Source organism: Sphaerisporangium krabiense, assembly GCF_014200435.1.
Classification (GTDB): domain Bacteria; phylum Actinomycetota; class Actinomycetes; order Streptosporangiales; family Streptosporangiaceae; genus Sphaerisporangium; species Sphaerisporangium krabiense.
Map to the genome: position 1 here is coordinate 2,913,180 of NZ_JACHBR010000001.1, position 57,195 is coordinate 2,970,374.

The 57,195-nt window shown below is 71.2% G+C and carries 50 protein-coding genes and 1 pseudogene (1 of these 51 cut by a window edge); 25 read left to right on the top strand and 26 right to left on the bottom strand.

The window, feature by feature from the left end:
- The 3 genes in view from BJ981_RS13050 to BJ981_RS13060 are tightly spaced (at most 28 nt apart) and all read left to right on the top strand, a layout consistent with a single transcriptional unit that may run on beyond the window.
- Positions 1-119: the 3' end of a hypothetical protein gene (locus BJ981_RS13050; protein ID WP_239139731.1), read on the top strand. The gene continues 1,009 nt to the left of window position 1, outside the view; only the last 119 of its 1,128 coding nucleotides appear in the window; the start codon falls outside the window, past its left edge; its stop codon occupies positions 117-119.
- A 28-nt stretch (positions 120-147) separates the two neighbouring features.
- The gene (locus BJ981_RS13055) at positions 148-810 is read left to right on the top strand and encodes a hypothetical protein (RefSeq protein WP_184611189.1); all 663 of its coding nucleotides are present in this window, start codon (positions 148-150) and stop codon (positions 808-810) included.
- Positions 807-1,823, top strand: coding sequence for a carbohydrate kinase family protein (locus BJ981_RS13060; protein ID WP_184611191.1), 1,017 nt, complete (start codon positions 807-809; stop codon positions 1,821-1,823). Before BJ981_RS13055 ends, BJ981_RS13060 begins: the two co-directional genes overlap by 4 nt.
- Here the strand turns inward: BJ981_RS13060 and BJ981_RS13065 are convergent.
- From BJ981_RS13065 to BJ981_RS13095, 7 genes are all read right to left on the bottom strand, one after another.
- Entirely contained in the window at positions 1,736-3,868 is a 2,133-nt protein-coding gene (locus BJ981_RS13065; RefSeq protein WP_184611193.1) for an ATP-binding protein, read from the bottom strand. The genes BJ981_RS13060 and BJ981_RS13065 overlap by 88 nt on opposite strands.
- Positions 3,869-4,222: 354 nt before the next feature.
- Positions 4,223-4,660: a VOC family protein gene (locus tag BJ981_RS13070; RefSeq protein ID WP_184611195.1), complete on the bottom strand. Its 438-nt coding sequence runs from the start codon at positions 4,658-4,660 to the stop codon at positions 4,223-4,225.
- A 10-nt stretch (positions 4,661-4,670) separates the two neighbouring features.
- The gene (locus BJ981_RS13075; RefSeq protein WP_184611197.1) at positions 4,671-5,042 is read right to left on the bottom strand and encodes a nuclear transport factor 2 family protein; all 372 of its coding nucleotides are present in this window, start codon (positions 5,040-5,042) and stop codon (positions 4,671-4,673) included.
- A 14-nt stretch (positions 5,043-5,056) separates the two neighbouring features.
- The gene (locus BJ981_RS13080; RefSeq protein ID WP_184611199.1) at positions 5,057-5,485 is read right to left on the bottom strand and encodes an ester cyclase; all 429 of its coding nucleotides are present in this window, start codon (positions 5,483-5,485) and stop codon (positions 5,057-5,059) included.
- Positions 5,482-7,041 carry a GMC family oxidoreductase gene (locus tag BJ981_RS13085; protein ID WP_184611201.1) on the bottom strand — a complete coding sequence of 520 codons (1,560 nt, stop codon included), beginning with the start codon at positions 7,039-7,041 and terminating at the stop codon, positions 5,482-5,484. Before BJ981_RS13085 ends, BJ981_RS13080 begins: the two co-directional genes overlap by 4 nt.
- Positions 7,038-8,558 (bottom strand): GMC family oxidoreductase, encoded by a 1,521-nt coding sequence (locus BJ981_RS39145; protein WP_184611203.1) that lies wholly within the window; start codon positions 8,556-8,558, stop codon positions 7,038-7,040. The genes BJ981_RS13085 and BJ981_RS39145 overlap by 4 nt, the downstream gene beginning before the upstream one ends.
- Before the next feature lie 10 nt (positions 8,559-8,568).
- Complete coding sequence (locus BJ981_RS13095) at positions 8,569-8,991, bottom strand: nuclear transport factor 2 family protein (RefSeq protein WP_184611205.1); 423 nt, start codon at positions 8,989-8,991, stop codon at positions 8,569-8,571.
- Between the two features lie 225 nt (positions 8,992-9,216).
- On the opposite strand from BJ981_RS13095, the gene BJ981_RS13100 reads away from it, so the two are divergent.
- From BJ981_RS13100 to BJ981_RS13115, 4 genes are all read left to right on the top strand, one after another.
- A complete protein-coding gene (locus BJ981_RS13100; protein ID WP_184611207.1) occupies positions 9,217-10,476 on the top strand; it encodes an MFS transporter in 1,260 nt (419 codons plus the stop codon).
- 191 nt (positions 10,477-10,667) lie between these two features.
- Positions 10,668-11,846, top strand: a complete 1,179-nt coding sequence (locus BJ981_RS13105; RefSeq protein WP_184611209.1) for an IS701 family transposase — start codon at positions 10,668-10,670, stop codon at positions 11,844-11,846.
- Between the two features lie 205 nt (positions 11,847-12,051).
- A complete protein-coding gene (locus BJ981_RS13110) occupies positions 12,052-13,209 on the top strand; it encodes an IS701 family transposase (RefSeq protein ID WP_184611211.1) in 1,158 nt (385 codons plus the stop codon).
- The gene (locus BJ981_RS13115; RefSeq protein ID WP_184611213.1) at positions 13,202-14,668 is read left to right on the top strand and encodes an ATP-binding protein; all 1,467 of its coding nucleotides are present in this window, start codon (positions 13,202-13,204) and stop codon (positions 14,666-14,668) included. The genes BJ981_RS13110 and BJ981_RS13115 overlap by 8 nt, the downstream gene beginning before the upstream one ends.
- Here the strand turns inward: BJ981_RS13115 and BJ981_RS13120 are convergent.
- On the bottom strand, positions 14,650-16,293 hold the full coding sequence (locus tag BJ981_RS13120) for an NAD(P)/FAD-dependent oxidoreductase (RefSeq protein ID WP_184611215.1): 1,644 nt from the start codon (positions 16,291-16,293) through the stop codon (positions 14,650-14,652). The two genes, BJ981_RS13115 and BJ981_RS13120, sit on opposite strands and share 19 nt — an antisense overlap.
- Positions 16,294-16,573: 280 nt before the next feature.
- Between BJ981_RS13120 and BJ981_RS13125 the strand changes: the two genes are divergently transcribed.
- The 7 genes from BJ981_RS13125 to BJ981_RS13160 all read left to right on the top strand — a co-directional run bounded on the left by BJ981_RS13125 (position 16,574) and on the right by BJ981_RS13160 (position 24,535).
- On the top strand, positions 16,574-17,398 hold the full coding sequence (locus tag BJ981_RS13125; RefSeq protein WP_184611217.1) for a type 1 glutamine amidotransferase domain-containing protein: 825 nt from the start codon (positions 16,574-16,576) through the stop codon (positions 17,396-17,398).
- Positions 17,399-17,497: 99 nt separating this feature from the next.
- The gene (locus BJ981_RS13135) at positions 17,498-20,089 is read left to right on the top strand and encodes an AGE family epimerase/isomerase (RefSeq protein ID WP_204070707.1); all 2,592 of its coding nucleotides are present in this window, start codon (positions 17,498-17,500) and stop codon (positions 20,087-20,089) included.
- A gap of 8 nt (positions 20,090-20,097) precedes the next feature.
- On the top strand, positions 20,098-20,433 hold the full coding sequence (locus tag BJ981_RS13140) for an STAS domain-containing protein (RefSeq protein ID WP_184611219.1): 336 nt from the start codon (positions 20,098-20,100) through the stop codon (positions 20,431-20,433).
- Complete coding sequence (locus BJ981_RS13145) at positions 20,430-22,511, top strand: glycogen debranching protein (protein WP_204070708.1); 2,082 nt, start codon at positions 20,430-20,432, stop codon at positions 22,509-22,511. Before BJ981_RS13140 ends, BJ981_RS13145 begins: the two co-directional genes overlap by 4 nt.
- Positions 22,511-22,831 carry an anti-sigma factor antagonist gene (locus tag BJ981_RS13150; protein ID WP_184611221.1) on the top strand — a complete coding sequence of 107 codons (321 nt, stop codon included), beginning with the start codon at positions 22,511-22,513 and terminating at the stop codon, positions 22,829-22,831. Before BJ981_RS13145 ends, BJ981_RS13150 begins: the two co-directional genes overlap by 1 nt.
- On the top strand, positions 22,831-23,298 hold the full coding sequence (locus BJ981_RS13155; RefSeq protein ID WP_184611223.1) for an ATP-binding protein: 468 nt from the start codon (positions 22,831-22,833) through the stop codon (positions 23,296-23,298). Before BJ981_RS13150 ends, BJ981_RS13155 begins: the two co-directional genes overlap by 1 nt.
- The gene (locus BJ981_RS13160) at positions 23,273-24,535 is read left to right on the top strand and encodes a PP2C family protein-serine/threonine phosphatase (protein WP_184611225.1); all 1,263 of its coding nucleotides are present in this window, start codon (positions 23,273-23,275) and stop codon (positions 24,533-24,535) included. The genes BJ981_RS13155 and BJ981_RS13160 overlap by 26 nt, the downstream gene beginning before the upstream one ends.
- Positions 24,536-24,610: 75 nt before the next feature.
- On the opposite strand, the gene BJ981_RS13165 is transcribed toward BJ981_RS13160, so the two are convergent.
- From BJ981_RS13165 to BJ981_RS39150, 3 genes are all read right to left on the bottom strand, one after another.
- A complete protein-coding gene (locus BJ981_RS13165; RefSeq protein WP_184611227.1) occupies positions 24,611-27,619 on the bottom strand; it encodes a type I polyketide synthase in 3,009 nt (1,002 codons plus the stop codon).
- A complete protein-coding gene (locus tag BJ981_RS13170; protein WP_184611229.1) occupies positions 27,616-28,881 on the bottom strand; it encodes a hypothetical protein in 1,266 nt (421 codons plus the stop codon). Before BJ981_RS13170 ends, BJ981_RS13165 begins: the two co-directional genes overlap by 4 nt.
- Positions 28,882-29,205: 324 nt before the next feature.
- Positions 29,206-30,027: a helix-turn-helix transcriptional regulator gene (locus BJ981_RS39150; protein WP_204070709.1), complete on the bottom strand. Its 822-nt coding sequence runs from the start codon at positions 30,025-30,027 to the stop codon at positions 29,206-29,208.
- A gap of 138 nt (positions 30,028-30,165) precedes the next feature.
- On the opposite strand from BJ981_RS39150, the pseudogene BJ981_RS39635 reads away from it, so the two are divergent.
- From BJ981_RS39635 to BJ981_RS13185, 3 genes and pseudogenes are all read left to right on the top strand, one after another.
- Positions 30,166-30,234: pseudogene (locus tag BJ981_RS39635) on the top strand (hypothetical protein); the annotation flags it as partial.
- Between the two features lie 102 nt (positions 30,235-30,336).
- Positions 30,337-31,359 carry an FAD binding domain-containing protein gene (locus tag BJ981_RS13180; RefSeq protein WP_260324635.1) on the top strand — a complete coding sequence of 341 codons (1,023 nt, stop codon included), beginning with the start codon at positions 30,337-30,339 and terminating at the stop codon, positions 31,357-31,359.
- A gap of 162 nt (positions 31,360-31,521) precedes the next feature.
- Positions 31,522-32,625 (top strand): hypothetical protein, encoded by a 1,104-nt coding sequence (locus BJ981_RS13185; RefSeq protein ID WP_184611235.1) that lies wholly within the window; start codon positions 31,522-31,524, stop codon positions 32,623-32,625.
- A 38-nt stretch (positions 32,626-32,663) separates the two neighbouring features.
- Here BJ981_RS13185 and BJ981_RS13190 read toward each other — a convergent pair whose 3' ends face one another.
- The 4 genes from BJ981_RS13190 to BJ981_RS13205 form a co-directional block, all read right to left on the bottom strand.
- Complete coding sequence (locus BJ981_RS13190) at positions 32,664-33,950, bottom strand: nucleotidyltransferase family protein (RefSeq protein WP_184611237.1); 1,287 nt, start codon at positions 33,948-33,950, stop codon at positions 32,664-32,666.
- A 430-nt stretch (positions 33,951-34,380) separates the two neighbouring features.
- Positions 34,381-34,881, bottom strand: a complete 501-nt coding sequence (locus BJ981_RS13195; protein WP_184611239.1) for a hypothetical protein — start codon at positions 34,879-34,881, stop codon at positions 34,381-34,383.
- Between the two features lie 49 nt (positions 34,882-34,930).
- Positions 34,931-35,473, bottom strand: a complete 543-nt coding sequence (locus BJ981_RS13200; RefSeq protein WP_204070710.1) for a MarR family winged helix-turn-helix transcriptional regulator — start codon at positions 35,471-35,473, stop codon at positions 34,931-34,933.
- Positions 35,474-35,628: 155 nt separating this feature from the next.
- Positions 35,629-36,627, bottom strand: a complete 999-nt coding sequence (locus BJ981_RS13205; RefSeq protein ID WP_275422346.1) for a glutathione S-transferase family protein — start codon at positions 36,625-36,627, stop codon at positions 35,629-35,631.
- A 152-nt stretch (positions 36,628-36,779) separates the two neighbouring features.
- On the opposite strand from BJ981_RS13205, the gene BJ981_RS13210 reads away from it, so the two are divergent.
- The 3 genes from BJ981_RS13210 (at position 36,780) to BJ981_RS13220 (ending at position 39,713) form a co-directional block, all read left to right on the top strand.
- Positions 36,780-37,184, top strand: a complete 405-nt coding sequence (locus BJ981_RS13210; RefSeq protein ID WP_184611241.1) for a nuclear transport factor 2 family protein — start codon at positions 36,780-36,782, stop codon at positions 37,182-37,184.
- Positions 37,185-37,795: 611 nt separating this feature from the next.
- On the top strand, positions 37,796-38,500 hold the full coding sequence (locus tag BJ981_RS13215) for a GAF and ANTAR domain-containing protein (protein ID WP_260324636.1): 705 nt from the start codon (positions 37,796-37,798) through the stop codon (positions 38,498-38,500).
- Positions 38,501-38,639: 139 nt separating this feature from the next.
- Positions 38,640-39,713: a quinone-dependent dihydroorotate dehydrogenase gene (locus BJ981_RS13220; RefSeq protein ID WP_184611245.1), complete on the top strand. Its 1,074-nt coding sequence runs from the start codon at positions 38,640-38,642 to the stop codon at positions 39,711-39,713.
- Positions 39,714-39,986: 273 nt separating this feature from the next.
- On the opposite strand, the gene BJ981_RS13225 is transcribed toward BJ981_RS13220, so the two are convergent.
- The 5 genes from BJ981_RS13225 to BJ981_RS13245 all read right to left on the bottom strand — a co-directional run bounded on the left by BJ981_RS13225 (position 39,987) and on the right by BJ981_RS13245 (position 44,837).
- The gene (locus tag BJ981_RS13225) at positions 39,987-40,406 is read right to left on the bottom strand and encodes an ester cyclase (protein ID WP_184611247.1); all 420 of its coding nucleotides are present in this window, start codon (positions 40,404-40,406) and stop codon (positions 39,987-39,989) included.
- A 96-nt stretch (positions 40,407-40,502) separates the two neighbouring features.
- Positions 40,503-42,209, bottom strand: coding sequence for a beta-N-acetylhexosaminidase (locus BJ981_RS13230; RefSeq protein ID WP_184611249.1), 1,707 nt, complete (start codon positions 42,207-42,209; stop codon positions 40,503-40,505).
- Positions 42,210-42,317: 108 nt separating this feature from the next.
- Positions 42,318-43,169, bottom strand: a complete 852-nt coding sequence (locus BJ981_RS13235) for an N-acetylmuramoyl-L-alanine amidase (protein WP_184611251.1) — start codon at positions 43,167-43,169, stop codon at positions 42,318-42,320.
- A gap of 150 nt (positions 43,170-43,319) precedes the next feature.
- Positions 43,320-43,568: a hypothetical protein gene (locus BJ981_RS13240; protein ID WP_184611253.1), complete on the bottom strand. Its 249-nt coding sequence runs from the start codon at positions 43,566-43,568 to the stop codon at positions 43,320-43,322.
- A 165-nt stretch (positions 43,569-43,733) separates the two neighbouring features.
- Positions 43,734-44,837 (bottom strand): LacI family DNA-binding transcriptional regulator, encoded by a 1,104-nt coding sequence (locus tag BJ981_RS13245; RefSeq protein ID WP_184611255.1) that lies wholly within the window; start codon positions 44,835-44,837, stop codon positions 43,734-43,736.
- Between the two features lie 220 nt (positions 44,838-45,057).
- On the opposite strand from BJ981_RS13245, the gene BJ981_RS13250 reads away from it, so the two are divergent.
- Positions 45,058-45,657 (top strand): TetR/AcrR family transcriptional regulator, encoded by a 600-nt coding sequence (locus BJ981_RS13250; RefSeq protein WP_239139733.1) that lies wholly within the window; start codon positions 45,058-45,060, stop codon positions 45,655-45,657.
- Between the two features lie 435 nt (positions 45,658-46,092).
- Here BJ981_RS13250 and bldC read toward each other — a convergent pair whose 3' ends face one another.
- Both bldC and BJ981_RS13260 read right to left on the bottom strand, forming a co-directional pair.
- Positions 46,093-46,296, bottom strand: a complete 204-nt coding sequence (bldC, locus tag BJ981_RS13255) for a developmental transcriptional regulator BldC (RefSeq protein WP_013133571.1) — start codon at positions 46,294-46,296, stop codon at positions 46,093-46,095.
- Positions 46,297-46,617: 321 nt separating this feature from the next.
- Positions 46,618-47,496 (bottom strand): DUF8083 family protein, encoded by an 879-nt coding sequence (locus BJ981_RS13260; protein ID WP_184611259.1) that lies wholly within the window; start codon positions 47,494-47,496, stop codon positions 46,618-46,620.
- A gap of 246 nt (positions 47,497-47,742) precedes the next feature.
- On the opposite strand from BJ981_RS13260, the gene BJ981_RS13265 reads away from it, so the two are divergent.
- Together BJ981_RS13265 and BJ981_RS13270 are read left to right on the top strand one after the other, a co-directional pair.
- Entirely contained in the window at positions 47,743-48,846 is a 1,104-nt protein-coding gene (locus tag BJ981_RS13265; RefSeq protein WP_184611261.1) for a Leu/Phe/Val dehydrogenase, read from the top strand.
- 150 nt (positions 48,847-48,996) lie between these two features.
- Positions 48,997-49,218, top strand: coding sequence for a DUF3073 domain-containing protein (locus BJ981_RS13270; RefSeq protein WP_184611263.1), 222 nt, complete (start codon positions 48,997-48,999; stop codon positions 49,216-49,218).
- A 278-nt stretch (positions 49,219-49,496) separates the two neighbouring features.
- Here BJ981_RS13270 and purM read toward each other — a convergent pair whose 3' ends face one another.
- Together purM and purF are read right to left on the bottom strand one after the other, a co-directional pair.
- Positions 49,497-50,549, bottom strand: a complete 1,053-nt coding sequence (gene purM / locus BJ981_RS13275; protein WP_184611265.1) for a phosphoribosylformylglycinamidine cyclo-ligase — start codon at positions 50,547-50,549, stop codon at positions 49,497-49,499.
- Positions 50,546-51,982 (bottom strand): amidophosphoribosyltransferase, encoded by a 1,437-nt coding sequence (purF, locus tag BJ981_RS13280; RefSeq protein WP_184611267.1) that lies wholly within the window; start codon positions 51,980-51,982, stop codon positions 50,546-50,548. Before purF ends, purM begins: the two co-directional genes overlap by 4 nt.
- A 195-nt stretch (positions 51,983-52,177) precedes the next feature.
- On the opposite strand from purF, the gene BJ981_RS13285 reads away from it, so the two are divergent.
- Positions 52,178-52,825: a DUF4190 domain-containing protein gene (locus BJ981_RS13285; RefSeq protein WP_184611268.1), complete on the top strand. Its 648-nt coding sequence runs from the start codon at positions 52,178-52,180 to the stop codon at positions 52,823-52,825.
- 53 nt (positions 52,826-52,878) lie between these two features.
- Here BJ981_RS13285 and BJ981_RS38085 read toward each other — a convergent pair whose 3' ends face one another.
- Entirely contained in the window at positions 52,879-53,316 is a 438-nt protein-coding gene (locus BJ981_RS38085) for a sterol carrier family protein (RefSeq protein ID WP_239139734.1), read from the bottom strand.
- A gap of 128 nt (positions 53,317-53,444) precedes the next feature.
- Here BJ981_RS38085 and BJ981_RS13295 point away from each other — a divergent pair, with 128 nt between their 5' ends.
- Positions 53,445-55,535: a PhoX family protein gene (locus tag BJ981_RS13295; RefSeq protein ID WP_204070712.1), complete on the top strand. Its 2,091-nt coding sequence runs from the start codon at positions 53,445-53,447 to the stop codon at positions 55,533-55,535.
- A gap of 749 nt (positions 55,536-56,284) precedes the next feature.
- On the opposite strand, the gene BJ981_RS13300 is transcribed toward BJ981_RS13295, so the two are convergent.
- Positions 56,285-56,773, bottom strand: a complete 489-nt coding sequence (locus tag BJ981_RS13300) for a hypothetical protein (RefSeq protein WP_184611274.1) — start codon at positions 56,771-56,773, stop codon at positions 56,285-56,287.
- Between the last annotated feature and the right edge of the window lie 422 nt (positions 56,774-57,195).

Sequence of the window (57,195 nt, forward strand, 5' to 3'; positions counted from 1 at the left end):
CCTCGGCGCCGGGCCGGTTCGACGACAACATGCACCACCTCATCTACCGGCTGCTGAACCTGCGCCGGCCCGCCGTCCCGGCACGGCAGCCGGCCGCCGTCCCCTACCTGGCCAAATGAGCCCATCACGCGGAAACGGAGAACCGGCATGCGAGACGACATGGTCGCCGTCCGACTCTTCCGGGTCGAACCCATGCTGACGCTGACCAAAGCGCCGTGCGACAGCGCGGCCCCGGACGGGCATCCGGGCACGCCCGGCATTCTGATCATTCCTCGGCAGGGGCCGCTCCGCGCGCCCCACCTCATGCTCGTCGCCCGAGGGCCGCGCCGGTGCGAGCCCTCCCCGGGCGTGCGCGTCTTCGCCGACTCGCACGTCGTCGCCGGCCTGGGCGACGGTACGAACCAGGGCAGGCCCGCCCTCGCCGACGTGCTCACCGACGCGAGCGCGGCGCAGATCGTCGCCTCGCCGGAGGAGCCGGGGCTGCTCGACAGGTATCCCGGCTGCGGGGTCGCGGTCGCCGCGGGCCGCCACGGGTGTCTGGCGGGGCTGCGCGACGGCAGGCTCGCCGCGATCAGGGGCGCCGCGGGCTTCGCGGTCGGAGCGGACCCCTGGCCGGCCGTCTACGGCTCCTTCGTCCACGGCTGGTGGTCGGCACGGATGCCGCTGGAGGGCCTGGCCACCGCCTCGGTGATCGTGGGCCGGTACATCGGCAGGACGGAGAACGGGTTCGGGTGCTTCCACGTGGCCGGACGCGGGCGGATCCTGCTGGCGCGGCGCTCGCCGTGGAGCACCGGAGGGATGTCCGCATGACCGGCAGGATCGTCGTCGCCGGGGCCGTCAGCCTGTACATGTCGGCCGGCATCCGGGAGTTCCCCGTCCGGTACGCCCCCACCTGGTCGCCGCGCTGGCTCGTCACCGGCGTGTCGGGGGCGGCGGGCCACATCGCACGGGCCATGAAGACCCTCGGCGACGAAGTGCGCCTGTGCGGCGTGGTCGGCCGCGACCTGGCCGGCGGCGCGATAGCGGCGGAACTGGCCCGGGAGGGCCTGCTCGGGCCGGGCATCGTCCCCGGGCCGGAGTCGTCCACCGGCCTGGTGCTGGTCGCGCCGGACGGACGGCGCATGGGGTTCCCGCACCTGGCGCCGGTGAACCCGGTCGTCTACCCGTGGGACGTCCTCGCGTCCCAGGCGGAGGGGGCCGACCTGCTGGTCCTGACGAACGCCCGGTTCGTCCGCGAGCTGGTGCCTCGCGCCGGCCGGCTCGGCGTTCCCATCGCGGTGGACGTGCATCTGATCTCGGACGTCGCCGACGCCTACAACCGGCCGTGGTTGGAGAACGCCGACGTGGTCTTCTGCAGCCACGAGTGCCTTCCGGTGCCGCCCGCGCGCTGGGTGGCGGAGGTGTTCGCACGCTATCCGCGCTGCCGGATCGTCGGCGTGGGGCTCGGAGCCCGGGGAGCGCTCGCGGGCACCCGAGACGGCTCCCTGATCAGGGTCGAGGCCGTCGCCCCGCGCGGGGTCGTCAACACCTCGGGCGCGGGCGACGCGCTCTTCTCCGGCTTCCTGCACGTGTGGCGCGCCACGGGCGACCCCGTGCGCGCGCTGCGGGCGGCGGTCGTCCACGCGGGATGGAAGATCGGACACCAGGCGCCGGCGGCGGCGTCGTTGACCTGCGGGGAGCTGTCGCGACTCGGTGAGGCGCACGCGCCGCCGACGACCGTCGGCCGCTGGGACGGTCAGCTCTCGCCGAGCCGCACCAGCCGCTCCTTCACCGGCCCGACGTCCGCGCCGCGCGCGGAGAGCAGGCGCAATGCCTCCTCGTAGTGGGCCCGCGCGTCTTCGAGGCGCCGCTCACGGGCGGCCAGGTCTCCGAGCGCCTCCAGCGCCAGGGCCTCGCCCGCGTCCGAGCCGATGCGCCGCATCTCGCTCAGACCCTCCTCCAGCAGGCCGGCCGCCTCCGGCTCGCCCGCGCGGGCCCTGCCCAGCAGGATGAGCACCCTTGCCTGGTTGTAGGGGTCGGGTTCGGGCGCGAGGAGCCGCCGCGCCTCCGTCAGGCGCGCGACGGCCTCCCGCGTCCGGCCCTGGCGGGTCAGCGCGTCCCCGAGGTCTGCGAGGGTGCGCGCGGCCCGCCGCTGCTCACCCGTCCGGCGGTAGCCGTCGAGGGCCTCCTCGAAGAGGGCGACGGCCTCGGCGACCCGGCCACGGTCCAGTTCGACCAGGCCGAGCCTGCGGTGGCCGCCGGCGATCCGCTGGGCGTCCCCCTCACGGCGCCAGATGTCCACGGCACCGCGAAAGTGGACCGCCGCCTCGTCGAGCCGGCCCAGAGCCCGCAGGGCCAGGCCGGTCCGGTTCAGCATCTTCGCCTCCGCGCGAGGGTTCGCGCCGTCGCGGGCCGCGGCCAGCCCCATCTGGTCGATCTCCAGCCGTTCCGCGTGGAGGCCCCGGTAGAGGAACAGCGGCCACAGGGCCTCGACGAGCTGCCACGCGGTGGGGAACAGGCCCCTCTCGTTCGCGGTCCGCACGGCGGTCCTGAGGTTGGGGAGCTCCCGCTCCAGCCAGTCGAGCGCGGCCGCGGAGCCGTCGAACGCGACGGGCTCGGCGGGGACGTGGACGATCGCGTCGTAGGCGACGCGGCGGTAGGGCATCACCGTCCGGCTCGCCGCCGCCGCGGTGTCCAGGTACCAGTCCAGCACCCGTCGCACCGCCTCGGCGCGGTCGGCTTCCGTGTCGTGCTCCTCGGCCATCTCACGGGCGTGCAGCCGGGTCAGCTCGTGCAGGCGGACGGCGCCGCCCGGCGCGTCGTCGAGCAGGTTGGCGTCGAGCAGCACGTCGAGCAGTCGCCGGACCTCGGCCCTCGGCAGGTTCGCCATCGCCGCGGCGGCCCGCGCGTCGATGGGCGTGCCGGGGAAGAGCCCGAGCAGCCGGTAGACCCGGGCGGCCTCGGACGGGGCAAGCCCCTCGTACGACAGCATCAGGGCCGCGCGGATCGTCATGTCGTCCTCCACCGACAGCGCGCTGAGGCGCTGCCGCTCGTTGGTGAGAGCCTCCACCATGTCCGTCAGCGGCCGGTTCGGCCGGGTGGCCAGCCGGGCGGCGGCGACGCACAGGGCGAGCGGCAGCCCGGCGCACAGCTTCACGAGCTCGCGCGCGGCGCCCGGCTGGGCGCGCACGCGATCGTCGCCCACGGTCTTCTCCAGCAGTTCCAGCGCGGCGTCGGCGCCGAGCCGGTCGAGCCGCACGGCCTGGGCTCCGCGCGCGAGGAGGCCGCCGAGCCGTAACCGGCTCGTCACCACCGCGACGCTGCCGGCCGAGGCCGGGAGCAACGGGCTCACCTGCGCGGCGGAGACGGCGTCGTCCAGGACCACGAGCAGCCGGCGCTCGCTCACCAGGGACTGGTAGAGCGCGGAGCGTTCCGCGAGCCCGCCCGGGATCCGCTCCGGCGCGATCCCGAAGGCGCGGATGAAGCGGCCGAGGACCTCGGCCGGGTGTACGGGATCGTCGGCTGCGTGCCCTTGCAGGTCGGCGAAGAGCCGGCCGTCGGGGAACGCGGCCCGTTCGCGGTGCGCCCAGTGCAGGGCCACCGCGGACTTGCCGACTCCGGCGGGCCCGCTCACCACCGCCACGGCGGGGACGCCGTTCTCCTCCAGCCGGGTACGGATGGCGTCCAGCCGGGACAGCGCGGTGGTCCTGCCGACCAGGACGCCGGTGGCGGGGAGCTGGTTCGGCTTGGGCAGAGGGGTGGTGGCGTGGTGCAGGTGGATGTCGCCGTGGACGTCACGTGCCTGGACGGCCGGGCCGTGCACCGTGCCGCTCAGCTCGTTGACCTGTGCCGCGATCTTCCGGTCCTCCCCGCGGGACTCGGCGTTCATTCATGGCCCAGAATCACGTCGAGAACACCCTTAGCCACATTCGTTCGATCGTCGTCGATGGAATCGTGGATTCGCGCGTGAATGATCGTACATGTTTCCACCATGCTTGCCCGGAGCCGAACTCCCGTCAAGCGTGGAACCGATGCCGTTTCCGGCCATAATGCGAGGAGATAGGAATGCGTTGTGGTGGAAGACGCCGTATGAGGGACATCCGCATTGATGTCCGGAGGACGTGCCGGAAATAGCTGTGAACAGTGTTACATATGGTGTTCGGTGCTGTGGCGGGCGTCACTTTTCAGGGGGAAGGCGAACGCCAAGGGGCGCCCTCGGATGGTGAGGGCGCCCCGGGGTGGGTCAGGCGTAGTTGGCCAGTTCTTCGGGGGTTTGGTCGACGTAGCCCTGGCTGATCTCGATGATGACGCCGTCGGGGTCGCGGACCCATACGGTCTTCCAGCCGGGGATGTACTCGTCGAACCTCAGGGGGCCGAGGGTGATGTGGGCGTCGTCGCCGGCCTCGTTGAGGAAGGCGTCCACGTCGTCCACCTGGAAGGCGAGGTGGCGGGCGACGCCGGGGGCGGCGGGGCCGTCATCGGTGGGCTCGGGGGCGGGGGCGGCGGTGGTGGGGAACAGTTCGAGCAGGGCCTCGCCTCGCCGCAGGAAGATGACCCGCGTGCCGTCCGCCTCCGCGACCCTCGCTCTCCTGAAGCCGAAATAGCGGGTGTAGAACTCCTCGGTGGCCTTCTGGTCGCGGCAGTTCAGGCCGACGTGCGACCAGCGCGGGCTGTCGGGCATCCGTACCGCCTCACTTACCGAGGATGGGCGCGAACGGCACGCTGTCGTGGAAGTTGGACATGTACGAGATGAGCCCGTCGGTGACGACGAAGTAGTTGCACACTCCGGCCTCGATCGACTCGCCGCCGACCGTGACGGCGGAGATGCGCGAGACCACGGCCGCCTGCTCGCCCTCCACGACGACGTGGGCGGGGACGTTCGCGAACCGCGCGTAGGTCTCCGGGAATCCCTTCATCATGCCGCGCAGGGTCTCCCGGCCTTCGACGTGCCCGGAGAGCTGCTCGTCCATCACCTGGTTCTCGGCGAACAGGTCGCACCAGGCGTCCCACTCGCCGGCGTTGGCGAGCTCGTAGTAGCGCGTGATCACTTCTCTGGTGTCCACGTGTGGTTTCCCCTTCAGGAGACGGGGGCGCTGTCCTGCACCCAGGTGGGAAGCGGGACGTCGATCTGCCGGAACAGGGTGACGAGGTCGTCGACGGCCCAGCGCTCGGCGAAGCGGCCGTCCTCCACGCGCCAGAGCTCGTGGGTGTACCACTCCAGAGCGTTGCCGGTGGGGGCGACGCCGAGGAAGGGGCCGACGTGCCGGCCGGTGAGGCGGATCCGGGTGAAGACCCGGTCCCCGGCGCTCACGACCTCCTCCGGGTGGGCGACCATCTGCAGGGCCTCGATGACCGCGCCGAGGTTCCCCTGGTAGATCGACAGTCCCGCGACGTCGACGAGCCCGGGGTGGTGGTCGACGAAGTCCTCGGTCATCACCTCGCCGAGCCCGTCCAGCTCGCGTGCGTTGAAGAGCTGCGCGAAGCGCTGGTAGAGCTGCTCGCTCATGGTGACTCCGTCCTGCCGAGCAGCAGGTCGGCGGCCTTCTCGCCGATCATGATGCACGGCGCGTTGGTGTTGCCCGCCACGATCTGCGGCATGATCGAGGCGTCGGCGACCCGCAGCCCCTCCACGCCGTGGACGCGCAGGCGGTCGTCCACGACGGACTCCCCGTCCTCGCCCATGCGGCAGGTCCCGGTGGGGTGCCAGAGCGTTCCGGCGTTCTCCCGCACGTACTCGGTCAGCTCGGCGCGCCCGGTGACCGTGGGCCCCGGTGCGATCTCCTCCTTGACCAGGCCCGAGATCGCGCTGGTCGCGGCGAGCGCCCGGGACAGCTCGATGGCCTCGAGGAAGCACTCGACGTCGGCCGGGTCGCTGAGGTAGTTCGGCTGCACGATCGGCAGCTCGGACGGGTCCGCGGACCGCAGCGTCACCGACCCCGTGCTGCGCGGCTGGATGATGATCGGCGCGAACGTGAAGCCCGGCCCCTCGCGGTCGTAGGCGGGGGAGACGAACTTGATGCTGCCGAACGCCATCTGCAGGTCCGGCGGCCGGTCGGCCGGCGTCGCGCTGGTGCGGGTGAAGAACCCGGTCTCGGCGATCAGCGTCGGGACGAACGGGTGTTCTTCCCTGGCCAGGTAGCAGACCCCGACGACCATGTGGTCCTGGAGGTTCCGCCCGACCCCGGGCAGGTCGGCCACGACGTCGATCCCGTGCCCGCGCAGCTCGTCGGCCGGGCCGATGCCCGACAGCATCAGCAGGTGCGGGGAGTTGAACGCCCCGCCGCAGACGATCACCTCGGTGCTCGCGTACGCCTGGTGGGCGGCGCCGTCCGCCACGTACTCCACGCCGACGGCCCGCTCGTTCCTGATCAGGATCCGGCTCGCCAGCGCCTCGCTCGCGATGGTCAGCCCGGGGTTCTCCAGCAGGGGGTGCAGGTAGCCGGTGGCGGTGCTCGACCTGTGGTGGTCGCGGGTCTTGCTGGTCTGGTAGTAGAAGACCGTCTCTTCCTGCTCGCCCGCGTTGTAGTCGAACCTCGGCCCCTGGTCCTTGAGCCCGACCTCGCCGCCCGCGGCGAAGAGCCTGGTCGAGACGGGGCTCGGGTCGGCGTGGTAGAGGACGCCGATCGGCCCGCCCGTGCCCCGGTACTCCGACTCCCCGCCCTCGAAGTCCTCCAGCCTCTTGAAGTACGGGAGCACGTCGCGGTAGCCCCAGCCGTGGTTGCCCAGCGCGGCCCAGTTGTCGTAGTCCATGCGGTGGCCCCGCACGTACAGCATGGCGTTGACCGAGCTGGAGCCGCCCCACACCTTGCCGCGCGCGATGGGCACCGTGCGGCCGTGCAGCGCCGGCTGGGGAGCGGTGACGTACCCCCAGTCGATCTCGCTCGGGCTCCACAGGGAGACCGTGGAGGGCACCTTCTCGTCGTGGATCTCGCGCCGGCTGTCGCGAGGGCCCGCCTCGATCAGCAGGACCGTCGCGTCGCTTCCGGTGACCAGCCGGTTGGCGAGGGCGGCGCCCGCGGATCCGGCGCCCACGACGATGAAGTCGTAGGAACCGGCGCTCATGAGGCGGCGTCCTGCTTGATGAAGTCGGCGGCACGCTCGGCGACCATGACCACGGCGGTGTGGCAGTTGCCGGTGGTGACCTCGGGCATCACCGAGGCGTCGGCGATGCGGAGCCCCTCGACGCCGTGGACGCGCAGGCGCGGGTCCACCACGGCCAGCTCGTCGACGCCCATCTTGCACGCGCCGACGTAGTGGTAGTACGAGCCGAGGTTCTGCTTGACGAACTCGGTGACGTCCTCCCGGCTGGAGACGCCGTCGCCCGGGGTGACCTCCTTGACGCCCCAGTCGGCGAACGCGCGGGTGCGGAACAGGTCGCGGGCCATCTCGAACGCGTCGACCATGCGCTCGCGGTCGGAGGGGTGCGACAGGTAGCGGGGGTCGGCGAGTGGCGCCTCCAGCGGGTCGGCGCTGGCCAGGCGCAGCGTGCCGCGGGCCAGCGGGCGGACGAGGCCGGGCAGCATGGTGACGAGCTGGGGGTGCGGCTCGGGCTGGAACTGCGCCCTGTGGATGAAGCCGATCTGCACGTCGGGGACCGCCCAGCCGCCCGTGTTGGCGAACAGGCACACCTCGGACATGTTCATCGTGGGCTCGGGCGCCGCCCGGTCGGTCATGTTGACCGGCGCCACGATGAGGACGTGGTCGTGGTAGTTCTCGCCGACGCCGGGGAGGTTCAGGCGGACGTCGATGCCGAACCGCCTGAGGTGGCTCTCCTGCCCGATGCCGGAGAGCATCAGCAGCTTGGGCGTCTCCAGGCCGTTGGCGCAGAGGATGACCTCCGAGCCGGCGCGGGCCTGGCGGGTCTCGCCGGCGCGCACGTACTCGACGCCGGCGACCCGGTCGCCCTCGAAGATCAGCTTCGTGGCGCGGGAGTCGGCGCTGAGGGTCAGGTTGGGCCGTCCGAGCGCCGGCAGCAGGTACGCCTGCCGGACGCCGAACCGCTTGCCGTCCTTGATGTCCAGGTGGTGCCAGCCGGCGCCGGTGAGCTGGGCGTTGAAGTCGGGCGTGGAGGGGTGCCCGAGCTCGGCGCAGGCGTCCAGGAAGGTCTGCGACAGCGGGTTCGGCTGGTGCCTGCCGGCGTTGATGACGTTGACGGGCCCGCCGTGCCCGGCCGTCGGGTTGGTGTCGTCCTCCTGGGACTCCAGCTTCTGGAAGTACGGCAGCACGTCCTGCCAGGACCATCCGGTGGCCCCGTGGTACGCCCAGTTGTCGTAGTCCAGCGCCTGACCCCGCAGGTGGATCATGTGGTAGAGGTTGCCGGACCCGCCGATGCCCTTGCCGGCGGCGAGGTAGACCTTGCGCCCGCCGAGGGCGGCCTGCTCGGCCGTCCAGTACACCCAGTCGATCGGGGTGAAGTGGTGCTCGGCCCACCGGTATGGAATGTCGACGGTGTCGGGGATCGTGTCCGCGCCGGCCTCCAGCAGGAGCACCGTCGCGTTCTCCAGCTCGCTGAGCCTGTTGGCGATCACCGAGCCGGACGCGCCCGCGCCCACCACGATGTAGTCGTAGGTCTCGCTCACGTTCACTACCTCACTTCTCCGCCGGCGACAGCGGGTTGAGCGCGCCGACGTGGTACTTGACGATGGCCAGGCCGTCCGGCGTCTTCGCCAGCTCCCACTCCTGGGTGACACGGAAGCTGCTGCGGCTTCCGTCGGAGGTCTGGGTGGCCGTCCACACGACCTGGACGTCGACGTGGACGGTGTCCCCGTCGTCGCGGGCGGCGAGCCGCTCGACGACGTGGTCCTGATCGGTGAAGGACTCGCCGACGACGGCGTACCAGTCCCGGAAGTCTTCGTGGTCGCGCAGCGTGCGCTCCGGGAAGGCCATTTCGAGGTCCCGGTCGACGACGAGGGGAAGCAGCCTCTCGACCGGCTCGTGGGCGCTCAGCCGGTCGAACCACTGCCGCGCGAACTCCGCGGTCTCCGCGTCCAGCGCGGACTGATTGGCTGGCATTGTGCCACTCCCTTGAATAGTAACGGATTTTAATTATTAAGTCGGAATTGTGCGTTAGGGTCGATCGGCCGAAAACCAGAACCGCACTCGGATAAATGCACGTAGTGCCGTGTCGGGACTTGACACAGTGCCCTGTGTTTCCATGAATCCCGTTCTCCGCCGGATAGACGCCGCCATAGCCTCGCCTGGTAGGTGAATGCCCGTTAACGAGAGGGACCTCCGCCCATGCGAGCTCGATCGATCGCGACCGTGCTGCCGGGAGGCGCGGCACGTCATCCGGTCCTTCTGCTGTCCCTCGGCACCTTCGCCCTTGGCACCGACGCCTTCGTGATCAGCGGCGTGCTGAACGAGGTCGGACGCGAGCTCGGCGTTTCCCTGGGGACGGCGGGACTGCTCATCACCGTGTTCTCCGGCGTGTACGCGCTGTCGGCCCCCGTGCTGGCGGTGGTGACCGGGAATATGTGCCGCAGACAACTGCTCTTACTGAGCCTCGCCGTGTTCGTCGCCGCGAATGTGCTGGCCGCCGTGGCGCCCAACTTCACCGTGATGATCCTGGCCCGGGTGGCCGCGGCGATCGGCGGCGCCATGTACACGCCGGTCGCGGTGAGCGTCGCCGCCACGCTCGCCGCCCCCTCCGAGCGCGGGCGCGCCCTCGCCGCCGTCGCCGCGGGCCTCACCGTCGCCAACGCGCTCGGGGTGCCGCTCGGCACGCTGATCGGCCAGGCCTTCCAGTGGCGCGTGACCTTCGTGTTCGTGGCGGTCCTCGGCGTGGTGGCCTACGTCGGGCTGCACCGCGCGCTGGACCCGCTGCCGTCCCCCGGCGTCGCGTCGCTGCGCCAGCGGCTCGCCGTCGCGACGCTGCCCGGCGTCCCGGCCACGCTGCTCGGCACGTCCCTGGCCGTCTGCGGCATCTTCACGCTCTACGCCTACCTGGCGTGGTTCGCCGGCCAGAGCGCGGGCATCGCCGGGGGAGCGCTCACCGTGGTCTACCTGATCTTCGGCCTGGTGGCGGTGGTCTCCAACCTCACGGCGGGCGTGCTCATCGACCGCACCTCGCCCACGCGCGTCGCGCTGCTCTCCATCGTCGGGCTGGCCGTCGTCTACACCGGCCTGTCGGTGTTCGCCGGGCTCGGGCTCTCCGGCACGGGCGCGGTGGTGACGCTCGCCGTGCTCGTCGGCGTGTGGTCGATGATCGGATGGCTGTTCAACCCCTCCCAGCAGCAGCGTCTGCTCACCGCCGCCGGTCCGCAGGGCACGATCGCGCTGTCCCTGAACGCCTCCGCCCTCTACACCGGGCAGGCCGTGGCCGGGGTCATCGGCGGGCTCATGCTCGCCGCGGGCCCGGGCCGGCTCGCCCTCGCCGCCGCGGCCTGCGAGGTCCTCGCCGTGGCCGCGCTCGCCGTCTCGGCCCTCGCCGGCCGCCGCAGGACCCCGGCCGCCGGGCCCGTCGAAACAGGGGTTGCTTTCCGTCGCTCCCGGGCATAGGGGGATGACGCGAACGGTTCCCCCGCGCGGTCCAGCGTCATACCGGCCTGGTCATGGATGAGTCATGCCTCAAGTGGCATCGAGAGTGCCACCATTAACAGGCTCTGTCCCCCCCTGTCCCGCTGCAACAGGCTTGACACGAACGCGCTGCGAAGCGGATGGGGGTGTACGCAATGACCACAGCCACTGTCATGTCGAGTAGGGAGCCATCGCCGGCCCACACTGTGGAGCTGGCGTCTTTGTGCCGTGACCTCTTCGCGTCCTTCACCAGGTCGGACCAGCGTCGCTGGGGCGAGGTCTACGTCCGGGGGTTGCTGTCGGTGTCGGGGAGGAAGTCCATCCGGCGGATGGCGGAGCAGGTCGTCGGCTGGGAGGCCGAGCAGTGCCTGCAGCAGTTCGTCAACCAGAGCCCGTGGGACTGGGTGCCCGTACGGCGCCGTCTCGTCGAGCACGCGATGCCCGCCGTCCAGCCGAAGGCGTGGGTGGTCAGGGAAGTCGTGATGCCGAAGAACGGGTCCAGCTCGGTGGGTGTGGACAAACAGTACGCGCACTCCATCGGCCGGATGATCAACTGCCAGATGGGGCTGGCGGTGTTCCTCGCGGGCGACTCGGGGGCGTCCCCGGTCAACTGGCGGCTGCTGCTGCCGAGGAGCTGGGACGAGGACCCGGCCCGCCGCAACCGTGCCCACCTGCCCCCCGCCGAGCGGCACCGGTCGCGCTGGGACCTGCTGCTGGACGCCGTGGACGAGATGATCGGCTCCTGGGGGCTGAGCCCGGCGCCCATCCTGGTGGACGCCTGCCACACCGCCCAGGTCGAACCGCTGCTGAGCGGCCTGGAGGAGCGCGGCCTGCGTTACGTGGTCCAGGTCACCGAGGGCACCCGCGTCTCCGTCGGGCCGCGCGCCCGCTGGTCGGCCACCCTCGGCGAGCTGGTCGCGCAGCGGGCCAGGCACGACGCCGTCATGCTGAGCCGCAGGGACGACATGAACGCGACCACGTCGAGGTTCGTGGCGCTGCCCCTGACCGAGCTGGCGGGCCTGTACGACATGGGTCAGGGAGGGCCGTACCGGGGGGCACGGCGCGTGCTCGCGGAGTGGCCCGTCAGCCAGCCCGACCTGCGCGCGATCTGGCTCACCAACCTCAGCGGCTCTCGCCTGCTCGACCTGATCGGCCTGCTGAGGCTCGGTCACCGCGCCGACCAGGACCTGGCGACGCTGGCGGACGGCTTCGGCCTGCGGCACTTCGAGGGCCGCTCGTTCCGGGGCTGGCACCACCACGTCACGCTGGTCTCGGTCGCCTTCGCCTACCGCCTGCTGCGCCGCCTGGAGGAGCGGGACGAGGCTGATCTGCGCCTGTGGTCGCGCGTGTGAGGCGAGGCCACGGCGGCGGCCCGCGCGGCCGCACGCTCGAACGCCTCCGGCGCGCCTGACCTGGCCAAGGGCGCGACCGGTGGCGCCGGTTCCAACGCCGGCCTTCCCCGCGCGGGCGCGGAACCCGTCCACTTCGCCCGGCAGCCACCATCCGGGGGAAACCGGCGCGCAGGGGACGGCCGGCCATTTCCGTGGGGGTGCTCGGATGGTGGAGAAAACCGAATTCATGGTTCGCGACGCGTGGTGGTCTCCGTTCTGCGAAGACCTTTTCTCGTCATTCGCGCGGGCGGACCAGCGACGCTGGGGAGACGTTTATCTGCAAGGGCTGCTGACCGTTCCGGGCAGGAAATCCATACGCCGGATCTCCGATCAGGTGGTGGGCCGTCCGGTGGACCAGTGCCTGCAGCAGTTCGTCAATCAGAGTCCGTGGGACTGGCAGCCCGTGCGGAAAAGGCTCGCCGGCCATATGGCCGCGGCCTTCCGCGCGAAGGCGTGGGTCGTCGAGGAGGTCGCCTTCCCCAAGAACGGCGCCAACTCGGTGGGCGTGGCGCGGCAGTTCGCCCACTCCGCGGGCCGGCTGATCAACTGCCAGCTCGGGCTCGCGATCATGCTGGTCGGCGAGCACGGGGGATGCCCGGTGAACTGGCGGCTGCTGCTGCCGAGGAGCTGGGACGACGATCCGGCGCGGCGGGCGAGGACCCGGATACCCGCGCACGAGCGGTACCGGTCACGATGGGAACACCTTTTGGAGGCGATCGACGAGATGGTCCTCGACTGGGGCCTGCCTCCCGCGCCCGTCGTGGTGGACGCGCGGGCGACGCCGAGGGTGGAGCCGCTGCTGCGCGGGCTGGAGGACCGCGGGCTGAGCTACGTGGCCAGGGTCGGCGAGAGCGCGCTGCTGCGGGGCCGCATGGCGGGATGGGGGTTCGGCGAGGCCGCCGGCGGGACGCCCGCGAACGGCACGACGCTCAGCGGCCCGCGCCGTGACCGGGGCCTGCGGTCCCATCTCATGACCGTCCCGCTGGAGGTGCCGGGCACGCTGGCCGTCCCGCGGCCGAGGCACCCCGCCAAGCGGTCCATGACCGTCGAATGGGCGCAGGGCAGGAACGGCCCCAAGGCGATCTGGCTCACCGATTTCGGCGAGACGCGGCTGCCGGAGATCGCCGGCATGATCGAGCTGCGGCGGCGCGCGGCCGCCCAGCTCGCGCTGATGGACGCCGAGTCGGGACTGCGGCACTTCGAGGGCCGCTCCTTCCGCGGCTGGCACCACCACGTCACGCTGGTCTCCGCCGCGCACGGCTACCGGCTCCTGCGCGGCCTCGACGCCGAGCCCGCGCACGCCCGGGCGCGATCCCATGGCTGAGCGTCCGCCGGGCCTGGCCGCCCGGCTCAAGGAGATCGAGCTCTTCGCCGAGCTGTCCGACGACCAGCTCGGCTGGCTCGCCACGGTCGGCACGCACCAGGAGCTGGCAGACGGGGACGTGCTCTTCCACGAGAACGAACCGGCCGGCCACTTCTACGTCCTGCTCGGCGGCGAGCTGCTGTTCACCAAGGTGTTCGGCGGCCAAGAGCACGTGCTCACCAAGCACATCGCCGAGTCGACCCCCGAGCCGCTGCTCGTGCAGTACGACGGCAAGCGGCGCGCGGCGCACCAGTTCACCGGCGAGCTTCCGCTGCTCACCGACAGCGGCTACATCGCCACCGCGATCTCCGCGGGCGGCACCGAGCTGATGGCCTACGACAAGGGGACGTTCCTCGACATGCTCACCCGCTGCCCGGAGGTGAGCCGGGTGCTGCTGCCCGTGCTCGCCTGGCGCATCCGGACGGTGGAGCTCGAGGCCGGGCGCAACCGGATGCTGGAGGGCCTCGGCACGCTCGCGGCCGGGCTCGCGCACGAGCTGAACAACCCGACGGCCGCGATGGTGCGGGCCGCCGGCGAGCTGCGCGGCACGGTGGGCGAGCTGACGGAGGCCGCCATGCGCTGGGGGCGGGTGGCGACGGCCGCGGAGCGGCGGCTGATCACCCGCGTCTGCGAGAGCCTGCACTCCGGCGCCGCGCCCGGGCGGCCCCTGGACGTGCTGGAGGCCGCCGAGCTCGCCGACGAGGTGATGGAGTGGCTCTTCGCGCACGACATCGAGCGCTACCAGGACGTCGGCACGGCGCTGGTCGACCGCGGACTCGGCATCGAGACGCTCGACGAGATCGCCGCCGGCGTGCGCCCGGAGGCGCTGGAGCCCGCGATCGGCTGCCTCGGCCTGATCGTGCAGGCCAGGACGATGGTCGAGGACGTCGCCGAGGCCGGGCGCCGCATCGAGGCGCTCGTGGACACCACCAAGGCGTACACCAACCTGGACCGCGCCCCCGTGCGGGACGTGGACCTGTGGGAGGGCCTGGAGGCGACGCTGGCGATGCTCGCGCCCCGGCTCAGCGGCGTGCGGGTGCGGCGGCACTACGGTGACGTCCCGCTGGTCACGGCGTATCCGAGCGAGCTGAACCAGGTGTGGACCAACCTCATCGACAACGCGGTGGACGCGATGGAGGGCATCGGCGAGCTGCGGATCGGCACCAAGGTCGAGGGGCACCACGCGCTGGTGGAGATCAGGGACAGCGGGCCCGGCATCCCGCAGGGCGTGCTGTCGCTGTTGTTCCAGCCGTTCTTCACCACCAAGGACACCGGCCACGGCACCGGCCTCGGCCTGCACCTGAGCCGGTACATCGTGTCCCACCGGCACGGCGGCACGATCGACGTGACGTCCGTGCCGGGGGACACGCGGTTCCTCGTGCGGCTACCGCTGACGAGGCGTCAGCTCTCGGCCCGGTAGCGGTGGATCATCGCGACGGCCATCGCGCCCTCGCCGACGCTTGAGGCGATGCGCTTGATGGACTTGGACCGGGCGTCGCCGGCCACGAAGACCCCGGGCATGCTGGTCTCCAGCGGCAGCGGCTCGCGGGGCAGGTCCCAGCCGCCGATCGTCTTCCTGGGCCCGAGGTCCTGGCCGGTGACCAGGAAGCCGTGCGGGTCGCGGGCCACGGCGCCGTCGAGCCATTCGGTGCGCGGCCGGGCGCCGATGAACGTGAAGACGTACTCGGCGTCCTCGGTCACCTCCTCACCGGTGTCGAGATTTCGCAGCGTGATGTGTTCGAGCCGGTCGTCGCCGTCCGCGGCGACCAGGATCGTGCGCGTCCGCACGTCGATGTTCGGCGCGCGGTTGATCTCGTCGATCAGGTACTGCGACATGCGCGACTCCAGGTTCTCCGCGCGCACGAGCATCGTCACGTGCCGGGCGTGCCGGGAGAAGTGCAGCGCCGCCTGGCCGGCGGAGTTGGCCCCGCCGACGATCCAGACGTGCTGCCCGGTGCACAGCGTAGTCTCCGAGAGGGTGGCGCCGTAGTAGATGCCGGCGCCCTCGAAGCGGGCGGCCCCCTCGGCGTCGAACCTGCTGTAGGACAGCCCGGGGCACAGCAGGACGGTTCCCGCGCTGATCTCCTTGCCGTCGGCCAGGTCGAGGATCACCGCGCGCCCCGCGCGCCGCAGGCGCACGGCCTCCATGGGCGCGAGCAGGTCCACCCCGAACCGGCGGGCCTGCGACACGGCTCTGCTGGTCAGCTCGACGCCGGAGATGCCCGACGGGAACCCCAGGTAGTTCTCGATCCTGCTGGAGGAGCCCGCCTGGCCGCCGGGGACGTACGCCTCCACGAGCAGCGTGGACAGCCCTTCCGAGGCGGTGTAGACGGCCGCGGCGAGCCCGGCGGGCCCCGCGCCGACGATGGCGACGTCGTAGTGCGGGTGCTTCACCTCCATGGCGAGGCCGAGCGCGGTCGCGAGCTGCCCGGTGGCCGGGGCGGCGAGCCGCCTGCCGTCGGGCAGCGTGACCACGGGCAGCTCGGCCGCCGGGATGTCCTCGCCGGACTCGGTGGCGTCCTGGAACTTGAAGGGCTGGCGGTGCCGGGTGAGGAAGTCGCGCACGCGATGGGTGGCGGGCGCGAAGGGCAGGCCGGTGACGGTGATGCCGCCGTAGGGCGGCTCGTAGCTCGACTGCCAGTCGGCCAGCAGCTCGTCGAGCACGGGGTAGAGCCGTTCCTCGGGAGGGTCCCACGGCTTGATGAGGTAGTGGTCGAGCCGGACCTCGTTGATGGCGGCGATGGCGACGCTGGTGTCGGCGTACGCCGTCAGGAGCACCCGGCGCGCCGAGGGGAAGCGGTCCGCGGCGGCGGCGAGCAGTTCGATGCCGGTCAGCTCCGGCATGCGCTGGTCGGAGAGGACGAGCGCGGGTTCCTCGTTGCGGTTGATCAGGGAGTCGAGGATCTGGATCGCCTCGGCGCCCGATCCGGAGGTGAGGACCCGATAGCGGCCCTGGTAGGCCCGGATGAGGTCACGACGTATGGCTCTGAGCACGTGGGGGTCGTCGTCCACGGCGAGCACGACCGGGCGGTGCGGCTCAGGCATCAGGGCGTCTCCGATCGCTGGAGGCAGAGTGGGGCTTGGCGTTTCCGCGCGCGCGACGGCGGGCCATGATTGGCCGGGCCACGTCACTTTAACTCGCATTTCGGTGCCCGGGTTCTGGCACATGACGAAGTACCGGCTGATTCGCGCGCTGACTATGACGACTTGACGAAATAATCCGACTTCAGGAAGTGAGTCCCGCTCGGTCGAGCGGCCTTGTAGTGAAATATGCAAATTTGTTTGAATCCCGTCGCGGACGATTGTCGATCGACAGGAGCCATCGATGCCGCGCAATATCCTTATCATTCTCTCCGAGTACGGGTACTGGGGAGAGGAACTCCTGGGGCCGCTGACCACTTTCGATGAACGTGGATATCAGAGCGTCTTCGCCACGCCCACGGGCAAGCGCCCGCGGGCCCTGCCCCCGAGCCTCGACCCCGGGTACATCGACCCGCCTCTCGGACGGTCGGTCACCACGCCCGAGGTCGCCGTGGCCGCCCGGCTGCTGGACGAGTCCGACCGCCTGGACGCCCCGCTCAGCCTCGCCGAGTGGATCCCGGACCGGCCGTACTTCAGCGAGCAGAACTTCATCCGCAAGATCGAGGCCTACTACCGGGACATCGCCCGGCTGGACGAGGACGTCAAGCAGTACGACGCGCTGACCATCGTCGGCGGGAGCGGCCCGATCGCCGACCTGGCGAACAACGGCCGGCTGCACGAGCTGATCCTCGCCTTCCTGCGGGCCGGCAAGCCCATCCTCGCCGAGTGCTACGGCGTCGCCTGCCTGGCCTTCGCCCGTGACTGGGAGACCCGCCAGAGCATCCTGTGGGGCAAGCACGTCACCGGCCACTGCAAGGAGTACGACTACAAGGACGGCACCGGCTTCGTCGGCGTGGACTTCAACATGGGCCCGCCGCCGTACCCGCTGGAGTACATCCTCCGCGACGCCACCGGTCCCGACGGCCGCTACCACGGCAACGTCGGCAAGGAGACCTCGGTCATCGTGGACTACCCGTTCGTCACCGGACGCTCGACCCCCGACTCGTTCCTGTCGGGCCAGAAGCTCGTCGAGGTCCTGGAGTCCGGCCTGCGGCGCTACGGCTGGTGATCACCATGACCTTGCCGCGCCGGTTCTCGTCGACCTCGTGCTGACGTGAGGTGCACCATGAGTGAGAAGCGTTTGGAAGGCTGCACTGTCGCGATACTGATGGAAAGCGACTACGTCGAGCCTGAGATCAACTACTACCAGCGCAGGTTCGTCGAGGAAGGTGCGCGGGTCGAGTTCCTCACCCGGCTGTGGGGCCAGAAATCGATCACCTTCCACGGCCACGAGTACCAGAACCCGTTCACCGTGTCCGGCGACCTGGAGGCGGTGGACGACGACAAGCTCGACGCGTACGACATGTTCATCGTGCCGGCCGGCATGGTGTCCGACCGCCTGCGCTACACCGAGGACGTCCACCAGCTCGCCCCGGCCGTCCAGCTCCTGCGCAGGGCGTTCGAGCGGCCCAAGCTGCTGAAGGGCATCATCTGCCACGGCCTGTGGCTGGCGGCCCCGATACCCGAGGTCGTGCGGGGACGCCGCGTGACCTGCCACAACAACCTGATCGGCGACGCCCGCAACATGGGCGCGATCTACACCGACCAGGACGTCGTGGTGGACGGGGACCTGGTCACCGGGCGCAGCTTCAACCAGTGCCACCTGTTCGCCCGCATGATGATCGACCTGGTCGCCGCCGCCCGCGCGCCCCGCGGGGCGCTGGTCACGGCGGGCGTGGGCACCGCGCCGCTGGCCGCGGGCGCGGCCTCGCGGACGGCGGGCGCGCTCCCGGCGGGGGAGATCGCCAATGGATCGAACGGATCGAACGGGTCCAACGGGTCCAACGGCGCCGCGACGGTGATCCCCGAGCTGGTCGCCCCCCAGGACAACGGGCGTCCCGTGCTGGAGCGCGCGGCGCCGGCGCGCCCGCCCGGCTACCACCCCGACTTCACCTTCTCGGACCTGGTCGCCGGCTACATCACCGGCTACGACCCGGCCCGCGACACGATCGACCTCAAGACCAACGAGGGCAAGGCCGTCCAGGTGCGTCTCACCTCGACGACCTCGGCCGAGTTCCTGCGCAACCTCGGCGAGCCGTACATCGACGCCACCGGCCACCTGGACGAGCTGCTCAAGCCCGGCGGGTACCTGTTCGCGTACGGCGTCTACTATCCCGAGCACGGCGCGTACACCTTCGAGGCCAAGCGCCTGGTCTTCCTCGGCAGGCAGGCGGGCGACTACAACTTCGAGCGGCCCGACTGGTGGGTGCGCCAGCTCGGCTCGCTCGCCAGGTTCTACAGGAAGGCGCAGTTCGGCGAGGGCGGCCCGATCGACTACACCGCCTACCGCACTTCGCTGCGTCTCGGGGGAGAGAAGACCCTGAACGCCAAGGGCGTGCAGGAGACCGACACGATCTCGCGCCTGACCTACGGCATGGCCTCGGCCTACATGCTGACCGGCGACGAGGACTTCCTGGAGGTCGCCGAGCAGGGCACGCAGTACCTGCGCGACCACATGCGCTTCGTCGACCGCGACGAGGACGTCGTCTACTGGTACCACGGCATCGAGGTGCGCGAGGGCACCGAGCACAAGCTGTTCACCTCGGAGTTCGGCGACGACTACGACGCGATCCCGATGTACGAGCAGATCTACGCGCTGGCCGGGCCCGTCCAGCTCTACCGGCTGACCGGCGACCCGCGGATCCTCGCCGACGCCGAGGGCACGCTGCGCCTGTTCCGCAAGTTCTTCCGCGACCCCGAGCAGGGCGGCTGGTACTCCCACGTCGACCCGATCCTGCTCAGCCCGCACCACGAGTCGCTCGGCCCGAACCGGTCGAGGAAGAACTGGAACTCGGTGGGCGACCACGCGCCGGCCTACCTGACCAACCTGTACCTGGCCACGGGCGACCCCCGGCACGCGGAGATGCTGGAGGAGACGTTCGACCTGATCGTCAAGCACTTCCCGCAGGCCGGCAGCCCGTTCGTGCAGGAGCGTTTCCACGCCGACTGGTCGGCCGACCGCACGTGGAGCTGGCAGCAGGACCGGGCCGTCGTCGGGCACAACCTGAAGATCGCCTGGAACCTGATGCGGATGGCGGCGATCAACCCCAAGGACGGCTACCGGCGGCTCGCCACCGAGATCGGCAGGAAGATGCCGCAGGTCGGCGCCGACCCGCAGCGCGGCGGCTGGTACGACGTCGTGGAGCAGCACCTCCAGGAGGGCCAGGAGCTGCACCGGTTCGTCTGGCACGACCGCAAGGCGTGGTGGCAGCAGGAACAGGCGATCCTCGCCTACCAGATCCTGGCCGGCCACACCGGCGACCCGGAGTTCCGGCGCAGGGCCAGGGAGTCCTCGGCGTTCTACAACGCCTTCTTCCTGGACCACGACGAGGGCGGCGTCTACTTCAACGTCCTGGCCAACGGCCTGCCGTACCTTCTGGGGAACGAGCGGTCGAAGGGCAGCCACTCGATGAGCATGTACCACGGCGCGGAGCTGTGCTTCCTCGCCACGGTCTACGAGCGCCTGCTGCTGGACGACGAGCCGCTGACCCTGCACTTCCGCCCCAACCCCGACGGCTTCACCGACCGCGTCCTGCGGGTCGCGCCAGACGCGCTGCCGCCGGGCCGGGTGCGGCTGGACTGGGTGGAGGTGGACGGCTCCCCGTACCAGGCCTTCGACGCGGCGGCGATGACCGTGAAGCTGCCCGACTCGAAGTCGCACCTGCGGGTCCGCGCCCACCTGTCGCCCGTGAGTGACTAGGAGTGGCGATGCAACTCCGCACGGAACTGCGCGACGACGTCACGATCATCGCGCTCGAAGGATCCCTGGACAGCCGGACGGCGCCCCAGGTGCAGCAGGAGATCGAGGCGCTGTTCCCCGACCACGGGCTGGTGCTGCTGGACCTCAGCGGCACCAGCTACATGTCCAGCGCCGGGCTGCGCGTGCTGCTGCTCGTGTACCGCAGGGCCCAGGCGGGCACGGCGCGACTGGCGCTCACCGGGGTCCCGGACGAGGTGCGCGAGATCATGGCGGCCACCGGGTTCCTGGACTTCTTCACCGTCGCCGGGTCGGTGGAGGACGGCGTCAAGGCGTTGACGGTATGACGGCGCCCCAGGCCATCGAACGAATCGACGCCTACCCGACGCGCAGGATCGCGGGATTCCCGGTGCGCGCCGGCCGGCCGCTGCCGTTCGGCGCGACGCCGGTGCCCGGCGGCGTCAACTTCTCCGTCTACTCCAACAACGCGACGGGGATGACGCTGGTGCTCTACCGGGCCGGCGAGCCGGAGCCCATGGCCGAGCTGCCGTTCCCCGACGCCTTCGTCATCGGGGGCGTCTACGCGATGACGGTGTACGACCTCGACGCGGAGGGCATCGAGTACGGCTACCGCGCCCAGGGTCCCTTCGACCCCGAGCGCGGCCACCGTTTCGATCCCACGGTCGTGGTCGCGGACCCATACGCCCGGTTGATGAGCGACGCCCGCACGGGGCCGCGGCGGTCACGGGTGGCCCTGGACGACTTCGACTGGGAGGACGACAGGCCGCTGCGCCTGCCGCACGAGGATCTGGTCATCTACGAGCTCCACGCGCGTGGCTTCACCCGCGACCCCTCCTCGGGGGTCGCGGCGCCGGGCACGTACGCGGGGCTCGTCGAGAAGATCCCGTACCTGCGGGAGCTCGGCGTCAACTGCGTCGAGCTCCTGCCGGTCTTCGAGTTCGACGAGAACGACAACCCCCGGTCGCATCCGGTCACCGGCGAGCCGCTGGCGAACTACTGGGGGTACAACACCGTCGGCTACTTCGCGCCCAAGGCGTCCTACGCCTCGACGGGCCGGTACGGCATGCAGGCCGACGAGTTCAAGAACCTCGTCAAGCAACTGCACCGGGCCGGCATCGAGGTCATCCTGGACGTGGTGTTCAACCACACCGCCGAGGGCAACGAGTACGGGCCCACGATCTCGTTCAAGGGCCTGGACAACGCGACGTACTACATGCTCACGCCGGACGGGCACTACTACAACTTCAGCGGCACCGGCAACACGCTGAACTGCAACAACCCCGTGGTCCGCGGCTTCGTGCTCGACTGCCTGCGCTACTGGGCGTCGGAGTTCCACATCGACGGCTTCCGGTTCGACCTGGCCGCGATCCTCGGGCGCGGGCCCGACGGCGCGCTGCTGGCCAACCCGCCGCTGCTGGAGACGCTGGCCTACGACCCGGTGCTGCGCGACTGCAAGCTGATCGCCGAGGCGTGGGACGCGGCAGGGCTCTACCAGGTGGGCAGCTTCCCGAACTACTGCCGCTGGTCGGAGTGGAACGGCCGCTACCGCGACACCGTGCGCCGGTTCGTCAAGGGCGACACCGGCGTGACCGGCGACCTCGCCACCCGCATGGTCGGCTCGCCCGACATGTACGCCCAGCGGGGGACCTCGGCGACGGTGAACTTCGTGCTGTGCCACGACGGGTTCACGCTCAACGACCTGGTGTCCTACAACGGCAAGCACAACGAGGTCAACGGCGAGGACAACAGGGACGGCGACAACAACAACCAGTCGTGGAACTGCGGGGTGGAGGGCCCGACCGACGATCCGGAGGTCCTGGCCCTGCGCGCCCGCCAGATGCGCAACGTCTTCATGATCCTTCTGGCCAGCCAGGGCGTGCCGATGATCCTCGCCGGGGACGAGGTCGGGCGCACCCAGCAGGGCAACAACAACGCCTACTGCCACGACGGGCCGCTGACGTGGTTCGACTGGCGCCTGGTCGAGCGCAACGCCGACCTGCTGCGCTTCGTGCGGCGCGCGATCGCCTTCCGTCAGGCCCACCCGGTCCTGCGGCGCGGTCCGGCCTCCGAGGTGAGCTGGCACGGCGTGCGGGCCTGGACGGCCGACTGGTCGGAGCACTGCCGGCTGATCGCCGGCATGTTCGGCACCGGCGCGGACGACTGCGTGTACGTCGCGGCGAACTCCCACTGGGAGGGCCACCTCCTGGAACTGCCGGAGCCCCCCCAGGGGACCGCCTGGCACCTGTTCGCCGACACCGCGGCGCCGCCGCCGTTCGACGCCCGCGAACCGGGCGAGGAGCCGGTGCTGCCGGACCAGTCGCACGTGGAGGTGGGCCCGCGCGCCGTCGTCGTCCTGGTCGCTCACAGCCAGGCGGAGCAACGAGACAACGGGAAGGAGGAGTGATGGCATTCAAGGCGAAGATGCAGATCGAGGACGGCACCGCGACCATCAGGCTCGAAGGCGAGCTCGACGGCCGCTCGGCCCCCGAGCTCAACGACCTGGTCGTCAAGGCCGCCGAGCAGCACGTGGACCGGCTCGTGCTGCTGCTGGAGGAGCTGACCTACATGTCGTCGGCCGGCATCCGCTGCCTGGTGTTCGCGCACCAGAAGATGCCGGAGGACGCCGAGATCATATTGGTGGGCACCCGGCCCGACGTGGCCGAGACCATCAGGCTGACCGGCTTCGACCGCAGCATCGTGATGCGGGAAACCTTGGAGGCGTGATGGCGGGATGCCGGCTCAAGGTCGACGGCTCCGGCGCGTCCATCGCCGGACCGGTCGCGGATTTCGTCGGGGCACTGGCCGAGCGGGCCGGGCTGGGCAGACGCCCGGCCTACTGGCTGCGGCTCGCCGCCGACGAGATCACCACCAACATCGTGCAGCACGGTTACCGGGGGCGCTGCGGTGTGGTGGATCTTGAGGGCGGCATCGAGGCGGGCGCGCTGTGGCTGCGCATCGAGGACGACGCGCCCGCCTTCGATCCCCGGAGATACGATCCCGCCCCGCGTCTCGCCGTCCCGCTGTCCGTGCGCGAGCAGGGCGGATACGGCTTGATGCTCGCGATCGGCAAGGTGGACGAGTTCAGTTACCAGTACGTCGGGGGGCGCAACCGCAATACGTTGATCATGCGGCTGACCGGCTCCGGCGAAGCACATGGAGGGGTCGATGCCGAACGCGCTGGTGGTGTTTGAGACCGAGACGGGCGTGCCGGAGGTGGTGGCGGAGCTACGCGAGGTGCTCCGCGCCGACGGCTTCGACGTCGCCTACAGCACTCCGGACGATCTGCCGATGCGCCCGGAGCAGTCGCCGCCGGACGTCCTTCTGGTGTCCGCCTCGCTCGGCCTGCAACGCGTCGCGCTCGTCGGCCAGCACTTCATGGTCGACGGGCGCACGCCCACCATCATCGCGTTCCCGGAGGACGACCTGGCCGCGCTGGAGGAGTGCGTGGAGGGCGGGTTCGACTACGTCACCCCGCCCTTCCGCCGCACGCTGCTGCGCAGCCGCATGGAGTCCTGCCAGGAGAGGTCGGCCCTCAGTACCACCGTGGAGGAGATGGCCGCGCTCGCGAGCCTGCGGGAGTACGAGCGCGACCTGCACATAGCCAGGGAGATCCAGTCGGGGTTCCTGCCCGAGCACCTGCCCACGCCGGACGGCTGGGAGGTCGGGGCGCGCTTCCGGCCCGCCCGGCAGGTCGCCGGCGACTTCTACGACGTGTTCACGATCGTCAACGGCCGCAGGCTGGCGTTCGTCGTGGCCGACGTGTGCGACAAGGGCATCGGGGCCGCGCTGTTCATGGCGCTCATCCGGACGCTGCTGCGGCACACCGCCGAGCACACCGGGGCGTCCCGGCTGATCGAGGACGAGTTCCTGGTGTCGATGGACGGGGAGGGCGTGGGCGGGTCGGCGGCGCCGCTGCTGTCCCTGGGGGCGGGCCCCCTGGTCCAGGCGATCCTCGGCACCAACCGGTACATGGCGCGCAACCACCTCAAGCAGGGCTACTTCGCGACCATGTTCTTCGGGGTCCTGGACCCGGTGTCGGGCGTGGTCCTCTACATCAACGGCGGCCACAACCCGCCGGTGGTGGTCCACGCCGACGGCAGGCGCAGCATGCTGCCGCCCACGGGACCGGCCGTGGGGATCCTCCCCGACAGCTCCTACACCCTGGGGTACGTCCAGCTCGACCAGGGCGACACCCTGTTCGCCTACACCGACGGCGTCGTGGAGGCCCGGGACACGCGGGGCGGCCTGTACGGCACGCCCAAGCTGCTGGACCTGCTGGACGCCAACAGGGGGCGTGACGTGGAGGGGCTGCTGGAGGAGGTGGACACCTCGGTGCGGCACTTCGCGAGCCACGCCGAGCAGAGCGACGACATCACCACCCTGGCCCTGCGCCGCGTCCCGCCGGGCGGCATCGCGGCGGCGAGGTGACCGCGCGATAGGCGCGCATACGAAGACCCCGGCGCGGGAGGTTCGCCTCCCGCGCCGGGGTCTTCTGGTGACGGGTCAGGTCTGCTCGGCGGGCACCGCGGTGGCGGTCACCGCCTCGTACAGGTCGCCGGCCAGCAGGCCGATCGGCCGGGCGGCCAGCAGATCGCCGATCCTCACCTCCACCGACAGGTCCGCCTTGATCCGCGCGCACAGCTTGGCGGCGAGCACCGAGTCCAGGCCGTGCAGGCTGAGCGACACCTCCGGGTCGAGCTGGTCGGGCGGCAGGCCGAGGAACTCGGCGAACCGCAGCATCAGGTACTGGCGGAACGCCTCCGGCGAGGAGGTCGCGAGGTCCGCGCCGTCGTAGGCGACCCCGGGCCGCTCGGGCGCCGCCTCGAACACCGGCTCCGCCACGGGCGCCGGCATCGTGTCCTCCGGCAGGTCGATCCAGAAGCGCTTACGCTGCCACGGGTACAGGGGCAGCGGGACGAACCGGCCCCCGGCGTGGAGGCGGTCCCAGTCGGGCTCACAGCCCCGCACGTAGGCCGCGGCGAGGGCGTGCAGCATGTGCTCCAGTTCCGGCTCCCCGCGGTGCAGCGACGGTACGGCCGTCGCGTCCGCGTTCGTGGCCGCGATCTCGTCCTCGATGACCGCGCTGAGCAACGGGTGCGGGCTGATCTCGACGAACAGCGTGGGCGCCTCCTCGGCCAGCACGGCGCGGATCGCCGCGGCGAACAGCACCGGGCGCCGCAGGTTCTCCATCCAGTACTCCGCGTCCAGCTCCGCGCCGTCCACGACCCGGTTGAGCAGCGTGGAGTGCAGGGGCGCCTTCCCCGCCCTGGGGCGCAGCGCGGACAGCGCCTCCAGCAGGGCCGGGCGCACGGGCTCGACCTGCGGGGCGTGCGAGGCGTAGTCCACCTGCACCTGCCTGCAGAACACGCCCTGCCGGCGCAGCGGCTCGATCACCTCGGCCAGCGCCCCGGGCGCGCCCGCGAGCACGCACGACCGCGCGCTGTTGACCACGCCCACGCAGACCTCGCCCGCGTGCTCGCCGATCGCCTCACGGGCCTGCCGCTCGTCGAGCTGCACGACCCACATCGCGCCCGTGCCCGCGAGCCCGTCCAGCAGGGCGCTCCTGCGGCAGACCACCGCCGCCCCCTGGCGCACGGTGAGGGCGCCGGCGACGGTCGCGGCGGCGATCTCGCCCATGCTGTGGCCGATGAGCAGGTCCGGCGTGATGCCCCAGTCCTGCCAGGCGGCGGCCAGCGAGACCTGGAACGCCCACAGCGTGGGCTGGATCTCGCCGGTGGCCGTCATCGGCGTGTCGTCCTGCAGCCGCTCGATGACCGACCAGCCCAGCTCGTCGTGGATCGCCCGGTCGCACTCGCGCATGCGCCGCGCGAACGCCCGGTTCCGGTCCAGCAGCTCCCGGCCCATGCCGGCCCACTGCGCTCCCTGGCCGGGGAAGACGAACACCACCCGGGACGGCCCGGACGCGCGCTGCGCCCCGCCCGCCACCGCCTGAGGGAACGCTCCAGAGCCGTACGCCCGCAGGGACGCGGCGACCTTCTCGACGCCCCCCACGACGGCGAGCCGGTGCTCATGGTGGCTCCTGCGCCGGCCCGCGCTGTAGCAGACGTCGCGCAGGTCGGTGCCCGGGGTGTTCAGGGCCTCGGCGTAGCGCTGGGCCAGCCGCCGCAGCGCCCGGCCGTCCCTGGCCGACAGCGGCAGCAGGAACGGCCCGGCGGCCGGCCTGCGCCTCGGCGTCTCGGCGGCGGCGGGCGCCTCCGCGAGGACGACGTGCGCGTTCGTCGCGGACAGCCCGAACGAGCTGACGCCGGCCATCGCGGGCCCCGGTTCGTCCGGCCAGGGCTGGGTGTGCATGACCGGCCGCAGCGGCGCGCCGGGCTCGTCGAACAGCGGATGCGGTTGTTTCACGTGGAGCGTCGCGGGAATGGTCTTGTGCTTGAGCGTCAGCGCCGCCTTCACCAGGCCGACCAGTCCCGCCGCGCCCTCGCCGTGGCCGATGTTGGACTTCGCCGACCCCACCAGGCAGGGCCGCCCCGGCTCCCGGCCCTCGCCCATGACACGGCTCAGCGCGACCAGCTCGGTGTAGTCGCCCCGCGGCGTCCCCGGGCCGTGCGCCTCGACATAGGCCACCTGCCCCGGTGACACGCCCGCGTCCTCGTAGGCGTCCCGCAGCATGGCCTCCTGGCCGTCCACGCCCGCGGCGATCAGCGTGCCCGAGCCCCGGCCGTTGCTGTTGACCGCCGTCCCGATGATCGTGGCGTAGATCCGGTCGCCGTCGGCCAGCGCCCGGGACAGCGGCTTGAGTATGACGCTGACCGCGGCCTCGCTGCGCACGTACCCGTCCGCGCCGGCGTCGCCGAACTTGCTGCGGCCGGAGGGGGAGAGCACGCCCGCGTCGGCGAGGCTGAGGTACAGGTCAGGGGCCAGCAGCAGGTTCACGCCCGCCACGACGGCCAGCGTGCTCTGCCCGGTCCACAGCTCCCTGCACGCCAGGTGGACGCCGAGCAGCGAGGTCGAGCAGGTGGCCTCCAGGCCCATGCTGGGGCCGCGCAGGTCGAAGAGGTAGGAGATGCGGCCCGCGAGCGTGCCCCAGTTGCCGGCGCCCACCGCGGCGTGCATGTCGTACAGCCCGGCCCTGCGGAGGATGTCCCAGTAGTCGGACGGCAGGCAGCTCGTGTAGACGGCGGTCCTGCTTCCCGCCAGCCGGGACAGCGGGATCCCCGCGTCCTCGACGGCCTCGGCGGTGACCTCGATCAGGAGGCGGTGCTGCGGGTCGATGCGCAGCGCCTCGTGCGGGGAGATGGAGAAGAAGGAGGCGTCGAACTGGTCGACGTCCTCCAGGAAACCGCCGGCACGTGCGGCGACGCGGTTCCACCACTCTCCGGTGGCCTGGTCCAGGCCACCGGAGGGGAACCGGTCGGTGGGGATCTCCCCCACGGTGCAGCACTCGCCGGCCAGGACGTCCCAGAACGCGGACACGCTCGGGGCGCCCGGCAGCCGGCACGCGGCGCCGATGATGGCGATGGGATCTCGGGGACTGGTGGTGCGATTCATGCGGCCTCCACTCCGCCTGTGACGTTCGCTCTCCCGTTGCCGGTGAGCATCGAGATCGCGACAGCGACGTCCCACCCCGAGCTCTGCTCGCCGCCGTGGAAGTCGCTCGCCAGGAAAGTCGCCTCGCCGGACCTGCCGGCCAGGAGCAGCGCGTCGATGAGACACGCCGTTATGTAGGGCGCCAGCCATGGGGGGCCGGCGTCGGCCCCGCCGGTGCCGAGCGCCAGCGCCCGTCGTAGGTGGAAGACGGCCTGCTGCGGGTCGGCGCCGGTGGGCGCCGTCGCCCGCGCGGCGTGCACGAACATGGCCGTCTCCCGGTCGTCGCGGTCGAGGCTCCCGATCCCCTCGGAACCGTCAGACCCGCGGCCGGTGAGTGCCTGGATCCAGGAACGGTAGGCGAGGTAGCGCCCTCCGGGCCGGGGGCCGCGCAGCAGGGCGGCCTTGAGCAGGAACTCCTCGGCCGCCGCGGGCTCGCCCAGGCCGAACGCCAGGGCCATCGCCTTCGCCAGCGCGAGGTGCGGCGTCGTCTCGACCGTGCCGGTCGGCAGCGAGTCCAGGAAGACGAGGGCGTCCTCCGCCCTGCCGTGCAGCAGCAGCAGGTGGGCGAGCACGGGGGCGACCATCTCCCCGGCGCCGCACCACACGGCCGCCTTGCACAGTTCGTGGGCCCGTTCGAGCGACAGCTCGTACCAGGCCCGCGTCGCCGCCTTGGAGAGCAGGGCGAGCGACCCGCGCGTCCCCCCGCCGATCCAGGTGCTCACCTCCCGGAACTCCCACAGGTTGTTGCGGCGCACGAAATGGAGTCCGAGGTCGCAGGCGCCGATCAGCTCATGGAGCAGCGCCGGATTCCCCCCGGAGGCGGCGTGCAGGGCCTCGGCCGTGGCATGGCGCACATGCCCCCCGATGACGTCGGCCAGCAGCGTCGTCACCTCGTCCAGGCTCAGCGGCGGAACGTGCACGTTGCGCCGGTGCGGCTCGAACCGCAGGCTGTCCGCCGGGTCCGGCTGCGGGACCGTGCCCGCGGGCGCGGTCGTGACCAGGAGCGTTCCGGCCCCGCGCCGGCAGAGGTCGCGGAGCGTCAGCAATGTGGCGTGGTCGCTGAGGTGCGCGTCGTCGACCACCAGGAGCAGACGGCGTCCGTTCGTCTCCGGGATCCGGGCCGCGACCCCCGTCGGGCCCCCCGGCGCCTCGAAGCGGACGATCTCGTAGCCCTCGGCCTCCGCGGACGCCAGCGCCCTTTCGAGGAGCGCGGTGCGCCCCATGCCTCTTTCCCCCTCGATGATGATCGGACCCGGCACCCGGGCCCCCAGTGACGCGCGGATGCTTTCCAGCTGTCGATTCCGGCCCACGAAATTCCACTGCATTGTGGTCCCCCTTATTTCCCCAGGCCGTTGCCTACGACGACTCGCTGGGGTGCAAGACCGCATACGAACGTCTCCTGGCCTGGACGCTAATCAGGGCAGGCGACAATGGAAACGTCCGGCTCCGTGACTGCGCGGTCGTTGCTGTCGCACTTTCCACGATCACGCAGGCGGAATCATGGCGTCAATCCAGAGATGACGGAATCTTCACCGTACGGGGCGCGCCTATACCAGGCTATTCGGAGCGCCTTCGATGGGGAGATGGACGACGACGGAATGGAATGGACTGTCCATCACGCGCAGGACGGCGATACGGAAAGTGCACGTACCGAGACCGGGCACCGTGAGGGTCCTCGGCCGGACGTGCTGTTCACGGACGTGCTGCTCGCTCCACCAGACGCGGAAGTCCGCGCTCTCGCGCTCAAGGTCGCGCACGAGCTGGTTCATCTTCCTGTCGGCCGCCCGGCCGGCATAGGCGGCTCTTAACCGGGCCACGACATCGCGGGTGTCCTCGGCCCAGCCGATGATCCGCTTCTTGGCCTCCGGATCGGTGAGCATCCACCACAACATGTTCCTGCGGCCTTCGGGGAGGAGCCCGAAGTCGGTGTACCAATCGGTCGTGGACTTGTTCCAGGCCAGGAGTTCGCCGTACTGATTGGCGGCGTAGACGGGAAAAGGCCCGTATCCGGCAATCCGGGTCACCTGGGTTACCAGATGCCTGCTCTCGTCGTCGAGCTCGCTGGAAATCTCTACAGAAGTCCTGTCGAGCGCGAGCAGGTGTATGTACTTGCGCTCGTCCTCCTCCAGGCACAGGACGTTCGCGAGGCTGTCGAGCACCTGGGGGGACGGGTGGATGTCGCGCCCCTGCTCGAGGTAGGTGTACCAGGTGGGGCTGAGGCCGGCGAGGACGGCGACCTCTTCGCGGCGGAGCCCCTGCGTGCGCCGGCGTGCGCCGGCCGGGAGACCGACCTGCTCGGGGGTGATGCGTGCCCGGCGGTTGCGTAAGAACCGGGCGAGCTCCTGCCTTCTCTCGCTGCTGCCGGCCACGAAATCTCCCCTGCACCTGACGTGATACGTGCCGGTAGTGCGCACGTCGCTACGACTGTAGGTCACTTACCGGCATATCGTCATCGCGTGGTATCCGGAGGCGGAGTTTTGGCGCTGTCGAGAAGCCGGGTCGGCGTCGTGGGCGGGAGCCTGGCGGGCTGCGCCGCGGCTACCGTACTACGCCGGATCGGCTGTGACGTGACGGTCTATGAAAGGACCACGGGCGAGCTGAGGAGCCGGGGGGTCGGTATTGCCCTTCCGATCGAAATGCAATACGAACTCGTTTCGGGCGGCTACCTGCAGGATAATGTGCCCTTCGTATCGAATGTCGAGCGCAATTGGGTGGTGGAGCCGGGCGGCGGCGAAAGCAGGCTGATCTGGCGGCAGCACCTGCCCGCGGCCTTCACGAACTGGGGACTGCTGTGGCAGGGCGTGCGCGCGGGAGTCCCCGACGGGGTCTACCGCGCGGGCGTCACGGTGACCGACGTGCGCGCCGGCGACGACGGCGTCGAGATCGCGTTCGCCGACGGCCCGCCCGAACGCTTCGACCTGGTCATCGGCGCGGACGGCTACCAGTCGCGGTTGCGGCGGCTCGTCCACCCGCGGTCCCGGCTGAGCTACGCCGGGTACGTCCTGTGGCGCGGCACGTGCGAGGAACACCTGCTCACCGACCCGGTGCTGCGGGAGCTGACCCACCGCGGCGCGGTGACCACGTGCTTCGACGGCGGGCACGCGATCCTGTACCGCATCCCCGCGGGGCACGGCGGCCTGGGCGGGGACGGCGGGCTGCTGAACTGGGGCGTCTACGGCCGGCCGCCGGAGTGGTTCGCGCTGCGCGGCGAGGCGTGGGTCCCCCCGGGGCGGGTGGACGGCGACCTCGCCGGGCACCTCGTCCGCCTGGTCGACGAGCGCCTCTCCGAGGGCTGGCGCCGGCTCGTCCGCGGGACCGGCGCCCCCCGGCTGGCCGTCCAGCCGATCTTCGACCTCACCGTGCCCAGCTACGTGTCCGGGCGCGTGCTGCTGATGGGGGACGCCGGCACCGTCGCGCGTCCCCACACCGGGGCGGGGGCGGTCAAGGCGCTGCGCGACGCCATCGCCCTGGGACGCATCGCGGGCGAGCACGACGACTGGCGGCGGGTGTTCGCCGTCTACGACGCCGAACGCCGCGCCGAGGGCAACGCCACCGTCGACCTCGGCCGCCGCCTCGGGCACGCCCAGGTCGAGCAGACCCCGGACTGGGCCGGGATGACCACGGCCGCGTTCCAGGAGTGGGTGCGCGACACGGTGGCCGGCGGCTCGCGCTACCTGTACACCGAACTGGGGGACGGCTGACGGAGCCGGGCCGTGCGTGGAACTGCGACTGCCATCATCAACGCTCTCTGGGAGCCTGCCCCGCGGCGGAGCAGACTGGAGATCGGCAATAGGGAAGGACGCCTGGATGCGGACCCGTAATCCCATCGCGTGCCGCGACGCCCCGCCACGCGGAGCGGCGCGATGCACCTGATCACCATCGCCGCAGGGCTAGTCGGGGTCGCCCTGGTGCTGGTGGTGTGGCTCAGCGTGCTGCGCACGGTATTCACCCCCCGGATGCGGACCTCCCGGGTCGCGCGCCGGGTGCTGCGCGTGGTGGCCCCCTGCGTCCTCGCCGTCGCCCGGCGCGTTCCCTGCGACCGCCGCGAGCGGGTGCTGGACATGTGCGCGCCGATGACCTTGTTCGGCATCGCCGGGGTCTGGGTCGGCGCGTCGCTGCTCGGGTTCTCCCTGATCGGATGGTCCCTGGAGGGCCTGGCCTCCGGTGAGGTCACGCTGGCGGACTTCCACGTGAACCGGGCGCAGGAAGGCCCGCTCGCCGCTCTGGTGTGGGTCTCCGAGGCGCTGCTGCTGGCCGCCATCACCACCTACATCCTGCGCTTCACCGACGCCTACGGCCGCCGCGAGCGCGTCGTCGCCCGGCTCGCCGGCCGGGTCGTCCAGCCGCAGGACGCCGACGCCCTGCTGGTCACCTACCTGCGCACGGGCTCGCGCGACCATCTCGACACCATGTTCGGCCAGTGGACCGACTGGATGACCGATGTGGAGAGCACCCACGTCGCCTACCCCGCCCTGACCTTCTCCCGCCCGGTCGGCGACCTGTGCTGGCTGCGCGCCGCGGTGACCGTCCTCGACATCGCGGCCGTCACCGAGGCCGTGGCGCCGAACTGGGCGCCCCCCTGCACCCGCGCCCTACTGACCACCGGCTCCCGGTGCATGCAGCGCCTGGCCGCGGAGTTCGCCCTCGTGCTGCCCCGCGCGGTGGTCAGTCTCCAGGGCCGCGAGGAGCGCAGCTTCTCCGACACGCTGCGCGCGGCGCAGAACGTCGGCCTGCCGGCGCAGCGCGAGGAGGACGAGGCGTGGATCGTCTTCCAGAGCCTGCGCACCCGCTACGCGCCGCACGCGCACGCCATGGAGTCGCACCTGCTGTACGAGGACATCGACGTGGAGGACGAGGACGAGGACGATGAGGAGGTCATGGACGACCCCGGCCCCGTCTTCGCCCCCGTGGAGAGCGGCGAGGTCCGCGAGCGGGCCGCCCCGCGCAAGGACAAGGCCCGCCGCTGAACCCTCCCCGCCCGGCGACCCGGGCGGGGACCGGCACGTCAGTCCACGAGATCGCCCACCGTGGTGAGCCGGGCGCCCGCGGGCACCTCGTCACCGCTGCGGACGGTCAGCCGGGGGTCCACGGTGACGCCGGTCAGCCGCGTCCCCTCCTGGACGGTCGCCTCGTGGCCGAGCGCGGTGAAGCCGTCCAGCACGGTGGCGGACTCCAGCGAGGACTCCACGGACGCCATCATCCCGACGTGCGTGTCGACCAGCCGGGCGCCCGCGCCGATGATCGCCCCGTCGAGGCAGGCGACCCGCTCCAGGTGGCACCAGGCGTGCAGGTCGACGCCATCGCCCACGTAGGAGTCGCGGATCACCACGCCGGGCCCGATCTCGACGTCCCTGCCGATCCAGGCGTTCGGACCGACGCGCACCAGCCCGGCGGCCAGCTTGGCGGCCAGCGTCATGCCGCTGACCTCGTCGCGGCGCGCCAGCGAGGACGGGTGGATCGTCGGGGTGCCGGTGCCGCGCAGGCTCGGGTACCCGCCCGACAGCGCGTCCACCAGCGTGATCAGGTACTCCCGGGGGTTGCCCAGGTCGCCGACCTTGGCGATCGGGGCGAGCCGCACCGGATGCCCGTGGGAGACCAGCCACGGCAGCAGGTCGCGGCCCCAGTCGAGCCTGAGCCGCGCGAGCGCGCCGAGCTCCGGGGTCGCGGCCAACTCGCGCAGCCGCGCGCAGTCGACCACGTAGAGGCCGGTGCTGATCGGCACGCGGGAGGGATCGGCCACCATGTCGTTGACCACCTGCAGCGGCGGCTTCTCCACGAACTCGCGGATCCGGCCGGCGTCGTCGGCGACCATCGTCCCGTACGTGCCCGCCACCTCGCGCGCGGTCCTGTGCACGGTCGCGACGGTGACCACGGCGCCGCTGCGCACATGGTCGGCCACGAGCGCCGCGAGGTCGAACTCGAACAGGGAGTCGGTGGGGAAGACGATGGCGACGCCGCGCAGGTCCCATTCCTCGGCGACGCTGAGAGTGGCCTGCCCCGAACCGGTGTTGAACCGGTCCGCGCGCGCCCTCGAATACTCGATGCGGACGCCGAGCGCGTCGCCGTAACCGAGCGCGTCCTTGACCTGATAACGATTCTCGCGGCCGTTGGCCGCGATATAGAAATTCCGCACGCCCTGCTGACTGAAAGAGGCGACCTGCCATTCGATGAGCGGGCGGCCGATGAAAGGGACGGTGGCTTTGCTGCGCAGATATCCGGGGCCCTCGAGTGTCAGCGGGCGGGCGCGCACGCCCCTGCCGCCCGCCAGGGCGATCGCGGCGATCTCAGACACCCGTGCCCCAGGTGCCCACGATGCCGTGACCGGGAATTCTGTTACGTCGATGAATGGACGCGACACCGGCGGGAGCGGCGCTCCGGCTCGGTGAGGACGTCGTTGCGGGCAGGTGCGCCATGGTGCCCCCTGAGAACGGTGATGAGGAGGACGCGCTTCATTGTTATCATTCACCGTTAGGCTGTCAGATCGGCCGTGACGAAATTCGGAAGCATTTCGTCATGTCGGGCGGGCGCCGATACAGGGGTTTATCGCGACCGGCGGCGACGGCCCGCGGCTTTCCCCGTTGAAAGCCGCGGAAGTCCCTCGCGTGCGGGCACGCGCGTCGTTCACCTCATATACATTCACGGCCACGATAGTGGCACGGAAATGAGCCGGCGGCGCGGGACGTGTGAATTGCCGATTCCCGCGCCGGCCGGTCGCGCGGCCGTCACTTGGACAGGTAGACGACCTTCCAGGTGCCGGCGTAGAGGCAGTTCAGCGAGGGCTTGGCGGCCTTGGGCTCCGAGCACACCTTCAGCTCGACCTGGTAGACGTCGCGCTGGCTGAACGAGAAGGACTTGGGCGTGCCGTAGGAGCAGTCCAGCACGCTGCGGTGGCGGAACGGGAGCCCGCCGTTCTCGTCCCGGTAGGTGACGCGGAAGACCGCCCAGCCGCAGGCCGACGTGCGGGTGAGGTCGGTCACCTTGCCGGAGATCTTGACGCTGTCGGCGGTCGGGATGTCGGCGTGGTCCTCCCCGGTGGCCACGAGCCCGCCGAGCGCCTTGGCGCGCTTGCCGGGGGCGTAGTAGGTCCCCCACTTGACGGTCGTGGCGGCGGTGGCGGACGTGCTCGCGCCGGAGGGGCCGGTGGCGGCCTGGGCGGCGACGGGGGCGAAGGAGACGAGGGCGGCGGTCGCCGCGAGGCCGGCGAGGGTGCGGGTGATCGTCATCGGGGGGGCCTTTCTTGTCGTGATACCCGCAGTGTGGGGCATCCCGCTTTCAATCGGCTTGCGGGCGTTTGAATCCGCTTGCCGCCACCCCGCCGCGGAGGTGTGACCGGCCCACGGCCGGCTGGTCGCGCGCCGCGATCGCCGCGCCGATGCCGGCGTCGAGGAACCTGCGGATCACCCCGCGCTCCTCGTCGGTGAACCTGTCGAAGACGGAGGCGAGGCCGCCGGCCAGCGGCGCGAAGAACCGCTCGGCCAGCGCCACGGCCTGCGCGCGCAGGGTCAGCTCGACCTTGCGGCGGTCGGCGGCGCTGCGCCGCCGCTCGACGTGCCCGGCCCGCTCCAGGCGGTTGAGCAGCGCGGTGGTGGCCGGGGCGCTCAGGTTCAGCGCGCCCGCGAGGCTGCCGGGCGTCAGCGGCGTGCCTCCCCGGACGGCGTCCATGATCACGACGACCGCGTTGAGGTCGGTGCGGTGCAGGCCGTGGTCGGAGGCGAACCGCTCGGCGAACCGGTCGAGCTCCACGGTCAGACGGCGCATCAGGGTGAGCAGGTCGGGTGCCGCCGCTCCGCCTTGTCCTGGTCGGTCCGCCGACACGTGCGCCTCCTCCGGGTCGCCGGCAGCGCGGTTCCCTGTTCTCGATGGTGGAATTCCATGAAGTTTGTGGAAGTGCCTGAGAGCCCTGATAACGGGTGGGGTCACCGTGCCACGGCCGGTGGTCCACCCGGAGAACGGGGAGTGCCGGGCCGCCGTCAGGACGACGGATTCTCCCGGACCTCCCGGCCGTGCGGGGCGTCCCAGTCGAGCACGGGCCCGGCCGGGACGATGCGCGTCGGGTTGATCTGCGGGTGCGTCGTGTAATAGTGGCGCTTGATGTGGTCGAAGTTCGTGGTGCCCCCGAACGCCGGGCGCTGGAACAGGTCTCTGGTGTACGCCCAGAGGTTGGGGTAGTCCGCGACGCGGCGCACGTTCGCCTTGAAGTGGGTGGCGTACACCGTGTCGAACCGCACCAGCGTCACCCACAGGCGCACGTCCGCCTCGGTGAGCCGGTCGCCGAACAGGTACCGGCCGGTGCCCAGGCGCGCCTCCAGGTCGTCCAGCGTGGCGAACAGCGCAACGACGGCCTCGTCGTAGGCCTCCTGGCTCTTGGCGAACCCGCACCGGTAGACGCCGTTGTTGACGGTCGTGTAGACGAGGTCGTTCAGCGCGTCGATCTCGGGCCGCAGGTCCACCGGGTAGAGATCCACGCCGGTGTCCGCCCATCGCTCGAACTGGGTGCCGAGGTCGATGGTGATGTCGGGGAAGTTGTTGCTGACGATGCGGCCCGTCTCGCGGTCCCAGAGCACCGGCACCGACACGTGACCGTCGTAGCCGGGCTCACTCGCCTCGTACGCCTCGCGCAGCAGCGTGAACCCGTTCACCGGGTCGGGGGTGTGCCCGGGCCCCTCGCGGAACGCCCACCCCCGGCCGTCGCGCACCGGGTCGAGCACCGACAGGGAGACCACGTCCTCCAGGCCCTTCAGGGCCCGCACGATCACCGAGCGGTGCGCCCACGGGCAGGCCAGCGACACGTACAGGTGGTAGCGCCCGGGCTCGGCCGGGTGGCCGCTGGAGCCGTCGGCCGTGATCCGGCCCCGGAAGGCGTACGCGGGCCGGCTGAACGCGCCTCCGGCGCCGGTCGACGCCTTGATCCCGTAGTCGCCGTGGACCTCGAAGTCCACCGGGCTCGCGACGGTCGCTGCGTGCGTCACGGCTGCGTTCCTCCCCGCGCCACGGCCCGCTCCCGCGCGGGCCCTTCTCCATCATCTCCGTCCGGCCGCCCCCGCGCATACCCGGCATCCCCTGGACAGGACCGGATTCGCGGTATGGGTCCGCCCGTCCGCCCATGGGCGAGGATGGCGCCATGGACACCAGAGAAGCGGCCGAGCGCTTCACGCGCACGTGGGAGCGCGGCTGGGCCGCGCACGACGCCGAGCTCATCGGCGCCCTCTACGCCGAGGACGCCGTCCACCGCTCGATGCCCTTCCGCCCGGTTCACCGAGGACGTGCCGGGGTGCTGGAGTACATCCGGTGGTCGTTCGGCGCCGAGCGCGCCGTCGACGTCCGTTTCGGCGCCCCGATCGTGGACGGGGACCGCGCGTTCGCCGAGTACCGCGCGTTCCTCGTCGAGAGCGACGGCGGCAAGCCGGTCACGCTGGCCGGATGCGTCGTCGTGCGGTTCGGCGCGGACGGGCTCGCGGCGGAGACCCGCGACTACTGGCATGTCTCCGACGGCCACCAGGAGCCCGGGGGCGGCCTGTTCCTGTGACGGGCCGGTCACGGTCCGGTGACAGATGTGATGTAGGTGACGTCGTGCGCGTCCCGTCCAGGGGCGCGGACGGCATAGGCTGACGGGGAGTCCCCGGGCAGGTGAACCGCCGGGCGGCGCCCTGTCCACATGCGCCGCCGCGCGCGGCGGCCTCACGTGTCTCTGTGACGCCGTGGCGTCCAACTCAGGCAGCGCCGGCGCTTTGCGTGGACCAGGTGGGTCAACCACTTGGCTCCTGTCATCGTGCCGCACTACGCTTTGTCGCAGATCATTCCGCCCTGTGTCCGCGGAGCTTCCTCACATGGAGGTGGCACCGCCATTGACACGGGCGTTGACCATGCCAAGCGCATGTCAAGCGCGCTGTGGCTCCGCATATCGTCGGCCGCGCTCGCCGGAACCCGCCGTCCGCCGGACGGTCTGTCCGGCATGGCCGGAGCCCCCCTTTTCGCTGTCCGGATCGCCGCGCGACTCGGGCTTTTCGGCGTGCTCTCCCGCGCCGTCCGCGAAAAGTGGGACTAGCGTGCCCGATTTCGGGCAGATGGATGGCGGAAACGCATGCCTCTCCATGAACGCGCCGACGCTGGGGTGAGGGTTCAGCAAGAGGATGGAATATGACACGTATTGATCCTGAGGCCCTGATAGCAAGCTTGAGGGGCCTGCAGAAGGCCTCGGAGGCCACCGGGGTGGTCCATCATTTGGAACGCATAGTGCGGGTGGTGGACCGCCTGTTCGGCTACGCCGGGGCGGGTCTCATGTTCGCCGACGAGGGGAAGACGCTGCGCTACCTCGTCACGACCGACGAGGCCGGCCGCAGTCTGGAGCACGCCCAGGCCGCTCTCGGACGCGGGCCTTGCGTGTCGGCGTATTTCCACAACACGGCGGTGACCACCCGGGACGTCCAGCGTGACCAGCGCTGGCCGGAACTGGCGCCGCTTCTTGACTCCCGGGTGCGCGCGGTGGCGGGCGTCCCCGTACGCCTGGGTGACGGGCCGGTGGGCACGCTGAACGTGTACCAGGCGGAACCGCACGATTGGGAGGAGTCCGACACACAGGCGCTGCTGGCCTACGCGCATGTCATCGAGGAGGTTCTGGCCGCGGCGGTGAAGGCCGAGGAGAAGAGCGCCCTCGCCGACCAGTTGCAGTACGCGCTGGACTATCGAATCGTGATCGAGCGGGCGATCGGCTACCTCATGGGCAAACACGACCTCACTGCCGCCCAGGCGTTCACGGGCCTGCGCAAACGCGCCCGCGACAGCCGGCGCCGCGTCGCCGACCTCGCCGCCGAGATCCTCGGCGAACAGGCGCCCCCCGCCTGAGAGGAAGCCGACCATGATCACGCTTCTCCCCCGGGAGGTCCGCGCCGGCCCGCCGGCGGGCCGGCGCGTCAGCCGGGCGCGGGCCGTCCGGCCGGACCCCACGCAGAGCCCCGTCCGATCCCGGCTACGCTGATCCCTGATGTATCGACTGCTCTTCGCGCAGGTGCTGCGGCGCTTCGACGCCGAGACCATGCACCACATGACCATCCGGGCGCTCCGGCTCCTGTCCGTCGCCCCGGTGGCCAAGCGGCGCCTGTACCGCCGGTTCGCGCCGCGGGACGAGGCGCTGCGGGTGCAGGCGTTCGGCGTCCACTTCCCGAGCCCCTTCGGGCTCGCGGCCGGCTTCGACAAGGACGCGGGCTGTGTGGAGGCCCTGGCCGCCTTCGGCTTCGGCCACGTGGAGGTCGGCACCATCACCGCCCACGCTCAGCCGGGCAACCCCCGCCCCCGGCTGTTCCGGCTGGTCTCCGACCACGCCATCGTCAACCGCATGGGGTTCAACAACGCGGGCGCCGACGCGGCCGCGCGACGGCTGCGCCGCCCCCGCGGCGTCCCCGCGGTCGTCGGCGTGAACATCGGCAAGACCAAGGTCATCCCGGAGGAGCTGGCCGTGCGCGACTACGTCGCGGCCGCCCGCAGGCTCGCGCCGCTGGCCGACTACCTCGTCGTCAACGTCAGCTCACCCAACACCCCGGGCCTGCGCGACTTCCAGGCCGTCGAGCTGCTCCGGCCGCTGCTGAGGGAAGTAGGGCGGGCGGCCGGGCGCACCCCGCTGCTCGTCAAGATCGCACCTGACCTGGCGGACGAGGACGTCGACGCCGTCGCGGACCTCGCCGTCGAGATCGGCCTGGCCGGCGTCATCGCCACCAACACCACCATCGGCAGGCAGGGCCTCTCCAAGGCCGACGCCGGCGTGGCCGCCGAGACCGGCGGCCTGTCCGGCCGTCCGCTCAAGGCCCGCTCGCTGGAGGTCCTGCGCCGGCTCCGCGCCCGCGTGGGCGACCGGGTCACGCTCGTCTCGGTCGGAGGCGTCGAGAACGTGGACGACGTCTGGGAGCGCCTCCTCGCCGGCGCGACCCTCGTCCAGGGCTACACCGGCTTCGTCTACGAGGGCCCCCTGTGGGCCTGGCGCATCAACCGCGCCCTCTCCCGCCGCCTGCGCCGCCACGGCTACACCTCGATCCGCGAAGTGATCGGCCGCGTCACCACCTGACCCGCCAGGGCCGCCCGCGAAGGACCCGGAAGACCAGGACCCGGGCCGCCGCCGGAACGGTCCTCGCCGCGCTCGGGCTGTGTGCTCCGGCCGAAGCGTGGCCGGGGGCGTCCCGCATCGTGTGGGAGGGGAGCCGGTCGGCGCCGGACGATCCGGGCGGCCGTGCCCCGGACTCCCCGCCTCGTACGCGATGGGGCCTTCCCCTCGTGTGCGCCATGGGCGTACCCACAGGTTGTGGACGAAGGGGGCCGGCGGGTGAGGGCGGTGCGGGGGTCAATCGCAGGGGAGGCCGAGTTGGTCGCGGAGTTGTAGCTGGTCGAAGTAGAGGCGGAGGCTGACGATGAGGCCGTTCTCGACCGTGGTGAGGTAGAAGCAGCGCAGTGATATCGGGCGGTGGGTCGCCTGTACCACGCGGCCGCCGGGTGTCCGGTACGGCCCCAGATGGGTGCCCTGCATCAGCAGCTCGTCGATCGCCGTGTCGCCGTCGTCGAACGACTCCATGACGTTGGTGCGGACGTCCGGGAACGCCTCCCAGAACTCCTCGATGACCGAGGCGAGCTCCTCGCACCCCTGCGTCACGCAGTCGGGGCTGATGGTCACCCCCTCAGGGCTCAGCTCGCGCAGGAGGGCGTCCATGTCGTGGGCGTTGAACGCGGCGATGTACCGGTCGTGTACCTGCCGTGCCTCGGTCATGGCGTCGCCCTCCTCGTAGGCGGATGCGCGAGAGGCGGCCGCGACGCTGGGCGCCTTCTCTCCCCCTCTACCCAGGGCGGATCGCGGGCGTGCCGATCAAGCGAGGCTCGGGCGGGTGGAGTCGGCGTCGTGGGCGAGTTCCTCCACGTGGCGCATGATGTCGCGGACCTTGACCTCGCCCGGGTGATGGGCGCGCAGACCCGTGCCGCCGCGCTGCCAGGGGTGGGGGCCCGCGAGCGGGCGGTACTCGACCCCGTAGGCGTCCAGCCGGGCCAGGTGGGCGGGCAGGGCGGTGGTGAACCCGTCGGCGTCGCCGGACCAGGTGAGCTGGGCGAGGGCGCAGCCGCGCGGCCAGGCACGGTAGTCGAGGGCGCGGCCGTCGGGGATGCGCTCGGTCCAGAGCTGGAACTGCGCGCCGAGCACGCGCGACGCCTCCTCGGGCGTGAGGGACCCCGGCACGGTCTCGAAGGCCAGGACGTCGTCCAGGGTGGTCGCGTCGCCGATCGCCAGGGGCTCCTCGGAGGAGGACGCCTCGGCGTAGTCGAAGTACAGCGGGAAGACCGGCGTCGCCACGATGTCGTGGCCGGCGGCCACCGCGCGCCGCCCGACCGGCATGCCGCGCCAGGGCATGACGATCGTGTCCTCGCGCAGGCGGCCGCTCACGAACGCCTCGTCCCACACGACCGCGCGTGACCCGTGCTCGGCCAGGACGTCGGCCAGCCTGCGCAGGAACCAGGCGTGCAGGTCGGCGGGCGCGTCGAGCCCGAGCGAGCGCTGGTAGGCCGTGATCTCCTCGGACGCCGCCCAGTCGTCGAGCACGCACTCGTCGCCGCCGATGTGGAAGTACGGCACCGAGCCGAGCGCCTCGATGACCTCGGAGAACACCGTGGCCAGGAAGTCGACGGTCTCGGGCAGCGGCGACATGATGACGGGCGAGATGCCCCAGCGGTCCAGGACCTCGACGGGCTTGGACCGGTCCGCGCCGAGGTGCGGGTACGCCGCCACGATCGCGGAGGCGTGGCCCGGCACGTCGATCTCGGGGACGACGGTGACCGCGCGGGCGCGGGCGTAGGCGGCGATCTCCGCGAGGTCGGCCAGGGTGTAGTAGCCGCCGTGCGGCGTGCCGTCGAAGCCCTCCGGGCCCTCGCGGTAGGGCTTGGTGGTGGTCTGCGCCCGGTGGGAACCGACCTCGTGGAGCAGCGGGTAGGCCCGGCTCTCGACCCGCCAGCCCTGGTCGTCGACCAGGTGCAGGTGCAGGCGGTTGAGCTTGTGCGCGGCGAGCAGGTCGATCATGCGCAGCACTTCGCGCTTGGGCATGAAGTGCCGGGCGACGTCCAGGTGGGCGCCCCGCCACGGGAAGCGAGGGGAGTCCTCGACGCGGCCGCACGGGACGGTCCAGCGGACCCCGGGGACGGCCGTGGACCGGAACGCCTCGGGTGGAAGCAGTTGCCGCAGGGTCTGGCCCGCGTAGAGCGCGCCCGCGGCGTCGCCCGCGGTGATCCGGACGGCCTCAGAAGTCACTGTGAGGGCGTAACTTTCCGGCCCAAGGCCTTCATCCCGCTCGACGGTGATCGCCCCGGAAAGCGGCTCTGAGGCCCCGCCGGAGGTGGATCGCGGGGCTTCCCGCGCCTCGTCCGCGACGGACCCCGCCCCGGGAGCCGCGTACCGGAGGTCGAGCACGGCCAGCGCCAGCCGCACTCCGTCCACAAGATCGGACGGACCGGACACCACGGCTCGCGGGACGAACTCAAACGAACCGGAACCCTGATCGACGAGACGCGGACGCGGGATGAGGTCACTCATATCCACAGCTCATCCCAAAAGCCTCCGCCCGAGCAATGCCACCACGATCAAATGCTGCATCTTGGAACGATCTTCCGAAGTCCGGCCCGCTGGCGCGACGCCGGTCGGTCAGGTCAGGTAGTTCTCCAGCCCCTCGACCAGGGAGGCGGCGATGCGCTGGCGGAAGGACGGGTCCTTCAGCTTGGCGGCGTCGCGCGGGTTGCGCATGTTCCCGGTCTCGATGAAGACCTTGGGCACGGTCGACAGGTTCAGGCCGCCGAGGTCGCTGCGGTAGTCGAGCGCGTCCTTCCCGATGTAGGTCGAGTACGGGATGCCGGTGCCGGACTTGTAGGCGTCCCGCAGCGCGAGCCCGAGCTTGGCGGACTTGCCCACCACCGGGTCGACCGGGCCGCCGATCTTCTTCGGCATGATCACGTGAAAGCCCCTGGCCGAGGCCGGGGCGCCGTCGGCGTGGACGGAGATCGCCGCGTTGGCGTGCGCCTTGTTGCCGATGGCGGCGCGCTGGGTGATGCACGGGCCGACGCCGGAGTTGTCGGCGCGGGTCAGCTTGACCGTCGCGCCCTTGGCCTTCAGCAGCTTGACCATGCGGTTGGCGACGTCCCAGGTGAACGCGGCCTCGGAGTAGCCGTCGTTGGTCGCGGTGCCCGTGGTGTCGCAGGGCTTCCACTCGGTGAGGACGTTCACCTTCTTGTTGACGACCTCGGGGTGGCGGTAGTTGCCGCCGTTGTGGCCGGGGTCGATCACGATGACCTTGCCGGCGAGCGGCTCGGCCGGGGTGGGACTGGCGGCGGCGGCCGCGCGGACCTCGGTCGAGGGGGCGCGCTCGGGCACGCCGCTCTTGGCGTCGGCGGCACGCGGGGAGGCGGCGCCTTGGGCCCCGGAGGCGGAGACGGCCCCGCAGGCCGTGGCGCCCAGCCCGCACAAGGCCAGGAGCCCGGCGGCCAGTGCTCGACTGGTCACGTTGATCCCCTTCGCAGACGACGTCTCGGCTTTCAACCTACGTGTACCGGAGAGGTGACCCGGCCGTTGTCCACAGAAAGCGAGAGCCCCGGGAAGTCGTCCACAGGCGCGAAGGGGTCGCGGGACCGGTCCACGACCGGCCCCGGAAGATCACCAGGCGGGCTCGCCGAGATCCTGCCGCTGGAGCAGGGCGGCCAGCTCGCGGGCGTCCTCGGCGTCCAGGCCGAGGACGACGCGGGGGCGTCCCCAGGGATGGTCGATCGAGTGGGCGACATAGCTGGCGACGGACTCGGTGGTCCCCTCGTCGTCCTTGCCGCGGGTGGCCCGCCAGTGCGCCCAGGCACGTTCGAGCTCGGCCGCGGCGCGCTGGGCGCACGACACCAGTTCCGGATCACGCATGTCCAACCCCCAGGTCAGGCACCGGCCGCCTGGCCCGGCGGGCATCGCCTGCCCGCCCGCCGCCCCCACGACAAGCGAGCGTCCCGGCTAAGGTCCGGCACGCCGGAGGGCCGGCGCCATGGCACGAGTCAACACGGGCGCGGCGCCGATCCCGTGCATGTTGACCTACCCTTGGGGATCACTTGGAGCCGGGCCGGTGCTGTGCCGCACGACCAGCTTTGGTGTGACCTGCCGTAATCTGCCCACCTTCGCGGGGTCGCCGATGCGGTCGCTCAGCAGCGCCGCCGCCGACCGCCCCATGGCCCTGCGGGGCTGGTCGAGGCTGGTCAGCGAGATGTGGTGGACGGCGGCAAGGTGCGTGTTGTCGTACCCCACCACCGACAGGTCCTCGGGGACGCGCAGTCCGAGCTCGCTCGCCGCCACGAGCACCCCGAGGGCGACGACGTCGTTGGCCGCGAAGATCGCCGTGGGCCGGGGGTCACGTTCCAACAGCGCGCGTGCCGCCCGCCTGCCGCCTTCTTCGGTGAAGTCGCCGTGCTCGACCATGATGTGCGGCGCCAGCCCGTGCCTGCGCATCGCCATCAGGTATCCGTCGCAGCGGAACCGCGCCGAGGACGAGGGCGTGCCCTCGATGTGGGCGATGCGCCGGTGCCCGAGCTCGACCAGGTGGTCGACCGCGAGCCTGGCGCCGAGCTGGTCGTCGTCCACGACGATGTCCACGCTCTCCAGCTCGACGTCGCGCTCCCCGACCACCACCGTGGGGGTGTAGGCGGCGGCCTCGGCCAGCGTCTCGCTGGAGGGGGCCACGCCGAGCAGCACGAGGCCGTCGACCCGGAGCTCCAGGAAGGCCTCGACGGCCTCCTCCTCGAACGCGGGGTCCCAGCGCCCGCTCCCGATCAGCAGCCGCAGCCCGTCACCGTGCAGGCTCTCCTGGAGTCCGTCCAGGAACTCGGCGTAGAAAGGGTTGTGCAGGTCGGCGACCAGCGCCCCGACCAGGTGGGTGCGGCCTTCGACCAGGCTGCGCGCCACCGCGTTGGGCCGGTAGCCGAGCTCCCTCGCCGCCTGGAGCACCGCTTCGCGGCGGTGTTCGCTGACGTGCGGGGACCCTCGCAGCACCAAGGACACCAGCGACTTTGAGACGCCCGCGCGTTCTGCAACGTTCCGAATCGTCGGCCGGGGACGCGGTCCGTGCGCGTCGCCGAGCACGTGCTCGGCCGGGCCGACCTCGGATCGGTACCGGGCGGTCGTCTGGATGGACGGTCCTGACATGGTTCTCCCCACGCTGAGTGGATGTGCACCTGTCAGACCAAACGATCGAGTCGCGCGAAGGGTACGGGTGTTTGTGCGCCTCGCTGGATGGTCCTCGGGGCCGCCCTTATTGGGCACGCCCTCAGATAGTGTGCGGATTGTGGGTGCGACATCAAGGGCCCCAGGTGAGCGCGAAGATTCGGGTAGGGGTGGCACGCGCCGGGCACGTCGCCGGCTGAGCGTGGACCGCCGTCGCGAGGAGTTGTTGGCCGCGGCGCTGGAACTCTTCAGCAAGTACGACGCCGAGGACGTCTCGATCGACGACGTCGCCGCGGCGGCGGGCGCGTCCCGGGCGCTGGTGTACCACTACTTCGGGGGAAAGCAGGAGCTGTACGTCGCCGCCCTGCGCAGCGCGGCGGTGGAGCTGGAGGCGCGGCTCCGTCCGTCCGGGGACGGCGCGGTGATCGAGGAGCTGCGGGCGGGCCTCGCCCGGTACTTCGACTTCGTGGAGGACCACGCGGCGGGGTTCGCGGCCCTGCTGCGCGGCGGCCCGGCCAACCGCGCCGGCGAGGTCGGAGAGATCATCGAGGGCGTCCGGCGGCGCCTCGTCAAGATGATCATGGGGCGGATGCGCGTCGACGACCCGAGCCCGGCGCTGCGTGTCACGCTGAGGTCCTGGATCGCGTGCGTCGAGACGGCGGGCCTGGACTGGCTGGAGAGCCGCGACGTGGACCGCGGGGTGCTGGAGCGCCTGCTGGTGGAACAGATGGTGGCCCTGCTCGGCGTGGCGGCCCGCCATGACGGGCGTGTCGAGGGGCTGGTCGCCGACTTCGGACGGTGACCGCCGCGAGGGTCACCCGCCGTGACGCCGCCTCCGGAAGGCGATCCGTGACGCTTTCCCGCGAGGTGTGGCGTGGTGGTGACGTCTTCGTACCGCCGCGGCCGGTCCGGCCGCGGGTGGACATCCGCGGCACGCCGCCCCGGGCGGCGGATAGGGCCACCGTGCGGTGGAGGCCCTAGATCCGTTATCCACCGGGACTGTCCGCATGGCTTCTGTGGGCCGGCGCCGGGCGGGCGGCGCCTCCCACGCCAATCCCCATGACCTTGTCGCGACGTTCGCGGCGTTGGCGATGTCCGCGACCCTTGGACGTACGGCGGGACGTTGCCCTCCGTCATCCCCGGGACGCCCCCACGCGGCCATGGGTGTGGTGGACGCGCTCACATACGGGACGCGAGCGCGCCGGTTCTCCCCCCTAGGTCCTTGACGGTTCCCGCGTCACTCCGAACGCTGCTGCGGGATGCCCGCGAGCAGCGCACGGACCTCGGTCTCCCGGTACCGCCGGTGACCGCCAAGGGTGCGGATGGACGTCAACTTGCCCGCCTTCGCCCACCGAGTAACGGTCTTGGGGTCGACGCGGAACATGGTGGCGACCTCCGCCGGGGTGAGCAGTGGCTCGGCCTCGGGTGTACGAGCTGACATTTGTGCGGCCTCTCCTCCGTGGACCGGCGACAGCGATCCTGCGACTTGTGTTGGCGCTTGTCACGGATGTCCCGCAATGATCCAGTTCGTACGGATTTTTCTGGACCGTATGCGGTATCACCCGATGTGACCATACAGCCACGTAGAGCGATTGGCGAGCCCTCAAAGTACAACGCCTTGTCCACGGGTTGATGTCACGCTCGGTGATTCTAGCGACACGTTTCGTGGTATCGCAGTGAAAACGGCAAACTACTCAGTTCGCAGAAGCGAGCTGGTGACTCCCGTTACCTACTTTTGCAGGTCACGTGCATGATTTGCGGTTCAGTTCGCCGATTCGAGGGCTTGTATTGACTTCCAGCGCACGATCACGCGCTGATACATGGCGTAGGCCAGTTCTTCTTGACCCGTGTCCAACCCGGTCAGCGCGGCCGCCAGCTCGGCCGCGGACTGGTCGGCCTGCAGCGTGGCGTCGTCCATGACGTGGACCAGGCCGCCGTAGTCCAGCTCGACCAGCGAGTGCGGGTGGAACTCCTCCAGCCAGCGCCCCACTTCCTCCACCTCGGCCAGCGCGCCGACCTCGCCCGCGTGCCTGCGGATCACGGCGAGCGCACGCGCGACCCTGCGCCTGGCCTGCGCCATCGACGTCACGTACAGCAGGTTGCGCGCCGGGGCCGTCGTGGTGGGCGCGGACGGCTCGGCCGCCGGCTCCTCACGGTGACCGAGGACGAGCCACCGCTCCGCCGAGTCGAACGGCACGAACCACGACGTCGGGACGTGCCACGTGCTCGTGCGGATGTGGGTGCGCAGCGACGCGGCGCCGCCCTTCTGCTTGAAGCGGTCGAAGTCGTCGGCCGTCTGCTCGGCGATCGCGCGCGGCACGAAACGATCGGCCAGCTTCAGCGGCGTGGCGCCCCGGAACCGGGCGAAGGCCAGCCAGGACCTGAGCCTGCTCTCCCACGGGCAGACGTACAGGGTCTCCTCGATGCGCCGCAGGTAGGCGTTGGCGCTCTCGGCGCCGGGCGCCGGCATCGGGGGCACGCCGAGAAGCCGCCTGACGGCCTCCGCGTGCTCGGCCTCCAAGGCGAAGGCGCGGCGCGGACGGTCCTTGCTGTCGGCGTACGCCGCCCAGAAGGTGCGCTCACGTTCGGTGAACGCGGACAACGGCTCGTAGACGCGGAGATAGGCGGCGTAGGGCAGCACATCTCGAATGGTGCCATGGAGCGGCGAGCCGACGCGAGCGCGCCGGGATCACCACGTTCAATGGCGCGGCGGCCCGTTCCTGAGCGTGCGGGGCCGTGCCCGCGGACGGCCCCGCACCGCCCGATGGATGGGATATGGGGTCCAACGCGTGGACGATCATGGTCCTGGCGTGGTCAGCTGGATATGGTGGTTTTCCAGGATTCGCCGCGATGAGGCGGCGGACGAAATGGACCGGGAGTCACCACCGTGACCGACGTCTTCGGGCCGTCCCACCAGGACACGGGCCCCTCGATCGGACAGGCGAGACACGAGCAGGTCGTATTCTGCTCCGACGAGCGCAGCGGCCTGCGCGCGATCATCGCCATCTACAACACCGCCCTCGGCCCCGGGCTCGGGGGCACCCGCTTCTACCCCTACGAGAACGAGCAGACGGCCCTCGCCGACGTGCTCAACCTCTCGCGGGCGATGGCGTACAAGAACGCGCTGGCCGGGCTGGACCTCGGCGGCGGGAAAGCCGTGATCATCGGGGACCCGGCCAAGGACAAGAGCGAGGCGCTCCTGCGCGCCTACGGCCGCTTCATCCAGTCCCTCGGCGGCCGGTACTACACCGCCTGCGACGTGGGCACCTACAGCGAGGACATGGACGTCATCGCGAGGGAGACCTCCTACGTGACCGGGCGCACCCCCGCGCACGGCGGCGCCGGCGACTCCTCGATCTGCACCGCCTTCGGCGTCTTCCAGGGCATGCGGGCCTCCGCCCGGCACGTCTACGGCTCCCCGACCCTGCGCGGCAGGCGCGTGGGCGTGGAAGGTGTCGGAAAGGTCGGGTACCGGCTGGTCGATCACCTCCTGGCGGACGGCGCCGAGGTCGTGATCTGCGACGTCAACGCCGAGGCCGTCGAGCGCGTGCTCCAGGCCCACCCGGGGGTGGAGGTCGTGGCGGACACCGCGGCGATGAAGCGGGCGGACATCGACGTGTACGCGCCGTGCGCGCTGGGCGGCGTGCTCGACGACGAGGCGGTCACGACGCTCCGCGCGAAGATCGTCTGCGGAGGGGCCAACAACCAACTCGCCCATCCCGGCGTGGAGAAGCAGCTCGACGAGCGGGGCATCCTTTACGCTCCGGACTACGTAGTCAACTCCGGGGGCGTGATCCAGGTGTCCGACGAGATCGAGGGCTTCAACATGGACCGCGCCAGGGCAAAGGCGACGCAGATCTTCGACACGACGCTGAAGATCTTCTCGATCGCCGAAGAGGAAGGTGTTCCACCAGCGGCGGCGGCCGATAGGCTGGCCGAGCGCAGAATGTCGGAAGTCGGTCGGCTTAGGGGTATTTGGCTGGGCCGCTGACTGTGGACGCCCATACGGCGTACCGAGAGGCGCGCAAAACAGGTACGGTTGTAGGCGAACGAGAGCTGACGCCGGAAGTCAGGCGGCATCAGCGCGTGATGCGTTAGCGACGAGGGGTCGGGCACGACCCCGCATGAGGGGGTCGAGCCGATGGGGCGCGGCCGAGCCAAGGCCAAGCAGGTGAAGGTTGCTCGCCAGCTCAAGTACAACAGTGGCGGCACCGATCTTGACCGTCTTCGCGAGGAGCTCGGAGTCAATCACGACTCCAACCGACACGATGTGGACGCCGTCGACGATGAACTGGCCGATCGGTACGCCGATTACGCCGACATCGACGACGACGAAGAGGACGACAGGTCTCGTCGCCGGTAGGCGATTTTCGGGTTGACGCCGGTAGGCACCCGGTAAGCGATGGCTTGCCGAGTGCCTCCTTCGCGCGCCTGAAGAGCTCCTTGCCATCCCTGATGGCAAGGAGCTCTTCGTCGTGCCCTGAGGCGTCCGGCGCTCCCGAGGGCAGGCCGACGGCCCCGGCGTGGCGTCCACGCCGGGGCGGTGAGGGGAGGCCGGGCGATGTGACACGGGAGCATGCACTCGCACCGGGTGCGAGGCACAGGGCTCCGTACCGGCCCGGCGGCCGGAGCCCGTGCCCGTCAGCTCGTGAATCGGGCCTGCCCTGAACCCGGCACGATCTCGCCCAGAATCCAGGCGTCCTGCCCGCGCTCGCGCAGGAGCCGCAGCGCCGGATCGGCCGCCTCCGCGGCCACGATCGCGCACATGCCCACGCCGAGGTTGAACGTGCGGTCCATCTCGGCGGCGGGCACCCGCCCGTGCCCGGCGATCACCTCGAAGATCGCCGGCGGCGTCCACGACCCCCGGTCGAGCAGGGCGTCCACCGTGCCCGGCAGCGAGCGCGCCAGGTTCGCCGCGAGCCCGCCCCCGGTGATGTGGGCGAACGCGTGGACCTCCACGCGGCGGGTCAGCTCCAGGCAGTCGAGCGAGTAGATGCGCGTCGGCTCCAGCAGCTCGTCGCCGAGACGGCGGCCGAGCTCGGGAAGCGAGACGTCCAGCGCCAGGCCCGCCGTGCGCAGCACGTGCCGTACCAGCGAGTAGCCGTTGGAGTGGACCCCGGACGAGGCCAGGCCGAGCACGACGTCGCCGGCGCGCACCCGGGCCGGCCCGAGCAGCTCGGAGGCCTCGACGACCCCGGTGCCCGCGCCCGCGAGGTCGTACTCGTCGGGACCCATGGCGCCCGGATGCTCGGCGGTCTCGCCGCCCACCAGCGCGCACCCCGCCAGCCGGCAGCCCTCCGCCACCCCGCCGACGATCTCGGCGACGCGCTCGGGGACCACCTTGCCGCAGGCGATGTAGTCCGTCATGAACAGCGGCTCGGCCCCGCAGACCACCAGGTCGTCGACCACCATGCCGACCAGGTCGATGCCGATCGTGTCGTGCCTGCCGACGGCCTGGGCCAGCATGACCTTGGTGCCCACCCCGTCGGTCGAGGTCGCGAGCAGCGGCCGCTTGTACCGCAGGAAGGCCGAGGCGTCGAACAGCCCCGCGAACCCGCTGGCGTCGTCCACCACCTCGGGCCGCCGCGACCGCGCCACGCGCTCCTTCATCAGCGCGACCGCGCGGTCACCCGCCTCGATGTCGACGCCCGCCGCGGCATAGCTCGCCCCGGAGGCCTCGTTCCCGCCGGTCACGCCTTGGCCTCGAGGACGAACTTGCCCACGTTGTCGCGGTCGATCGGGATCGGATACGTGCCGTTGAAACAGGCCCGGCACAGGCGGTCGGCCGGCAGCGTGGTCGCCTCGGTGAGCCCCTCCAGCGAGATGAAGCCGAGGCTGTCGGCGCCGATGGACTCGCGGATCTCTTCGACCTCCTTCGACCCGGCGATCAGCTCCGCCTTGGTGGCGAAGTCGATGCCGTAGAAGCACGGCCACGACACCGGCGGCGAGGAGATGCGCACGTGCACCTCGGTCGCCCCGGCCTCGCGGAGCATCTTGACGATCGCCCGCTGGGTGTTGCCGCGCACGATCGAGTCGTCCACGACGATCAGGCGCTTGCCCGCGATCACCTCGCGCAGCGGGTTCAGCTTGAGTCGGATGCCGAGCTGGCGGATCGTCTGCGACGGCTGGATGAACGTGCGGCCGACGTAGGAGTTCTTGACCAGCCCCTGGCCGTAGGGGATGCCGCTCTCCTCGGCGTAGCCGATCGCGGCGGGCGTCCCGGACTCCGGGGTCGGGATCACGAGGTCGCCCTCGATCGGGTGTTCGCGGGCCAGCCTGCGGCCCACCTCCACCCGGGTGGCCTGCACGCCGCGCCCCGCGATCGTGGTGTCGGGGCGGGCCAGGTAGACGTACTCGAACAGGCAGCCCTTCGGCTCGGCCAGCGCGAACCGGCGGGAACGCACGCCCCGCTCGTCGATCCTGAGCAGCTCGCCCGGTTCGATCTCGCGCAGGAACGTGGCGCCCACGATGTCCAGCGCCGCGGTCTCGGAGGCCACCACCCAGCCCCGCTCCAGCCGGCCGAGGACCAGCGGGCGGATGCCCTGCGGGTCACGGGCGGCGTACAAGGTCTTCTCGTCCATGAAGACCAGGGAGTAGGCGCCCTTGACCTTGGGGAACAGGTCGGCCGCGGCGTCCTCGATGGACGTGCCGGGGTCGCGGGCGAGCAGGGAGGTGAGCACCTCGGTGTCGGTGGTCGCCCGGATGGTGCCCGCGGGGAGGCGGGCCATCAGCTCCGGGGTGTTGATCAGGTTGCCGTTGTGGGCGAGCGCCAGCCCGCCGCCGTCACTGGAGCTCAGCGTCGGCTGCGCGTTCTCCCACACACTGGACCCCGTGGTGGAGTAACGGCAGTGCCCGATCGCCAGGTGCCCGCGCAGCGTGCCGAGCACTGACTCGTCGAAGACCTGGGCCACCAGGCCCATGTCCTTGTAGACGAGGATTCTGCTGCCTTCGCTGACCGCGATGCCCGCGGACTCCTGTCCGCGGTGCTGCAGCGCGTACAGCCCGTAGTAGGTGAGCTTGGAGACATCCTCCCCAGGGGCCCACACTCCGAACACTCCGCAGGCGTCCCGCGGTGCGTGGTCTTGAGGGTCAAGGTCATGTCCGAGCCGGCCGTCGCCCTTTAGCACGTGCTTCAGTCTAAGTTGGGCTTCTCCCTGCACGGTAATCCGGGTGTGGCCAGGGTTCGCCAAGGTCGTCCCAGCAAGCGCGCTCCCGCCGGTCGCGGGGCGAATTTCCGTGTCTTTGGTCGTGCCGGGCGCGCGTGCGGCGAGGATCACAGGGAAGGCTTGTGATCAGGCATGCCCAGGTCGAAAGAGCGGACCGTGACGACATCTGGCGATCCGAACGACTCCCGCGGGTGGGACGACCCGCAAGGCCGCCAGGACGGGGGCGGATCCACCTCCGGCGGCCGTCCCCCGAGTGACCAGCCCCCGCACGGCCAGGAGGGGCGGCCGCCCGGCGGTGAGCCGTACGGCCAGACGCCCGGCGGCGGGCCCCCGTACGGCCAGACGCCCGGCGGTGGACCCCCGTATGGTCAGACGCCCGGCGGCGGACCCCCGTACGGCTGGCCGCCCCCAGGGGAGGGCCCTCCCGGCGGTCAGCCGCCTCCGTACGGCCCGCCCCCCTACGGCGCCGGCTACGGGCAGCCGCCGAGCGCCCGGGGCGGGCTCGGCACCGCGGCGCTGGTGCTCGGCATCGTCAGCCTGTTCCTGCTGCTCATCTGCGGCCTCGGCGTGCTCACGGCGATCGTCGCCATCATCCTCGGCATCATCGCCGTGGCGCGGAACGCCAACAGGGGGCGCGGCATCGCCGGCATCGTCCTCGGGGTGTTGACGATCGTCCTGGCGATCATCGGGTTCACCTGGTTCTACAGCAACTTCGAGGAGTGTTTCGGCCTGCCGACACAGGCCGAGGCCCAGCAGTGCGTGGAACGCAAGCTCGGAGTGAACGTCCGGTCACCCTCCCCGTGAACCACCCCCGCCCGTCCGCCCCGGGAGGCTCCGCCCGGGCGGGCGCACCGGGGTCACAAGGGGAGGTACTCGGACAGGTCGGCGCGGGTGCCGCTCGCGCTGATCTTCCCGGCCTCCATGGCGTCGTCCCAGGTGAGACGGCCCGTCGCCAGCTCCAGCCACGTACGGGGATCGGTCTCGACGACGTTCGGGGGAGTGCCCCGCGTATGCCGGGGGCCGGGCACGCACTGCACCGCCGCGTACGGCGGCACGCGCACCTCGACCGTACGCCCGGGCGCCTTGTCGGCCAGCCGGTCCAGCGACGCCCGTACGGCGAGTCGCGCGAGATCCTTCTCCGGGCGCAGCCCGCGCGCGTAGAGTCCGAGGATCACCTGGACGGCGGCGTCGGGGGCGGCCTGGGGAGGGCCGTCGTAGGGGTGCTCGCCCAGCTCGGCGAGCTGGGAGTCCAGCGCGGCGCGGATGCGTTCGGGGTCGATCTTGCGTGCGGGCACGCCATCTATCCTGCCCGGCGCCCGGCCCGCGACGCGTTCATCCCGCGGGAAGGCGTCGTTCACCTCTCGTTGTGGTGGCGGCCGTACGGTCCGGACGAGGAACCTGTCGGACGATCTTGGAGGGTCCAGTGGCGAATCCCTCGCCGCGCAGAACGCTGCCGTTGATCTCCGTCCCCCGCACGGGCGGGCGGGACGCGATGACATGCCGGTTCCGGTGTGGCGACGCCTGCGCGCACGAAGTGCCGAACAGCAGTGAGAATCCCTATTTCCAGGACATCCTGACCGACGTGCTGTCGCGCAGGGGCGCGCTGCGGGCCGGCGCCCTCGGCGCCCTGGTCGCGACCGCCGGCGTCACCGGAGCCGTGGCCGCCGTCCCCGCCCTCGCCGACCCCGGAGACCCCGCCCCCGACGCCCAGACCTTCGGCGGGGGCCACGAGAGGGGCGGCCTGCGGTTCACGCCCGTCGCGCCCAACTCCGCCGACGCCCTCACCGTCGCCGACGGCTACGCCTCCGCGGTCGTCGTCCGCTGGGGCGACCCCGTCCTCCCCGACGCCCCGGCGTTCGACTTCGACAACCAGACCGCGGCCGCGCAGGCCAGGCAGTTCGGCTACAACTGCGACTTCGTCACCTTCTTCCCGCTCGGCCGCGAGCGCGGCCTGCTGTGGGTCAACCACGAGTACACCGACGAGAACCTCATGTTCCGCGGCTGGACCAGCGGCGACACCGTCCCCCTGGAGCAGATCAAGATCGGCCTCGCCGCGCACGGCGGGTCCGTCGTCGAGATCGAGCGCGAGGGCCGCACCGGGCAGTGGAAGCTCGTCACCCGCGGCCGCCGCCGCTACAACCGGCGCGTCACCGCCCAGACCCCGATCCGGATCTCCGGCCCGGCCGCCGGCTCGCCCCTGCTGCGCACCGCCGCCGACCCGCGCGGCGTCACCGCGTACGGCACGCTCAACAACTGCGCGGGCGGCACCACCCCGTGGCGCACCGTGCTCACCGGCGAGGAGAACTGGAACCAGTACTTCGTCGGCGGCAACGGCGTCCCCGAGGCCCAGAAGCCCTACCTCACGCGCTACGGCGTCAGCACGACCGTCGCCATCCCCGCCGGCAACCGGCGCTTCGACCGCGTCGAGGAGCGCTTCGACCTCGCCAAGCACCCCAACGAGATCAACCGGTTCGGGTGGGTCGTCGAAGTCGACCCGTTCGACCCCGACGCGCGCCCCGTCAAGCGCACCGCGCTCGGCCGCTTCGCCCACGAGGGCGCCACCACCACCCTCACCCGGGACGGCCGGGTCGCCGTCTACATGGGCGACGACGGGCGGTTCGAGTACATCTACAAGTTCGTGTCGGACGACCGCTACATCCCCGGCTTCGACCGGCACAACCGCGACCTTCTCGACGAGGGCACGCTGCACGTGGCCGTGTTCACCGGCGACAGCCCGGCCGCCGAGATCGACGGCACCGGCAAGCTCCCCGCCGACGGCGGCTTCGACGGCACCGGCAAGTGGGTGCCCCTGGTCAGCGGCAAGAAGTCCTTCGTGGACGGCATGACCGCCGAAGAGGTCCTCGTCTACACCCGCGTCGCCGCCGACAAGGCCGGCGCCACCAAGATGGACCGCCCCGAGGACATCGAGCGCAACCCCGTCAACGGCGCCATCTACGCGGCCCTGACCAACAACACCAACCGGACCGCCGCCAACGCCGACGAGGCCAACCCGCGCGCCTCCAACCGCCACGGCCACATCCTGGAGATCGCCGAGGACCGGAACGACGCGGGCGCCAGGACCTTCCGCTGGGCCCTGCCCCTGGTCTGCGGCGACCCCAACGACCCCGGGACGTACTTCGCCGGGTACGACAAGACGAAGGTCTCCCCGATCTCCTGCCCCGACAACGTCACCTTCGACGCCGAGGGCAACCTGTGGATCGCCACGGACGGCAACGCCCTCGGCAAGAACGACGGCCTGTTCGCCGTCCCGCTCGCCGGCCCCGAGCGCGGCCACGTCCGCCAGTTCCTCACCGTCCCCTACGGCGCCGAGACCTGCGGCCCCCTCATCAGCCCCGACCAACTGAGCGTCTTCGTCGCCGTCCAACACCCCGGCGAGATCACCGGCGCCACCCCCGACAACCCCGCCAGCCACTGGCCCGACGGCGGCACCACCCAGCCCCGCCCCTCCGTAGCCGTCGCCTGGCACAAGCAGGGCAAAAAGATCGGCTCCTGACCCAGAAGCCAAAGCACCCCGCCAGGGGCGAGCCCAGCCCAAAGAGCCTCACCCTCGCCCCTGGCACCATTCCACCCAGTGGAGCGCGCCGCCCGAGAAAAGGTCCTCCCCTCCGGGCCCTGGGGGCCCTCCGGCTCGGGCTGTGTTTTCCTAGGAGGCTTCGCCCCCTCACCCCCAGTCGGAAGGCTCCCCCTCTAACTCCTGGCTTCCTCGTCGCCTCGCGTTCACGTGACCCTTCTGGAACGAGGCCGATTCGCCCTGAAAGGGAGGGGATGTGCGCACGTCCCAGAACGGTCCTCGCCTCCGGGCCCTGGGGGCCCTCCGGCTCGGGCTGTGTCTTCCTAAGAGGCTCCGCCCTCCTCCCCCTGCTCGAAGGGCTGCCGCCCACTCGCACTCGCGGCTTCCAGGCCGTACCTGAGATCTCGGTATCCGAGCCGGTCCCTCGGGGCGGCTGGAGGGCGATCACCGGGCGCGCCCCAGAATGATCAGTTCCCATAGGTCCGCAATCGGCGCATACCGCATCCGGGACGTCTGCACTCTGACCCCACAAGGGCCGATCCTTTCGACGTACCCGCGCCCGCCTGCCGCGATCAGGTAATACACCTCGTCCCTGCACTCGCAGGTCCATCGCAGAACCCTGCGCCGGTCCTCGGCCGCGACGGCGGGCTGCCAGACGATCGACTCACAGCCAGGCTGCGGTTCAAGGACATGGATCCCATGTCCAGCACTACCCTCCGTCGCCTTCATGGTCACCGCGCTTCTCCGGGCCTCGCACGGCCAGTGACGACGGCGGCGCAGCCGTCGCACATCATCGGTCCCGGCGTCCAGATCACCCGAGACCCGGAGATGTCCGCGACCCTCGCCTCGACCCCGCATGCCGCTTCGGCATTGACATGCGGCACGGCCACACTCCAGGCCACGGCATGCTCGACCCGAGACGGAACCACGTACGCCACCGCGTACAACTGCCGCTCAGCACCACCGTCCCCCGCGCTCCCGGAGACTTGAAACTCGCCCAGAACGGCTGTTTCCCACCCTCGAAAGCGCCACCCCGCCGCGCCCGGAAAGTAGCCCCCGACCGAGATCCGCGCCCGAGGACCCAGCCCGTAGGGGTCAGACCACTCGTTACCGCGCTCGACCTGTTCCAGTCCTCTCTCGCTGGAGCCATCCCCGCTCGTGCCGAACTCGTCGGTGTCGGGGCCGTCCTCGCTCAGGCCATCGGTGCCCGGGTTGCTCACGCGACCCACTCCCGTGGCCATCCGCTCGAGGCCGCCGAACCGTTTTCGGCCTCATGCATGAGCTCACGCAACTCTTCGGCCGTCCGCGCCTCCACCCTCACCGGCTCAGCAGACCACCAGGTCCCGATCGCTACGAACTGCCGCGACCCGACCCCGTAGAACACGAACCACGCCGGCTCTGACCGATCCAGCTCTGCTGCGGCGGCCCTCTTGGACAGGTCCCACCGTCGTGGCGTCACCGGCTCTGGCGGTGTGCCGATCCGATGCCGTCCTACGTCGCGACTCATGCCGCGGCCTCGCTCCGCCTCGGCTCCGGCGCTTGCGGGATGGTGGGAGGCATCCGCTGACTCTCTCGCCGGTACGGGCTGCGGGGCGCGTCTCGAATTTGCGGCGGGTGCCGAAAGCACCGGCAGTCGAGCGTG

Excerpts from the sequence above, each read along its gene's own strand:
- BJ981_RS13155 (WP_184611223.1), top strand. The coding sequence starts at position 22,831 with ATGGCGGGATGCCGGCTCAAGGTCGACGGCTCCGGCGCGTCCATCGCC.
- BJ981_RS13210 (WP_184611241.1), top strand. The coding sequence starts at position 36,780 with ATGGACACCAGAGAAGCGGCCGAGCGCTTCACGCGCACGTGGGAGCGC.
- BJ981_RS13080 (WP_184611199.1), bottom strand. The coding sequence starts at position 5,485 with ATGAGCGAGCAGCTCTACCAGCGCTTCGCGCAGCTCTTCAACGCACGC.
- bldC (WP_013133571.1), bottom strand. The coding sequence starts at position 46,296 with ATGTCAGCTCGTACACCCGAGGCCGAGCCACTGCTCACCCCGGCGGAG.
- BJ981_RS13140 (WP_184611219.1), top strand. The coding sequence starts at position 20,098 with ATGCAACTCCGCACGGAACTGCGCGACGACGTCACGATCATCGCGCTC.
- BJ981_RS13060 (WP_184611191.1), top strand. The coding sequence starts at position 807 with ATGACCGGCAGGATCGTCGTCGCCGGGGCCGTCAGCCTGTACATGTCG.
- BJ981_RS13195 (WP_184611239.1), bottom strand. The coding sequence starts at position 34,881 with ATGACGATCACCCGCACCCTCGCCGGCCTCGCGGCGACCGCCGCCCTC.
- BJ981_RS13135 (WP_204070707.1), top strand. The coding sequence starts at position 17,498 with ATGGAAAGCGACTACGTCGAGCCTGAGATCAACTACTACCAGCGCAGG.
- BJ981_RS13065 (WP_184611193.1), bottom strand. The coding sequence starts at position 3,868 with ATGAACGCCGAGTCCCGCGGGGAGGACCGGAAGATCGCGGCACAGGTC.
- BJ981_RS13225 (WP_184611247.1), bottom strand. The coding sequence starts at position 40,406 with ATGACCGAGGCACGGCAGGTACACGACCGGTACATCGCCGCGTTCAAC.
- BJ981_RS13110 (WP_184611211.1), top strand. The coding sequence starts at position 12,052 with ATGGTGGAGAAAACCGAATTCATGGTTCGCGACGCGTGGTGGTCTCCG.
- BJ981_RS13170 (WP_184611229.1), bottom strand. The coding sequence starts at position 28,881 with ATGGGGCGCACCGCGCTCCTCGAAAGGGCGCTGGCGTCCGCGGAGGCC.
- BJ981_RS13125 (WP_184611217.1), top strand. The coding sequence starts at position 16,574 with ATGCCGCGCAATATCCTTATCATTCTCTCCGAGTACGGGTACTGGGGA.
- BJ981_RS13230 (WP_184611249.1), bottom strand. The coding sequence starts at position 42,209 with ATGAGTGACCTCATCCCGCGTCCGCGTCTCGTCGATCAGGGTTCCGGT.
- BJ981_RS13150 (WP_184611221.1), top strand. The coding sequence starts at position 22,511 with ATGGCATTCAAGGCGAAGATGCAGATCGAGGACGGCACCGCGACCATC.
- BJ981_RS13240 (WP_184611253.1), bottom strand. The coding sequence starts at position 43,568 with ATGCGTGATCCGGAACTGGTGTCGTGCGCCCAGCGCGCCGCGGCCGAG.
- BJ981_RS13145 (WP_204070708.1), top strand. The coding sequence starts at position 20,430 with ATGACGGCGCCCCAGGCCATCGAACGAATCGACGCCTACCCGACGCGC.
- BJ981_RS13120 (WP_184611215.1), bottom strand. The coding sequence starts at position 16,293 with ATGCCTGAGCCGCACCGCCCGGTCGTGCTCGCCGTGGACGACGACCCC.
- BJ981_RS13105 (WP_184611209.1), top strand. The coding sequence starts at position 10,668 with ATGTCGAGTAGGGAGCCATCGCCGGCCCACACTGTGGAGCTGGCGTCT.
- BJ981_RS13095 (WP_184611205.1), bottom strand. The coding sequence starts at position 8,991 with ATGCCAGCCAATCAGTCCGCGCTGGACGCGGAGACCGCGGAGTTCGCG.
- BJ981_RS13100 (WP_184611207.1), top strand. The coding sequence starts at position 9,217 with ATGCGAGCTCGATCGATCGCGACCGTGCTGCCGGGAGGCGCGGCACGT.
- BJ981_RS13245 (WP_184611255.1), bottom strand. The coding sequence starts at position 44,837 with ATGTCAGGACCGTCCATCCAGACGACCGCCCGGTACCGATCCGAGGTC.
- BJ981_RS13185 (WP_184611235.1), top strand. The coding sequence starts at position 31,522 with ATGCACCTGATCACCATCGCCGCAGGGCTAGTCGGGGTCGCCCTGGTG.
- BJ981_RS13215 (WP_260324636.1), top strand. The coding sequence starts at position 37,796 with ATGACACGTATTGATCCTGAGGCCCTGATAGCAAGCTTGAGGGGCCTG.
- BJ981_RS13165 (WP_184611227.1), bottom strand. The coding sequence starts at position 27,619 with ATGAATCGCACCACCAGTCCCCGAGATCCCATCGCCATCATCGGCGCC.
- BJ981_RS13115 (WP_184611213.1), top strand. The coding sequence starts at position 13,202 with ATGGCTGAGCGTCCGCCGGGCCTGGCCGCCCGGCTCAAGGAGATCGAG.
- BJ981_RS13070 (WP_184611195.1), bottom strand. The coding sequence starts at position 4,660 with ATGCCCGACAGCCCGCGCTGGTCGCACGTCGGCCTGAACTGCCGCGAC.
- BJ981_RS13220 (WP_184611245.1), top strand. The coding sequence starts at position 38,640 with ATGTATCGACTGCTCTTCGCGCAGGTGCTGCGGCGCTTCGACGCCGAG.
- BJ981_RS13270 (WP_184611263.1), top strand. The coding sequence starts at position 48,997 with ATGGGGCGCGGCCGAGCCAAGGCCAAGCAGGTGAAGGTTGCTCGCCAG.
- BJ981_RS13055 (WP_184611189.1), top strand. The coding sequence starts at position 148 with ATGCGAGACGACATGGTCGCCGTCCGACTCTTCCGGGTCGAACCCATG.
- BJ981_RS13160 (WP_184611225.1), top strand. The coding sequence starts at position 23,273 with ATGCCGAACGCGCTGGTGGTGTTTGAGACCGAGACGGGCGTGCCGGAG.
- BJ981_RS13085 (WP_184611201.1), bottom strand. The coding sequence starts at position 7,041 with ATGAGCGCCGGTTCCTACGACTTCATCGTCGTGGGCGCCGGATCCGCG.